General features: G+C 72.1%; 50 protein-coding genes and 1 pseudogene (2 of these 51 only partly in view). 17 read left to right on the forward strand and 34 right to left on the reverse strand.

Annotated elements, in window-relative coordinates:
• Positions 1–391 carry the 3' end of a transcriptional repressor LexA gene (gene lexA, locus AB0L33_RS23940; protein ID WP_365684557.1) on the forward strand. 404 nt of this gene lie to the left of the window's left edge, so 391 of the gene's 795 nt are visible here — the last part of the coding sequence; its start codon lies off the left edge, out of view; it ends in the stop codon at positions 389–391.
• Positions 392–480: 89 nt separating this feature from the next.
• On the opposite strand, the gene AB0L33_RS23945 is transcribed toward lexA, so the two are convergent.
• From AB0L33_RS23945 to AB0L33_RS23965, 5 genes are read right to left on the reverse strand one after another with little or no spacing between them, the layout of a single operon-like run.
• The gene (locus AB0L33_RS23945; RefSeq protein WP_365684559.1) at positions 481–2,451 is read right to left on the reverse strand and encodes an ATP-dependent DNA helicase; all 1,971 of its coding nucleotides are present in this window, start codon (positions 2,449–2,451) and stop codon (positions 481–483) included.
• Between the two features lie 50 nt (positions 2,452–2,501).
• Positions 2,502–4,337, reverse strand: coding sequence for an IucA/IucC family siderophore biosynthesis protein (locus AB0L33_RS23950; protein ID WP_365684561.1), 1,836 nt, complete (start codon positions 4,335–4,337; stop codon positions 2,502–2,504).
• A gap of 60 nt (positions 4,338–4,397) precedes the next feature.
• Positions 4,398–5,168 (reverse strand): GNAT family N-acetyltransferase, encoded by a 771-nt coding sequence (locus tag AB0L33_RS23955; RefSeq protein WP_365684663.1) that lies wholly within the window; start codon positions 5,166–5,168, stop codon positions 4,398–4,400.
• Positions 5,063–6,985 (reverse strand): IucA/IucC family protein, encoded by a 1,923-nt coding sequence (locus AB0L33_RS23960; protein WP_365684563.1) that lies wholly within the window; start codon positions 6,983–6,985, stop codon positions 5,063–5,065. Before AB0L33_RS23960 ends, AB0L33_RS23955 begins: the two co-directional genes overlap by 106 nt.
• A 28-nt stretch (positions 6,986–7,013) precedes the next feature.
• On the reverse strand, positions 7,014–8,393 hold the full coding sequence (locus AB0L33_RS23965) for a diaminobutyrate--2-oxoglutarate transaminase family protein (RefSeq protein ID WP_365684565.1): 1,380 nt from the start codon (positions 8,391–8,393) through the stop codon (positions 7,014–7,016).
• A 327-nt stretch (positions 8,394–8,720) separates the two neighbouring features.
• Between AB0L33_RS23965 and AB0L33_RS23970 the strand changes: the two genes are divergently transcribed.
• Together AB0L33_RS23970 and AB0L33_RS23975 are read left to right on the forward strand one after the other, a co-directional pair.
• Positions 8,721–9,953 carry a hypothetical protein gene (locus AB0L33_RS23970; protein WP_365684567.1) on the forward strand — a complete coding sequence of 411 codons (1,233 nt, stop codon included), beginning with the start codon at positions 8,721–8,723 and terminating at the stop codon, positions 9,951–9,953.
• Positions 9,954–10,078: 125 nt separating this feature from the next.
• Complete coding sequence (locus AB0L33_RS23975) at positions 10,079–11,254, forward strand: hypothetical protein (protein WP_365684569.1); 1,176 nt, start codon at positions 10,079–10,081, stop codon at positions 11,252–11,254.
• Between the two features lie 79 nt (positions 11,255–11,333).
• Here AB0L33_RS23975 and hflX read toward each other — a convergent pair whose 3' ends face one another.
• From hflX to miaA, 6 genes are all read right to left on the reverse strand, one after another.
• A complete protein-coding gene (hflX, locus tag AB0L33_RS23980; protein WP_365684571.1) occupies positions 11,334–12,854 on the reverse strand; it encodes a GTPase HflX in 1,521 nt (506 codons plus the stop codon).
• A 142-nt stretch (positions 12,855–12,996) separates the two neighbouring features.
• Positions 12,997–14,451, reverse strand: a complete 1,455-nt coding sequence (locus AB0L33_RS23985; RefSeq protein WP_365684573.1) for a M1 family metallopeptidase — start codon at positions 14,449–14,451, stop codon at positions 12,997–12,999.
• 87 nt (positions 14,452–14,538) lie between these two features.
• Positions 14,539–16,653, reverse strand: coding sequence for an HD domain-containing protein (locus AB0L33_RS23990; RefSeq protein WP_365684575.1), 2,115 nt, complete (start codon positions 16,651–16,653; stop codon positions 14,539–14,541).
• Between the two features lie 140 nt (positions 16,654–16,793).
• Positions 16,794–17,666: a diaminopimelate epimerase gene (gene dapF, locus AB0L33_RS23995; RefSeq protein WP_365684577.1), complete on the reverse strand. Its 873-nt coding sequence runs from the start codon at positions 17,664–17,666 to the stop codon at positions 16,794–16,796.
• A 94-nt stretch (positions 17,667–17,760) separates the two neighbouring features.
• Positions 17,761–18,213, reverse strand: coding sequence for a hypothetical protein (locus AB0L33_RS24000; protein WP_365684665.1), 453 nt, complete (start codon positions 18,211–18,213; stop codon positions 17,761–17,763).
• Positions 18,214–18,317: 104 nt separating this feature from the next.
• Complete coding sequence (gene miaA / locus AB0L33_RS24005) at positions 18,318–19,256, reverse strand: tRNA (adenosine(37)-N6)-dimethylallyltransferase MiaA (RefSeq protein ID WP_365684579.1); 939 nt, start codon at positions 19,254–19,256, stop codon at positions 18,318–18,320.
• Positions 19,257–19,401: 145 nt separating this feature from the next.
• On the opposite strand from miaA, the gene AB0L33_RS24010 reads away from it, so the two are divergent.
• Entirely contained in the window at positions 19,402–19,647 is a 246-nt protein-coding gene (locus AB0L33_RS24010; protein ID WP_365684581.1) for an antitoxin, read from the forward strand.
• Between the two features lie 61 nt (positions 19,648–19,708).
• On the opposite strand, the gene AB0L33_RS24015 is transcribed toward AB0L33_RS24010, so the two are convergent.
• Positions 19,709–20,422 carry a class III extradiol dioxygenase subunit B-like domain-containing protein gene (locus tag AB0L33_RS24015; RefSeq protein ID WP_365684583.1) on the reverse strand — a complete coding sequence of 238 codons (714 nt, stop codon included), beginning with the start codon at positions 20,420–20,422 and terminating at the stop codon, positions 19,709–19,711.
• Between the two features lie 104 nt (positions 20,423–20,526).
• On the reverse strand, positions 20,527–22,047 hold the full coding sequence (gene miaB, locus AB0L33_RS24020; RefSeq protein WP_365684585.1) for a tRNA (N6-isopentenyl adenosine(37)-C2)-methylthiotransferase MiaB: 1,521 nt from the start codon (positions 22,045–22,047) through the stop codon (positions 20,527–20,529).
• A 99-nt stretch (positions 22,048–22,146) separates the two neighbouring features.
• Between miaB and AB0L33_RS24025 the strand changes: the two genes are divergently transcribed.
• Entirely contained in the window at positions 22,147–23,145 is a 999-nt protein-coding gene (locus tag AB0L33_RS24025; RefSeq protein WP_365684587.1) for a TAXI family TRAP transporter solute-binding subunit, read from the forward strand.
• A gap of 5 nt (positions 23,146–23,150) precedes the next feature.
• Here AB0L33_RS24025 and AB0L33_RS24030 read toward each other — a convergent pair whose 3' ends face one another.
• Both AB0L33_RS24030 and AB0L33_RS24035 read right to left on the reverse strand, forming a co-directional pair.
• Positions 23,151–24,545, reverse strand: a complete 1,395-nt coding sequence (locus AB0L33_RS24030) for a HAMP domain-containing sensor histidine kinase (RefSeq protein ID WP_365684589.1) — start codon at positions 24,543–24,545, stop codon at positions 23,151–23,153.
• Between the two features lie 15 nt (positions 24,546–24,560).
• Positions 24,561–25,253 carry a response regulator transcription factor gene (locus tag AB0L33_RS24035; protein ID WP_365684591.1) on the reverse strand — a complete coding sequence of 231 codons (693 nt, stop codon included), beginning with the start codon at positions 25,251–25,253 and terminating at the stop codon, positions 24,561–24,563.
• A 327-nt stretch (positions 25,254–25,580) separates the two neighbouring features.
• Between AB0L33_RS24035 and AB0L33_RS24040 the strand changes: the two genes are divergently transcribed.
• The 8 genes from AB0L33_RS24040 (at position 25,581) to AB0L33_RS24075 (ending at position 31,894) form a co-directional block, all read left to right on the forward strand.
• On the forward strand, positions 25,581–26,369 hold the full coding sequence (locus tag AB0L33_RS24040; RefSeq protein WP_026171813.1) for an amino acid ABC transporter ATP-binding protein: 789 nt from the start codon (positions 25,581–25,583) through the stop codon (positions 26,367–26,369).
• Between the two features lie 68 nt (positions 26,370–26,437).
• Entirely contained in the window at positions 26,438–27,280 is an 843-nt protein-coding gene (locus AB0L33_RS24045) for a glutamate ABC transporter substrate-binding protein (RefSeq protein ID WP_365684593.1), read from the forward strand.
• 75 nt (positions 27,281–27,355) lie between these two features.
• Positions 27,356–28,024, forward strand: a complete 669-nt coding sequence (locus AB0L33_RS24050) for an amino acid ABC transporter permease (RefSeq protein WP_143617996.1) — start codon at positions 27,356–27,358, stop codon at positions 28,022–28,024.
• On the forward strand, positions 28,021–28,932 hold the full coding sequence (locus tag AB0L33_RS24055) for an amino acid ABC transporter permease (protein WP_365684595.1): 912 nt from the start codon (positions 28,021–28,023) through the stop codon (positions 28,930–28,932). Before AB0L33_RS24050 ends, AB0L33_RS24055 begins: the two co-directional genes overlap by 4 nt.
• 220 nt (positions 28,933–29,152) lie before the next feature.
• Positions 29,153–30,769: an FAD-dependent monooxygenase gene (locus tag AB0L33_RS24060; protein WP_365684597.1), complete on the forward strand. Its 1,617-nt coding sequence runs from the start codon at positions 29,153–29,155 to the stop codon at positions 30,767–30,769.
• Positions 30,770–30,801: 32 nt separating this feature from the next.
• Positions 30,802–30,888, forward strand: coding sequence for a putative leader peptide (locus tag AB0L33_RS24065; RefSeq protein WP_311307652.1), 87 nt, complete (start codon positions 30,802–30,804; stop codon positions 30,886–30,888).
• A 104-nt stretch (positions 30,889–30,992) separates the two neighbouring features.
• Complete coding sequence (locus tag AB0L33_RS24070) at positions 30,993–31,508, forward strand: cysteine dioxygenase (RefSeq protein ID WP_365684599.1); 516 nt, start codon at positions 30,993–30,995, stop codon at positions 31,506–31,508.
• Positions 31,505–31,894, forward strand: coding sequence for a rhodanese-like domain-containing protein (locus tag AB0L33_RS24075; RefSeq protein WP_365684601.1), 390 nt, complete (start codon positions 31,505–31,507; stop codon positions 31,892–31,894). Before AB0L33_RS24070 ends, AB0L33_RS24075 begins: the two co-directional genes overlap by 4 nt.
• 41 nt (positions 31,895–31,935) lie before the next feature.
• On the opposite strand, the pseudogene AB0L33_RS24080 reads toward AB0L33_RS24075, so the two are convergent.
• Positions 31,936–34,490: pseudogene (locus tag AB0L33_RS24080) on the reverse strand (FtsX-like permease family protein).
• Complete coding sequence (locus AB0L33_RS24085; RefSeq protein ID WP_365684603.1) at positions 34,487–35,083, reverse strand: helix-turn-helix domain-containing protein; 597 nt, start codon at positions 35,081–35,083, stop codon at positions 34,487–34,489. The pseudogene AB0L33_RS24080 and the gene AB0L33_RS24085 overlap by 4 nt, the downstream one beginning before the upstream one ends.
• Before the next feature lie 397 nt (positions 35,084–35,480).
• Between AB0L33_RS24085 and AB0L33_RS24090 the strand changes: the two genes are divergently transcribed.
• Positions 35,481–36,116: a hypothetical protein gene (locus AB0L33_RS24090; RefSeq protein WP_365684605.1), complete on the forward strand. Its 636-nt coding sequence runs from the start codon at positions 35,481–35,483 to the stop codon at positions 36,114–36,116.
• An 11-nt stretch (positions 36,117–36,127) separates the two neighbouring features.
• Here the strand turns inward: AB0L33_RS24090 and recX are convergent, their stop codons facing one another.
• From recX to AB0L33_RS24115, 5 genes are all read right to left on the reverse strand, one after another.
• Positions 36,128–36,769 (reverse strand): recombination regulator RecX, encoded by a 642-nt coding sequence (recX, locus tag AB0L33_RS24095; RefSeq protein ID WP_365684607.1) that lies wholly within the window; start codon positions 36,767–36,769, stop codon positions 36,128–36,130.
• Positions 36,770–36,772: 3 nt separating this feature from the next.
• On the reverse strand, positions 36,773–37,897 hold the full coding sequence (gene recA / locus AB0L33_RS24100; protein ID WP_365684609.1) for a recombinase RecA: 1,125 nt from the start codon (positions 37,895–37,897) through the stop codon (positions 36,773–36,775).
• A 212-nt stretch (positions 37,898–38,109) separates the two neighbouring features.
• Entirely contained in the window at positions 38,110–38,868 is a 759-nt protein-coding gene (locus AB0L33_RS24105) for a hypothetical protein (protein ID WP_365684611.1), read from the reverse strand.
• A 78-nt stretch (positions 38,869–38,946) separates the two neighbouring features.
• On the reverse strand, positions 38,947–40,155 hold the full coding sequence (locus AB0L33_RS24110; protein ID WP_365684667.1) for an AI-2E family transporter: 1,209 nt from the start codon (positions 40,153–40,155) through the stop codon (positions 38,947–38,949).
• Positions 40,156–40,327: 172 nt separating this feature from the next.
• A complete protein-coding gene (locus tag AB0L33_RS24115) occupies positions 40,328–40,522 on the reverse strand; it encodes a DUF3046 domain-containing protein (RefSeq protein WP_365684613.1) in 195 nt (64 codons plus the stop codon).
• A gap of 79 nt (positions 40,523–40,601) precedes the next feature.
• Between AB0L33_RS24115 and AB0L33_RS24120 the strand changes: the two genes are divergently transcribed.
• Positions 40,602–41,516 (forward strand): hypothetical protein, encoded by a 915-nt coding sequence (locus tag AB0L33_RS24120; RefSeq protein ID WP_365684615.1) that lies wholly within the window; start codon positions 40,602–40,604, stop codon positions 41,514–41,516.
• Positions 41,517–41,629: 113 nt separating this feature from the next.
• On the opposite strand, the gene AB0L33_RS24125 is transcribed toward AB0L33_RS24120, so the two are convergent.
• From AB0L33_RS24125 to AB0L33_RS24135, 3 genes are read right to left on the reverse strand one after another with little or no spacing between them, the layout of a single operon-like run.
• The gene (locus AB0L33_RS24125) at positions 41,630–41,935 is read right to left on the reverse strand and encodes an AzlD domain-containing protein (protein WP_365684617.1); all 306 of its coding nucleotides are present in this window, start codon (positions 41,933–41,935) and stop codon (positions 41,630–41,632) included.
• Positions 41,932–42,729, reverse strand: a complete 798-nt coding sequence (locus AB0L33_RS24130) for an AzlC family ABC transporter permease (protein ID WP_365684619.1) — start codon at positions 42,727–42,729, stop codon at positions 41,932–41,934. The genes AB0L33_RS24125 and AB0L33_RS24130 overlap by 4 nt, the downstream gene beginning before the upstream one ends.
• 10 nt (positions 42,730–42,739) lie before the next feature.
• Positions 42,740–43,603 (reverse strand): AraC family transcriptional regulator, encoded by an 864-nt coding sequence (locus tag AB0L33_RS24135; RefSeq protein WP_365684621.1) that lies wholly within the window; start codon positions 43,601–43,603, stop codon positions 42,740–42,742.
• Between the two features lie 101 nt (positions 43,604–43,704).
• Between AB0L33_RS24135 and AB0L33_RS24140 the strand changes: the two genes are divergently transcribed.
• Together AB0L33_RS24140 and AB0L33_RS24145 are read left to right on the forward strand one after the other, a co-directional pair.
• Positions 43,705–48,381 (forward strand): DEAD/DEAH box helicase, encoded by a 4,677-nt coding sequence (locus AB0L33_RS24140; RefSeq protein ID WP_365684623.1) that lies wholly within the window; start codon positions 43,705–43,707, stop codon positions 48,379–48,381.
• 59 nt (positions 48,382–48,440) lie between these two features.
• Entirely contained in the window at positions 48,441–49,271 is an 831-nt protein-coding gene (locus AB0L33_RS24145; protein WP_365684625.1) for a DNA-formamidopyrimidine glycosylase family protein, read from the forward strand.
• Between the two features lie 46 nt (positions 49,272–49,317).
• Here AB0L33_RS24145 and AB0L33_RS24150 read toward each other — a convergent pair whose 3' ends face one another.
• The 9 genes from AB0L33_RS24150 to AB0L33_RS24190 form a co-directional block, all read right to left on the reverse strand.
• Positions 49,318–49,581: a hypothetical protein gene (locus AB0L33_RS24150; protein ID WP_365684627.1), complete on the reverse strand. Its 264-nt coding sequence runs from the start codon at positions 49,579–49,581 to the stop codon at positions 49,318–49,320.
• A 176-nt stretch (positions 49,582–49,757) separates the two neighbouring features.
• On the reverse strand, positions 49,758–49,946 hold the full coding sequence (locus AB0L33_RS24155) for a CsbD family protein (protein WP_365684629.1): 189 nt from the start codon (positions 49,944–49,946) through the stop codon (positions 49,758–49,760).
• A 47-nt stretch (positions 49,947–49,993) separates the two neighbouring features.
• Complete coding sequence (locus tag AB0L33_RS24160; protein WP_365684630.1) at positions 49,994–50,464, reverse strand: DNA starvation/stationary phase protection protein; 471 nt, start codon at positions 50,462–50,464, stop codon at positions 49,994–49,996.
• 265 nt (positions 50,465–50,729) lie between these two features.
• The gene (locus tag AB0L33_RS24165; RefSeq protein ID WP_018105285.1) at positions 50,730–51,113 is read right to left on the reverse strand and encodes a helix-turn-helix transcriptional regulator; all 384 of its coding nucleotides are present in this window, start codon (positions 51,111–51,113) and stop codon (positions 50,730–50,732) included.
• Positions 51,114–51,222: 109 nt separating this feature from the next.
• On the reverse strand, positions 51,223–51,732 hold the full coding sequence (locus AB0L33_RS24170) for a nicotinamide-nucleotide amidohydrolase family protein (RefSeq protein ID WP_365684632.1): 510 nt from the start codon (positions 51,730–51,732) through the stop codon (positions 51,223–51,225).
• Complete coding sequence (pgsA, locus tag AB0L33_RS24175; RefSeq protein WP_365684634.1) at positions 51,729–52,484, reverse strand: CDP-diacylglycerol--glycerol-3-phosphate 3-phosphatidyltransferase; 756 nt, start codon at positions 52,482–52,484, stop codon at positions 51,729–51,731. The genes AB0L33_RS24170 and pgsA overlap by 4 nt, the downstream gene beginning before the upstream one ends.
• A complete protein-coding gene (gene rimO, locus AB0L33_RS24180) occupies positions 52,481–53,959 on the reverse strand; it encodes a 30S ribosomal protein S12 methylthiotransferase RimO (protein WP_365684636.1) in 1,479 nt (492 codons plus the stop codon). The genes pgsA and rimO overlap by 4 nt, the downstream gene beginning before the upstream one ends.
• 133 nt (positions 53,960–54,092) lie before the next feature.
• Positions 54,093–54,893 carry a helix-turn-helix domain-containing protein gene (locus tag AB0L33_RS24185; protein WP_365684638.1) on the reverse strand — a complete coding sequence of 267 codons (801 nt, stop codon included), beginning with the start codon at positions 54,891–54,893 and terminating at the stop codon, positions 54,093–54,095.
• Positions 54,894–55,094: 201 nt separating this feature from the next.
• A protein-coding gene (locus AB0L33_RS24190; protein WP_365684640.1) for a DNA translocase FtsK crosses the window boundary here: on the reverse strand, positions 55,095–57,135 show its 3' portion. The gene runs 719 nt beyond the window's last position; the window shows 2,041 of its 2,760 coding nt (coding positions 720–2,760); the start codon falls outside the window, past its right edge; it ends in the stop codon at positions 55,095–55,097.

Genomic DNA, 57,135 nt, shown 5'->3' on the forward strand with positions numbered 1-57,135 from the left:
CACCACGGGCAAGCCCGCCGCCTCGTACGTGCCGCTGGTGGGCCGGATCGCCGCCGGTGGGCCGATCCTCGCCGAGGAGTCCGTCGAGGACGTCTTCCCGCTCCCCCGCCAGCTGGTGGGCGACGGCGAGCTCTTCGTCCTCAAGGTCGTCGGTGACTCGATGATCGAGGCGGCGATCTGTGACGGCGACTGGGTCACCGTCCGCCGCCAGCCCGTCGCCGAGAACGGCGACATCGTGGCCGCCATGCTGGACGGCGAGGCCACGGTGAAGCGCTTCAAGCGCGAGGACGGCCACGTCTGGCTGCTCCCGCACAACGCCGCGTACCAGCCGATCCCCGGCGACGAGGCGACGATCCTCGGCAAGGTGGTCGCCGTGCTGCGCAGGGTCTGAGACCCGCACCCCACGCTCTCTGGGAGAAGGGCCCCGGGACCGGCTTCGCGCCGGCCCCGGGGCCCTTCTCGTGTACGACCCCCGAGGGGCTACCGCCCGTCCGCCTTGGCCGCCGCGTCGATCGCGGCCAGGGAGCGGCGGGCCTGGTTGCGGTCGGTGGTGTACCAGAAATCGGGGAGCGAGGCCCGCAGATAGCTGCCGTAGCGTGCGTTGGCCAGGCGCGGGTCGAGCACCGCGACGACCCCCTTGTCGCCCGTGGCCCGGACGAGACGGCCGGCGCCCTGAGCCATCAGCAGCGCGGCATGCGTGGCCGCCACCGCCATGAAGCCGTTGCCCCCGGCCTCCTCGACCGCCTTCTGGCGCGCGCTCATCAGGGGGTCGTCGGGCCGGGGGAACGGAATGCGGTCCATGACCACCAGCTGGCAGCTCGCTCCCGGGACGTCCACGCCCTGCCACAGCGACAGGGTGCCGAAGAGACAGGTCTCCGGGTCGGCGGCGAAGTTCTTGATCAGCTCGCCCAGGGTCTCCTCGCCCTGGAGCAGGATCGGCTTGTCCAGCCGGTCGCGCAGCTCCTCGGCCGCCGCCTTGGCCGCCCGCATGGAGGAGAACAGCCCCAGCGTGCGCCCGCCGGCCGCCTCGATGAGCTCGGACAGCTCGTCCAGCATGTCCGTGCGGGAGCCCTCGCGGCCCGGGGTCGCCAGGTGCCGCGCGACATACAGGATGCCCTGCTTCGGATAGTCGAACGGGGAGCCGACGTCCAGGCCCTTCCACTGCGGGACGTCCTCGCCCGCCGTGCCCTCCGGGGCGAGCCCCAGGGAGGCCCCCACCCCGTTGAAGTCGCCGCCCAGCTTGAGCGTGGCGGAGGTGAGCACGACGGAGCGCTCGGCAAACAGCTTTTCGCGCAGCAGCCCGGAGACGGAGAGCGGGGCCACCCGCACCGAGGCGCCGAACCGGTCGTGGCGCTCGTACCAGACGACGTCGTACTCGGAGCCCTGCGTGATGCGCTCGGCTACGGCGTGGACGGACTCCACCGAGGCCAGCGCCTGCTTGCGGACCGCGTCCTCGTCCTGGACGGACTTGTCGCGCGTGGCGCCGATCGCGGAGATCACCGTACGCGCGGCGTCCCGCAGGGCCATCAACGCGTACCCCAGGTCCTCCGGCACCTCCTCCAGGCGGCCGGGGAGCGCCAGCTCCATGACCCGCTCGAAGCCCTCGGAGGCCGTCTGCAGCGCGTCGGCCGCCTTCTCGTTCACCAGCTTCGCGGCGCGGCGCACCGCGCGGTTGACCTGGCCGGGGGTGAGCTCGCCGGTGGCCACGCCGGTGACCCGGGAGACCAGCTCGTGGGCCTCGTCCACGATCAGCACCTCGTGCTGCGGGAGCACCGGGGCGCCCTCGATGGCGTCGATCGCCAGGAGCGCGTGGTTGGTGACCACCACATCGGCAAGCTTGGCCCGCTCCCTGGCCTGCTCGGCGAAGCACTCCGCGCCGTACGCGCATTTGCTCGCGCCCAGGCACTCCCGTGAGGAGACCGAGATCTGCGCCCAGGCCCGGTCCGAGACGCCGGGCGTGAGGTCGTCCCGGTCGCCCGTCTCGGTCTCGTCGGCCCAGTCGCGCATGCGCAGCAGGTCCTGGCCGAGCTTGCTGGAGGGGGCCGCCGCCTCGAACTGGTCGAACAGCCCCTCCTCCTCGTCCTGCGGCACGCCCTCGTGGAGCCGGTGCAGGCAGAGGTAGTTCGACCGGCCCTTGAGCATCGCGAACTGGGGACGGCGGCGCAGCAGCGGATGCAGCGCGTCGACCGTACGCGGCAGATCGCGCTCCACGAGCTGGCGCTGGAGGGCCAGCGTCGCCGTCGCCACGACGACGCGCTCGCCGTGCGCCAGGGCCGGCACCAGGTAGCCGAGCGACTTGCCCGTCCCCGTGCCGGCCTGGACGAGCAGGTGGGATTGGTCGTCTACGGCCTCGGCGACGGCGGCGGCCATGGCGGCCTGGCCGGGCCTCTCCGTACCGCCGACGGCGGTCACGGCGGCGTGCAGGAGCTCGGGGAGGGATGGCTTCGTCATAGCCCGGCCAGCCTACGGGGCGCCGCTGACATCGGCGGGCACTCCCGGCCTCACTCGGAGAGGTGGAGCGGGTTGGCGACACTGCCGTGGACCGCCGCGTGCGGGCGGACGGGCCGGTCGCGGTAGCCGTCGAGATGCAGGCGGTTCCGGTTCAGACAGAGGCGGTCGATGCGCGGGGTCAGCATGTCGAACATCTCGAACCGCTCCTTCAGCTCCGGGAAGCGGGCGTGGTAGCGCAGGATCTCCGCCCGGACGAGTGACCAGAATTCGCCCTCGGGGACGCCCAGCTGTTCCTCGCAGAGCGGGGAGAGGAATCTGAAGACCCCGGTGAACAGACCGGAGTGGATGAACTGGGTGAGGAACTCCGGTTCCTCGGTCAGCAGGACGCTGCGGACGTCCGCCGGCATGGTGTCGTGCTCGGGCAGCGGCTGCGCGCTCACGTTGACGTCGTCCACGAAGTCCTTGATCGCGAGGCGCACGGGCACGTCCTGCCCGTCGAAGACGACGATCGCGTTCTCGCCGTGCGGGGAGAAGACGGTGCCGTAGCGGTAGAGGAAGTGCAGCAGGGGCGGCAGCAGGGCGGCGAAGAGGCGGGTCAGCCAGACGGCGGGAGCGAGCCCGGAGCGGGCGACCAGCTCGGCGGTGAAGGCGCGTCCCTCGGGGTCGGTGTGGAGGAGGGAGGCGAGGGTCCGGGCCCGCTCCCCCGGTGCCAGGCGCGGCGGCAGCGGCTCGCGCCAGATCGCCCCGAGGATCTCCTTGAACTGGTACGGCGCCTCGGGGAGGTGGTCGTACAGCGGGTGCTCGACGGTGACCGAGGCGACCTCGCCGAGGAGGATCACGCCGCAGGTGTCGCGCAGGAACGGATCGTTGTCGCGCAGCCCCAGCACCCAGCCGGTGACGGCGGGCGCGGCGACGGTGCGCTCGGTGGGCAGCCCGCGCCAGACCAGGGTGTTGAGGACCGACAGCGGCAGCTTGACCGTGTGCCGGTCCGGCCGCGCGAGGTTGGCGAAGGTGCGGATGGACTGCTGGGGCAGCCGGACGTCCGGGTCGGCGGGCAGGGGCACGATGTCTCCGGCGGCGATGGCCGGGGCGAAGAGGGGCACGATCCACTCGTCCCACTGCCAGGGGTGGACCGGCAGGTAGTGATAGCCGTCCGGGTCCAGGCCGCGTGCGCGCAGGCTGTCGGCGAAGGACGCGCGGACGGCCGGGTCGAGCTCCTGCGTGTAGAGCCTGTCCGGGGTGGCGAGGGCGGGCACGCCCCGGTACTCGGCGATCCCGTGGGAGACGGCGATCCAGGGCAGCCGGACGGGCTCGCGGGCCTCCGGCGAGTAGCGGGCGGCGTCGGTGGCGGAGAAGCCGAGCCGGCCCTTGTTGGCGACGATCCAGGGGTGGCCGGTCTGGTGGCCCTCCAGCTCCGCGTAGCCGAGACCGGCGAGCTCGGCGGCGGTGAGCGCGGTGTGGTCGAGGCGGGCGTCCGCGGCGAGTGTGGTCGTCAGCTCGCGGAGGAGGTGGCCGAGCGTGGCACCGTCGAGGCCGAGGAGGCGGCGGGCCCGGGTCACGAAGAGGAGCGGGTCGCGGAACGGGGCGCTGCCCGCCGCGGGGTCGGGGCCCGCCGCGCGGATCGATCCGGGGTCGACGCGCCAGCTCCCGTACACGCCGCGCCGGGCGGAGAAGGAGAGGCTGCCGCCGTCGTCCAGGGGGAGGGTGTACGTGCTGCCGCCGGCGGTTCGCGGAGCCGGCTCGATGACTTCCTCGTAGGCGAATTCACCGAGCATCTTCGCGAGCATCCGGGAGGCGGCCCGGTCCCAGGCGTCCCGGTTGAGCTCCGGGGTGGTGAGCAGTGCGGGCGGCTCCGTTGCGTCGTGATGCGCGGGGTATGTGGGCACGGGGACTCCTCGGGTGGGAACCGATGGGGTTCGAGCGGTGCGGACGGGTCGGGAATGCGTTCATGGCCGGGTGCGGTGGGCTCGGTCGCGGACCATCAGCGCGGCCCGCTTCTCCGGGAGTTCGATCTCGGCGGAGAGGCGGAATCCGGCGCTCAGGAACGCGGAGACGGACGGGGCGTTGCGGACGTCGGGCTCGGCGACGATCCGCGTGCAGAGGGGGGCGTGGTCGAGCACGAGGCCGGCCACGGCGCGCAGCAGCGTGGTGCCGGCGCCCCGACCCCGGTGGCGGCCCTCACCGATGAGGAGGTGGACGCCCATGTCGTACGGCCGCGCCGGGTAGTGGCGGGCGAGCGGGTCCAGGTCGGCGCGGTACAGCTCCCAGTAGCTCATGGGCGTGCCCGACAGCACCCCGATGCACGGGGTGCTGTGGCTGTCTTCGGCCAGCTGGGGGGCGAGGTGCCGGGCGGTGACGCCCTCGCCACCGGCCAGCTCCCAGAAGGCGGCGACGACGGGGTCGTTCATCCACCGGGTGAGGGTCGGAAGATCGCGCTCCGGGCGGACCGGGACGAGCTGGAACTCTCCGGCCGGTGTGGGGACGGGGGCCCATTCCGGCCGGAGGACGGGACCGGCGGGCGCGTCGGGGGGAGGCACGGACGGTGCTCCTCTCTCAGCTCTCGGCGATGATCTCGGCGATCGGCTTCCGGTCCCGGCGCGCGGTCCGGCCCTCAGCCGTGCAGGGGGTTGGTGATGGTGACGTAGACGGACTGGGTGTCGACGGGGCCGACGAGTTCGTCGAGTCCGTGCAGGCGGGTCAGCATGTTGGCCTTGCAGCGCAGGCGCGGGTTTTCGAGCAGGTGGGCGGGGAGCGGTGAGCCCAGTGCGTACGCCGACTTCAGGAAGCGCCGGAAGGCGTCGACGAGCATCTGCTCGTCGGCGAGTCCCTGGGAGCCGAACGCCCCGATCAGTCCGAATACGTTGTTGATGCCGAGGTAGTAGGCGAAGCGTTCGTCGGTGACGGCGTCGGAGACGAAGGTGTCGCTGACCGATCCGATGCCGGGGAGCCTGTGGTCGAGCGCGGTGCGGTGCGATTCCCGGAAGTAGTAGCCCTGATTGTCACGGTAACGGCCGCCGGTGGGCCAGCCGTTCGCGTCCAGCAGGACGAGGGTGTTCTGCTGGTGGGCTTCGAGCGCGACCCCGGCGTGGGCGTCGAGCCACAGCACCGGGTGGACGACGCGCTCCAGGTAGCGCAGGAACCACTCGGCGGCCACCGCGGTCGTCGTCCGTCCGGTGGCCGCGGCGAGGCGGTGGACCACGTCGGCGAGGCGTGAGTGCGGCCCCGTCCGGCCCGGCCAGGGGCGGGGAGCGGTGAGCCCGGCGATGCAGACGGCGTCGTCGTTCCGGCTGAAGGGATTGTGCCGGAGCATGACGTCGAGGCCCTGCACGGGCGCGCCGTCCGGGGTGTCGACGGCGAGCCAGGCGGGGTCGCGCACGATGTCGAAGCCGGGGTGCGCCGCGCGCCACTCGCGGGCGAGTCCGGTACGGAGCAGCCGGTGCACCTCGACGCCGCGGTGGAGCTCCTTGCGGAGGTTCTCCCGGCGGGAGTTGGTGATCCGGACGCCGAGGGAGAGCTTCAGCATCAGGTCGGTCCCCGGACGGTGCACGGTGCGGACCGACGAGGTGGGGTGCCATGGGGCACCGTACGGGCCGAGGTCGTGCAGGAGTCCGGCGTCGAGCAGGGCGGCGACCTCCGGCCGGCTCCGCAGCTCGCGGGCCTGCCAGGGGTGGAGGGGAAGGGGCGCGGTGTGCGCGGGGAAGGCCAGGCCGGGGGCGTGCCGGGCGACGAGGTCGGCGGCGGGCACGGGGCGGCCCTGGTCGGTCCACGCGGAGTCGGTGGCCAGCACGGAGCGGTCGGCGGCCATCCAGTGGAGCGGGAAGGAGCCGTGGAGTTCGGGTGAGTAGCGGCGCGCCTCGGCGTCGGTGAGCCCCTCCCTGCTCTTGGGCGACGGGTGCAGGGGGTGGCCGAGGAGGAGGGACTGTTCCGCGGTGAGGAAGAGGTCGGCCTCGTCGGGCGCGGCGGGGCGGCGGCGGCGCTCCTCGATGAACGAGGCGGTGCGCCGTACCGAATCGGCGACCCGGCCGGCCATGTCGGCGCCGTCGTGGTGTCCGGCCTCCCGGCCGAGCAGGGCGGCCACGGTGACGGCGTCGGCGGTGGGCGCGGCGGCGGGTGCCCCCTCCAGGACGGGGGGCCCGAAGCGGTGCCAGCCCGTGGCGGACCAGTGGCGGACGGGGACGAGCAGGGCGGTGCCGCTCGCGGGGAGCGGGACGCGCAGGGTGTCCCCGGCCGGTCGGGGCAGGTCGTTCTCGCGGACCCAGCAGCGCAGCAGGTTCTCGACGCCGGCCGTGTCGGCGGCGCGGAGCGGGTCGGGATGGCCGAGCGGGTCGGCGTCCGGGGCGGCTGCCGTCCGGTCCTGTCGGCGTACGGCGGTGCGAGGCGGGGAGGCGGGCCGCGAGGCACGCCACAGGTCGTGCGGGGTCTCTTTCTGGCGCGGCACGGTCGTCGCCTCGACGGCGACCCCGCCGGGGCCGTCCGACTCGGGGGTGTGGCTGGGGGGAGGGCCGTCGGCCTCGGGCGCGGGGGTGGGGTTCACGGCGGTCTTCCTGTGCTGGTGTCCGTGGTCAGCGGAGCGATCCGGTCGGCAGGCGGCGGTGCGGTGAGCGCTCCGCCGCTGCCAGGGCGTCGGCGAGGCGGTCGACCACCGCTGTCGCCTGTTCGTCGGTGAGCGTGAGGGGCGGCAGGAGGCGTACGACGGTGGAGTACCGGCCGCCGAGTTCGACGATGAGCCCGCGGCTCAGGCACTCCTGCTGGACGGCCGCGGCGAGGACCGGGTCCGGCGGCGGTTCGGTGCCGGTGCCCTGCGGGCGGGCTTCGGGGTCCACGATCTCGACCCCGATCATCAGGCCCCTCCCCCGGACGTCGCCGACGCACGGGTGGTCCGCGGCGAGCGACTTGAGGCTCGTCAGCATGCGGGCGCCGAGGACCCCGGCCCGTTCGGCGAGGCCGTTCTCGCGGACGTACGCGAGGGTGGCCGTGCCGGCCGCCATGGCGAGCTGGTTGCCGCGGAAGGTGCCGGCGTGGGCGCCGGGCTGCCAGGTGTCGAGCTCCGAGCGGTAGACGATCACGGCGAGCGGGAGGGAGCCGCCGATGGCCTTGGAGAGCACCATGACGTCGGGCACGATGCCGCTGTGCCCGACGGCCCAGAAGGCGCCGGTCCGGCCGACGCCGGTCTGGACCTCGTCGGCGATCAGCGGGATGGACCTGGTCTCGGTGATCTCGCGCATCCGGCGCATCCAGCCGTCGGGCGCGGGGTTGACCCCGCCTTCGCCCTGGACCGGTTCGAGGATCATCCCGGCGGGGGCGGGCGTCCCGCTCTTGGGGTCGTCCAGCAGGCTCTCGGTCCAGTGGGCGGCGGTCCGCGCACCGGCCTCGCCGCCGATGCCGAAGGGGCAGCGGTAGTCCTGCGGGAAGGGCAGCCTGGTCACCCGTACGTCCTCGGCGCCGCCGGAAGCCGCGAGGGCGCCCGCCGTCATGCCGTGGTAGGCGCCGGTGAAGGCCAGCAGGCCGCTGCGGCCGGTGGCGGCGCGGACGAGCTTGAAGGCCGCCTCGACCGCGTCCGTACCGGCGGGACCGCAGAACTGGACCCGGGCGTTGTCCGCGAATTCCCGCGGAAGGGTGCTGAACAGCTCCGTAACGAACGCGTCCTTGACCGGCGTGGCCAGGTCGAGGACGTGCAGCGGGGCACCCGAGTCCAGGACCTTCTTGATCGCCTCCAGGACGACGGGGTGGTTGTGGCCGAGGGCCAGCGTCCCGGCCCCGGACAGGCAGTCGAGATACCGCCGCCCGTCCGCGCCCTCGATGGTCAGCCCCCGGGCCCGCACCGGCACGATCGGCAGCGATCTGGCGTACGTGCGGGCGGCCGATTCACGCAGCGACTGACGGCGCAGGATGCCTTCGTGGGCCGCCAGGGGTGGCGCCGGAGCTGGTTCGGTCACGGCCACGGCTCTTGATCCTCCCGCTGTAACAGTTGCGTTGCACGTCAGTACGATTTCGCAAGGACGGCCTGCGAGGGTGAACGCTGTCTCCGTGCCCCCCACGCGTACCAACGACCGAGGGGGCAAAGGATCACGGCCGAATCCGAAGATCCTTGCGGAGCGCAACCCTGCCGCGCACCGCCGACAGCGGCACCGGCATAGTGGGGGCCGCGCCGGGCTCGGGCACGTCCCGAAGACCGCGCTGCTCCCTGCCCGTTCGGCGGGCCGTGCGGCGCGCCGGACACAAGTGCAGTACGGAAGCTTTGAGTTACGAAGTCCCAGGGGGATCAGCAGATGCGTCTCGTTCGACCAGGAACCACCGCACGTCGCGGCAGGAGTGCGCGCCGCGCCTCCTCCCCCGTGCTCGTCACCGCCGCGTTCACCGCCGTCCTCGCGCTGACGGCCACCGCCTGCGGGCCGACCGAGGACGACGCGAACTCCGAGCCGAGCAGCAGCAGCTCGGCCGGTGCGACGTCGGACGGCAAGATCGCCATCCCGGACGATCTGAAGGACCGGCTCAAGGAACACGGGATCGACATCGACAAGTGGAAGAACGGCGAGTGGAAGAACTGGGACAAGGACAAGTGGCTGCGTGAGGCCAAGGACTACATCAATCCGATCATCGCGGGCCTCTGGGACCCCGACCGCATGCAGGACGCCGACAAGCCGCCCGAGAAGCCGGTCGACAACGACATCTCGGGCGACGAGGGCGTGACGGACCCGACGCCCGCACCGGTCCGCGCCGTGGGCGTGCAGACGCAGTACCACGACAACGCGCCGGAGTCGGGCAAGCTGTTCTTCGACGGCCCCGAGGGGTCGATGGTCTGCTCGGCGACCGTGGTGAAGGACCCGGCCCACCCCGGCAAGTCCAACATGGTGTGGACCGCCGGCCACTGTGTGCACGCGGGCAAGAAGGGCGGCTGGTACCGCAACATCGCCTTCGTTCCCTCGTACAACAACAGCGGGCTGTCGACGGCCGAGCTGCGGAACAACCCGCCGAAGGAGAAGGTCGCGCCCTACGGCATCTGGTGGGGCACCTGGGCACAGACCTCCCAGCAGTGGATCGACCAGGGTGCCTCGGTCGGCGGCCTCGGCGCCCCGTACGACTTCGCCGTGCTGCACGTCACGCCCGAGGAGGGCTCCGGCGGCAAGTCCCTGGAAGAGACGGTCGGTTCCGCCCTGCCGGTCGAGTTCAACGCCCCGGCGGTGCCCGAGATCGCCGACATGACGGCCACCGGCTTCCCGGCCGCTGCGCCGTACGACGGTCAGAAGATGTTCCAGTGCAAGGACAAGCCGGGCCGTCTGTCGCTCGCGCAGGACGACCCGACGATGTACCGCATCGGCTGCTCGATGACCGGCGGTTCGTCCGGCGGCGGCTGGGTCGCCAAGGGCCAGGACGGCAAGCCCGCGCTGGTCTCGAACACCTCCATCGGCCCGGTGACGGCGGGCTGGCTCGCCGGACCGCGCCTCGGCAAGGAGGCCAAGGGCGTCTACGACGCGGTCAGCGACAAGTACGCGGACAAGTAACAGGCAGGACCGCCCGCACGGGCGCCTACGACGGAAGCCCAGGGGCCTCCGGAGCGGCAGAGTCCGCTCCGGAGGCCCCTGGCACACGGACAGCAAATGTGCAGATTTCAGGGGGAGTTCTTTTCATGCGATCCATACGTCCGCTGCTCGCCACGACCGGTCTGGTCGCCGCGCTCGCGCTGACGGCCACGGCCTGCGGCCCCACCGAGGACGAAGGCGCCGACAAGCCGGCCGCCACCGCCTCGGCCTCCGGCGGTGGAGAGAAGGGCGGCGGCCTGCCCGCCGGGCTCGCCGACAAGCTCAAGCAGCACGGGATCGATCCGGACAAGTGGCGCGACGGCGAGTGGAAGAACTGGGACAAGGACAAGTGGCTGCGTGAGGCCAAGGACTTCGTCAACCCGGTCATCGAGGGGCTGTGGAAGCCGGACCGGATGAAGTCGGCGAAGGACCCGGCCAAGACCATGTCCGCCGGTGACGTCTCCGGCGACCAGGGCGTCACCGACCCGGAGCCCAGGCCGGTCACCGCCGAGCGCGAGAAGACGCCGTACCACAACTACGCGGCCCCGGTCGGAAAGGTCTTCTTCGACTCCCCCAAGGGCCACATGGTCTGCTCGGGCACGGTCGTCAAGGACCCGAAGAATCCCGGGAAGTCCAACCTGGTGTGGACCGCCGGCCACTGCGTCCACGCCGGAGCGGCGGGCGGCTGGTACCGGAACATCGTCTTCGTGCCCGCGTACAACGACCAGGGCAAGAGCGCCGCGGCGCTGGAGAACGCGCAGCCGCAGGAGATCGCTCCGTACGGCGCCTACTGGGCCGACTGGGCCAGCACCTCCGGCGAGTGGATCAAGGACGGCGGCCCGACCGGCGGCGGGGGCGCCCCGTACGACTACGCGGTGCTGCACGTGAAGCCGGAACACGGAACCAAGTCCCTCGAGGAGACGGTGGGCAACGCCCTTCCGGTGAACTTCGACGCGCCGGAGGTCTCGCAGATCGGCGCGATGGGCGCCTGGGGCTACCCGGCGGCCCCGCCGTACGACGGTCTGATCATGCACAAGTGCATCGCCCGTCCGGGCCGGCTCTCGATCAGCCCGGCCACGCCCACGATGTATCGCATCGGCTGCTCCATGACCGGAGGTTCGTCCGGCGGCGGATGGTTCAGCGAGGGCAGTGACGGAAAGCTGGCACTGGTCTCCAACACGTCCATCGGCCCGGTCACGTCGGGCTGGCTGGCCGGACCGCACCTCGGCGAGGGTGCCGAGCAGATCTTCACGATGATGAGCGAGAAGTACGGCGCCCAGTAGCGGCACCACCCGTACGACGGCCAAAAGGCCCGTCCCCTCGCGAGGGGACGGGCCTTCCGGTTGTCCGGTGCGGTGCGGCTCAGTGCACCGCGGGGATGAACGAGGCGAGCTCCGCGGCCAGCTCCTCGTTGACCCGCGCCTTGATCAGCGTGCCCTCCGAGGTGTGCTCCTCGGAGACCACTTCGCCCTCGGCGTGCACCCGCGAGACGAGTCCGCCCTGGGTGTACGGCACGAGTGCCTCGACCGCGACCGACGGACGGGGCAGCTCGCTGTCGATCAGCGCGAGCAGTTCGTCGATGCCGGCTCCGGTGCGGGCGGAGACCGCGATGGCGTGCTTCTCGTTGCGCAGGAGGCGCTGGAGGACCAGCGGGTCCGCCGCGTCCGCCTTGTTGATCACGACGATCTCGGGCACGTCCGTCGCGCCGACCTCGCGGATCACCTCGCGCACCGCGGCGAGCTGCTCCTCCGGCACCGGGTGCGCGCCGTCCACCACGTGCAGGATGAGATCGGAGTCGCCGACCTCCTCCATGGTGGAGCGGAACGCCTCGACCAGGTGGTGCGGCAGGTGCCGTACGAACCCGACGGTGTCGGCGAGCGTGTAGACCCGGCCGCTCGGGGTCTCGGCCCGGCGCACGGTCGGGTCGAGGGTGGCGAACAGGGCGTTCTCCACCAGCACTCCCGCCCCGGTCAGGCGGTTGAGCAGCGAGGACTTCCCGGCGTTGGTGTAGCCGGCGATGGCGACCGAGGGAACCTTGTTGCGCCGACGTTCCTGGCGCTTGAGGTCGCGGCCGGTCTTCATCTCCGCGATCTCCCGGCGCATCTTCGCCATCTTCTCGCGGATACGGCGCCGGTCCGTCTCGATCTTGGTCTCACCGGGACCACGGGTGGCCATGCCGCCACCGCCGCTGGTACCGCCACCGCCCATCTGACGGGACAGCGACTGACCCCAGCCCCGGAGCCTGGGCAGCATGTACTGCATCTGCGCCAGGGAGACCTGCGCCTTGCCCTCGCGGGACTTGGCGTGCTGGGCGAAGATGTCGAGGATCAGGGCGGTCCGGTCGACCACCTTGACCTTGACGACGTCCTCGAGGTGGATCAGCTGGCCCGGGGACAGCTCACCGTCACAGACGACGGTGTCGGCTCCGGTCTCCACGACGAGGTCACGCAGTTCGAGCGCCTTGCCGGAACCGATGTACGTGGCCGGGTCGGGCTTGTCACGGCGCTGGAAGACGGCGTCGAGCACCAAGGCGCCCGCCGTCTCGGCGAGGGCCGCCAGCTCGGCCAGCGAATTCTCCGCGTCCTGCACCGTGCCCGAGGTCCAGACGCCGACGAGCACCACGCGCTCCAGACGCAGCTGTCGGTACTCGACCTCGGTGACGTCCTCGAGCTCGGTGGAGAGGCCGGCCACGCGACGCAGCGCGGCACGCTCCGAGCGGTCCAGCTGGTCGCCGTCCCGCTCCCCGTCGATCTCGAAGCTCCAGGCGACGTCCTCTTCCATCAGGGCGTCGGCCCGCAGGCCCTCGGTGAGGCTCTCGGTCGCGTTCTCCGTGGCACTCTGCGCGTTGCGCGCGTCCTGGGGAAGGGAAGAAGAGGAGGTCATTGGATCCTTACGTCGATAGAAGTGGTTGCATCAGTCACAACGCGTGACCTGTGCGGAAGATTCCCGAGGGGGAAATCCTCCGCGCCGGCCGTCTCGGCGACCCGTCGATAGTGGCACGCCCGCCGCGGGGCGTCACGCGGGTTTACGAGGCGGGCGGCGCGGTGCTCCGCCAGTCCGGGTGCCCCGGCATGGGCGGTGTCCTCGTCCCGTACAGCCAGCCGTCGAAGAAGTCGGTCAGGTCGCGACCCGACACCCGCGAGGCGAGCCGGACGAAGTCCTCCGTGGCAGCGTTGGAGTCGCGGTGCCTGTGGACCCAGAGCCGTTCCAGCCGGTCGAAGGCGTCGTGCCCGATCTCCTGGCGCAGCGCGTACAGGACGAGGGCGCTGCCGTCGTAGACGACGGGCCGGAACAGGCTGATCTTCTGGCCTGGCTTCGGTGCGGCGGGCCGGGCGGGCGGTCCTCCGGCGGCGCGCCAGGCGTCCGACCGGATGTAGGCGTTCCGCATGCGTGCCTCCAGCGGCGCGTCCATGTGGTCCTCGGTGTACCGCGCCTCGTACCAGCTGGCGTGCCCCTCGTTCAGCCAGAGGTCGGACCAGGACCGCGGGGAGACGCTGTCGCCGAACCACTGGTGGGCCAGTTCGTGGACCATGACCGACTCGACGTACCAGGCGGGAAAGCGCGTGTCGGTGAACAGGCGCTTCTCGAAGAGGGAGAGGGTCTGGGTCTCCAGCTCGAATCCGGTCTCGGTGTCGGCGACGAGGATTCCGTAGTTCTCGAACGGGTACGGGCCGACCTGCCGCTCCATCCACTCCAGCTGGGCCGGGGTCCTCTTCAGGTACTTCTCCACCCGGTCACGGTCGGCCGTCGGTACGACGTCGCGCACCGGCAGTCCGTGCGGTCCGGTCCGCCGCACGACGGTGTTGCCGCCGATGCTGACCTGGGCCAGTTCGGTCGCCATGGGGTGCTCGGTGCGGTAGGTCCAAGTGGTGTTGCCGCCGTCGCGGCTGCGGCCGGCGGGCAGGCCGTTGGCGACGACGGTCAGGTCGTTCGGCGCGGTGACGCGGAAGGTGAAGTACGCCTTGTCCGCGGGGTGGTCGTTGCCCGGGAAGACCCGGTGTCCCGCGTCCGCCTGGTTGGCCATGGCGAGTCCGTCGGCGGTGCGCACCCAGCCGCCGCTGTCCTGTTCGCCGGTGGGGTCGCTGGTGTGGCGGACGGTGATGCGCAGGGGCACGCCGGCCGGGATGCGGCCCGCCGGCCGTACCACCAGGTCCTCGCCGGCGGTCTCGAAGCCGGCGCGCAGTCCGTTGACGGCGACGGAGCGCACGGTGCCCCGGGTGAAGTCGAGGTTGATCCGGTCCAGCGGCTCGGTCGTGCGTGCCTCGATGGTGGTGACGGCGTCCAGCGGCTGGTCGTTGCGGCCCTTGTAGGTGAGGCCGATGTCGTACGCGAGCACGTCGTACCCGGGGTTGCCGAGGTGCGGGAAGAGCGGGTCACCGATGCCGAGGGGCACCGGGTCGGCGGGCAGGGCGGCGGCGACGAGGGCGGCCGAAGCGGCGGCCAGCACGGCGGCCCGCGAGCGGCGGGAGAGGAACGGCATGCACTACGGCTATCAGCGCCGCCCCGCCGGACGGGCGCGGCGCGCGCCGTGCCACCCGAACGAGAACGCGGTTGACGGCCCGCCGCGTCAGAGCGCCCCGGCCGGATGCTGGGCGCGGCTCACGTCGTACACGCCGGGCACTTCGCGCATCGCCCGCATCAGCGCGGGCAGCCCGGCGGCGTCCGGAAGCCGCAGCGTGTAGGTGTGCCGCACGCGCTGTTCGCTCGGGGGCTCGACGGTGGCGGAGATCACCGCGGCGTCGGCTCCCGCGATCGCCTCCGTGAGGTCGGCGAGCAGTCGGGGGCGGCCGAACGATTCAGCGATCAGCGTCACCCGGCACGCCTGCTCGTCGCCCCAGCTCACCGCCACCGGTGTCCGCCCGGCCGCCTCCATGCGGGCCACGGCGGGGCACTCCAGCCGGTGCACGGTGACGGCGGCGCCGCCGCGTACGGGGATGCCGGTGACCTCGTCGGGGGGCACGGGCGTGCAGCAGCCGGCGAGCCGTACCGCGGCGTCCGGCCGCTCGGCCACCGCGGTCGCGGTGCGGGCGCGGGCGGTCCGGGGCACCGGGGGCGGCACCGGCTGCGGGCCGGGGTCGGCCGGCCCGCCGGGCTGCCCGGTCTCCGCCGGCTGCGGGTGGGCGTCGAGCCAGCCGGTGATGGCGATGCGGGCGGCGGGTGTGCGCGCGTGGTCGATCCAGTCCGGCGAGGGGCCGGACGCGGCGTCCTCGGCCAGCAGCGGCTGCACGGTGTCGCCGTCCTTGAGCACGGTGCTCAGCGTGGCCAGCCGGCCGTTCACCCGGGCCCCGATACAGGCGTGGGCGGCGTCGCCGTGCTGGGCGTAGGCCGCGTCGACGCAGGTGGCTCCGGCGGGCAGGCCGAGCGTGCCGCCGTCCGTGCGGAAGACGGTGATCTCGCGGTCCTGGGCGAGGTCGGCGCGCAGGGTGGTCCAGAAGGTGTCGGGGTCGGGCGCGGACTGCTGCCACTGGAGGAGGCGGGACAGCCAGCCGGGGCGGGTGGGGTCGGCGCGTTCGCCGTCGGCCGGTTCGGCGGTCTGGGAGGCGCCCTCGGAGGCGTACGGATTGCCGAGGGCGACGACGCCGGCCTCGGCGACCTTGTGCATGCGGTGGGTGCGGATGAGGACTTCGGCCACTTCGCCGTCCGGTCCTGCCACCGCGGTGTGCAGTGACTGGTACAGGTTGAACTTGGGGGCGGCGATGAAGTCCTTGAACTCGGAGATCACCGGGGTGAAACAGGTGTGCAGCTCACCGAGGACGGCGTAGCAGTCGGCGTCCTCACCGACGAGCACCAGGACCCGGCCGAAGTCGCTGCCGCGCAGTTCGCCGCGTTTGATCCGGACGCGGTGGACGGAGACGAAGTGGCGGGGCCTGACCAGCACCTCCGCGGAGATGCCTGCTTCCCGCAGCACCGATGCCACGTTCCCCGCGATGGCGCCGAGCGGGTCGGGGCCGTCGGCCGCCTCGGTGATCAGCGCGTCGGTGCGGGCGTATTCCTCGGGGTGGAGGATGGCGAAGACCAGGTCCTCCAGCTCGGTCTTGAGCGCCTGGACGCCGAGCCGTTCGGCGAGGGGGATCAGCACGTCGCGGGTGACCTTGGCGATCCTGGCCTGCTTCTCGGGCCGCATCACGCCGAGGGTGCGCATGTTGTGCAGCCGGTCGGCCAGCTTGATCGACATGACGCGGACGTCGTCCCCGGTGGCGACCAGCATCTTCCGGAAGGTCTCGGGTTCGGCGGCGGCCCCGTAGTCGACCTTTTCGAGTTTGGTGACGCCGTCGACGAGGTAGCAGACCTCCTCGCCGAACTCTTCCCGCACCTGGTCGAGGGTCACCTCGGTGTCCTCGACCGTGTCGTGGAGCAGGGACGCGGTCAGTGTGGTCGTCTCGGCGCCCAGCTCGGCGAGGATGAGGGTGACGGCGAGCGGATGGGTGATGAAGGGCTCACCGCTCTTGCGCATCTGCCCCCGGTGCGAGGTCTCGGCGAGTCGATAGGCGCGCTGCAGGACCGAGAGGTCCGCGTCGGGATGGTGGACCCGGTGCACTTCGGCGACGTGCGCGATGGCGTCCGGGAGCCGGTCGCGGGAGACCGGACCGAAGAGCGCGGCTCTGCCGAGCCTGCGGAGGTCGATCCGGGGACGGCTCCGCCTGCGGACGGGAGCACCTGGGCTGGTGGCCTCTGCACTCATGGGGGCACCTCCGGCGACGTCGACCGGCGGTGGGGAGGCGCGGCGCGCCTCCGGGCCGGTGCTTGATGCTACCGAGCCCACCACGTGGCGGAGTCCCGCTCTCGCCCAGCGTGAAACGGATCACCCATTCGAGCGAAGCGTCAGTCGTTCGGCGTTTCGAGCCAGGCCGGATCGATCATGCCCTCGGCGACGATGACGGCCGGTCCGGTCATGTCGATCCCGCCGTCCGGGTGCTCCGTGATGGCGAGGCTGCCGCCGGGGAGGTCGACGGTGTACGTGACGGGCTCGCCGGTCCGCGCGGGGTCGGCCTGGTCCCGGCGGGCGGCCGCGACGGCGACCGCGCAGGCGCCGGTGCCGCAGGAGCGGGTCTCGCCGGAGCCGCGCTCGTGGACCCGCATGGCGACGTGGCGGGGGCCCCGGTCCACGACGAACTCGATGTTGACGCCCTCGGGGTAGACGGCGGCGGGGGCGAAGGACGGCTCGGTGAGCAGATCACCGGCGTGGGCCAGGTCGTCCACGAAGGCGACCGCGTGGGGGTTGCCCATGTTGACGTTGCGGGCGTCCCAGGCCCGGTCGCCGACGGTGACGGTGACGCCGTCGGCGGGGAGCAGGGCGCGCCCCATGGAGACGGTGACGTCGCCGTTCTTGGCGAGGTGGACCTTCTTCACGCCGCCCCGGGTGGCGACCGCGAGGTCGCCCGCCTCGGCCAGACCGGCGCGCTGGAGGTAGCGGGCGAAGACCCGGACGCCGTTGCCGCACATCTCGGCGACCGAGCCGTCGGAGTTGCGGTAGTCCATGAACCACTCGGCGTCCCCGGCCATCGCCTTCGCCTCCGGGTGCGCGGCGGAGCGCACGACGTGCAGCAGGCCGTCGCCGCCGATGCCCGCGCGACGGTCGCAGAGCCGGGCGACGACGGACGCGGGCAGGTCGAGGGCGTTGTCCGGGTCGGGAACGATCACGAAGTCGTTCTCGGTGCCGTGGCCCTTGAGGAAGGCGATCTGCGAGGTGGTCACGGGACAACTGTACGAGGCGGCGCCGACAGCCGGAAAACGGTCCGCCGTGCGGACAGGGGCCCGGGCGCTCGACGAGTCCGTGACTCCGGGCAGGTCAGCGCAGGCGCGCCACGCGCCAGACGGCGAGCGCGACCAGCACGGCGCAGACCCCGGCGTAGAGCGCGATCACGCGCCAGTCCGGGCGCTGCGACGACCCTCTGGAGGGCAGTCCGGGCCAGGCGTAGCCGACGCGGCGGGCGGCCATCATGGACCACCCGGCGGCGCAGCAGCTGATCAGGAGGCCCAGCATGGCGACGACCGCGCCGCCGTCGCCGAACTCGAAGGCCAGGGGGAAGGCGAACATCAGTGAGCCCACCGCGGCGAGCACGACGATGGGCGCGAGCTGCCAGATGCGCAGCCGGCGGGCCGGCCGCAGCTCGACCTCGACCTCGGGGGTCACTTCGAGCTCGTCGGGCCCGTCCGGGCTGAGGCCGTCCGCCTCACGCCCGGCGCCCGGTGCGCCGTGTTCCGGTGCGTCTTGTTCCGTGTCGCGAGGGCCGGCCTCCATCGCCACGCGCCCTCCCAACTCGGACTCCAGTCGATCGATGCTCGATGATGGCACGGCCGCGGTCGCCGAAATGACGGGCGGAGCGTCCCGATGCCATCACGTGATCAGGCTGTAACCGCTCGTTCGACCAACGCCAGCGCCTGGCCGGGGAGTTCCTCGCGGTGCTCCACGGCGCCACTGAGCCACTGGACGCGCGGGTCGCGGCGGAACCAGGAGTCCTGACGGCGCGCGAAGCGTTTGGTGGCGCGCACGGTCTCGACGCGCGCCTGGTCCTCGGTGCAGTCTCCGGCGAGGGCGGACAGCACCTGCTGGTAGCCGAGGGCCCGCGAGGCGGTCCGCCCGTCGCGCAGCCCCTGTGCCTCCAGGGCGCGCACCTCGTCCACGAGGCCCGCCTCCCACATGCGGTCGACGCGCAGGGCGATGCGCTCGTCCAGTTCGGGACGCTCCACGTCGACGCCGATCTGGACGGCGTCGTAGACCGCGTCGTCGCCGGGGAGGTTCGCGGTGAACGGCTTGCCGGTGATCTCGATGACCTCCAGGGCGCGGACGATGCGGCGGCCGTTGCTCGGCAGGATGGCGCGCCCGGCCTCGGGGTCGGCGGCGGCGAGCCGTGCGTGCAGTGCTCCGGAGCCGTGCCGGTCCAGCTCCGCCTCCAGCGCGGCCCGGACGCCGGGGTCCGTACCGGGGAACTCCAGGGCGTCGATCGCGCCCTTCACGTAGAGGCCGGAGCCGCCGACCAGGATCGGGGTGCGGCCCTCGGCGAGGAGCCGGTCGATCTCGGCGCGGGCGAGGCGCTGGTACTCGGCGACGCTGGCGGTCTCGGTGACGTCCCAGATGTCCAGCAGCCGGTGCGGTACGCCGGCGCGCTCGGCGAGCGTCAGCTTGGCGGTGCCGATGTCCATCCCGCGGTACAGCTGCATGGAGTCGGCGTTGATCACTTCGCCGCCGAGCTGCTGGGCGAGGTACACCCCCAGGTCGGACTTTCCTGCTGCGGTGGGACCGACGACGGTGATGACCCGAGGTGCGGGAGCTGAGCTTGTCACCGGCTCAGTCTCCCTCAAACCTGCGCCGCGTATCCCGAATGAGGGAAGCCCGGGCGGGGAAGGTGACGCGACAGTGCGGTCTCCCCCGTACAGTGGTTGTACATATGGGTTATTTCTCACAGTTTCCGAGCGGAGAAGGTGCCCGATGGGCTTCATGGACAGTGTGAAGGCGAAGCTGGCCCCGGCGAAGGAGAAGGTCAGCGACCTCGCGCAGCAGCACGGGGACAAGATCGACCAGGGGCTCGAGAAGGCGGCCCGGACGGTGGACGAGAAGACCAAGGGCAAGTACAGCGACAAGATCGTGACGGGCCGGCAGAAGGCCAAGGACGCGGTGGACAAGCTGGCGAACAAGGACGGCGGCACGCCTCCGCCGCCCCCGCCCGCAGCGTGACCGCGCGTGGAGGGCCCCGGAGCGAGCGTCGCTCCGGGGCCCTCCACGCGTCCGGCGGCCGTCAGGACCAGGTGGCGACCAGGTAGCCCACGCCGTACGGCGCGCCCTCGTACAGCAGCCGTCCGGCCGGACCGGCGCCCTCGGCCGCGCCCGCCAGCACCTGCCAGGGGGCGCGCCCCGCGGCCTTGAGCTCGTGGGCGAGCCCCTCGTCCAGAGCGGTCAGCGCCTCCGCGTCGGCGGCGCCCAGGGCCCGCGCGGCCTCCGCGTCGAACGCTGCCGCGCGCTCGTCCAGATAGCCCGGGGCCTTCACGGTGCGGCAGGCACTGCCGTCGCCCATCACCAGCAGGGCGACCCGGTCCGCGCGGCGGGCCAGCTCCCGTCCGGTCTCCGTGCAGCGCGCGGTCTCCAGCGGCTCGCCCACGCCCAGGCCCTCGACGGGGGCCTGGGCCCATCCCGTACGGGCGAGGAGCCAGGCCCCCACCGCGAGCGAGGGCGGGAGGGGGCGGGCGTCGCGCGTTCCCCGGTCCCGGCCGAGCCGGACCTCCAGATCGACGCCGAATTCCCGGAAACCGCCGACGGCGCCCTCGGGGTGGGTGCCGCGTCCGGCGGGCCCGGCCGGGCCGATCACCACGAGCAGGTCGGGCCGGGAGGCGGCGAGGACGCCCAGGGCGTCGGTGCACGCGGTCCTGGCGTCGTCCAGCTCGGGTGCGGCACCGGCGGCCACCTCGGGGACGAGCAGCGGCGGGCAGGGGCAGACAGCAGCGGCGACAAGCATGACCGGCAGCGTACTGCGGTCCCTGCCCCGGGCCGACGGGGCGGCCCGGGGCAGGCGGCGCTTACGGCCCGGGCGCCCCCTCCCCCGTACCTCAGTCCCGTACCTCAGTCGCAGCCGCAGCCCGGGGCCGCCGTCGCGGGCAGGGGCGCCGGGGCGCCGATGCCCGGGAGGCCCAGCATCACACCGGCCGGCTTGTCGGCCGGGGCGGCGTTCCGCTTCTCCCAGGCGTCGCCGGAGCGGGTCCGGCGCACGGCGACCGGGGTGCCCTCGGCGAGCAGGTGGTGCGGGGCGGCGTAGGTGATCTCGACGGTCACCACGTCGCCGGGGCGGACGTCCTCGTCCGGCTTAGTGAAGTGGACCAGGCGGTTGTCGGGGGCGCGGCCGGACAGCCGGTGGGTGGCGCCGTCCTTGCGGCCCTCGCCCTCGGCGACCATGACCTCCAGGGTGCGGCCGACCTGCTTCTTGTTCTCCTCCCAGGAGATGTCCTCCTGGAGGGCGGACAGGCGCATGTAGCGCTCCTGGACGACCTCCTTGGGGATCTGGCCCTCCATGTCGGCGGCGGGGGTGCCGGGCCGCTTGGAGTACTGGAAGGTGAAGGCGTTCGCGAAGCGCGCCTCGCGGACGGCGTGCATCGTCTGCTCGAAGTCCTCCTCGGTCTCGCCGGGGAAGCCGACGATGATGTCGGTGGAGATCGCGGCGTCGGGCATCGCGGCGCGCACCTTCTCGATGATCCCGAGGAAGCGTTCCTGCCGGTAGGAGCGGCGCATCGCCTTCAGGACCCGGTCCGAACCGGACTGCATCGGCATGTGCAGCTGCGGCATCACGTTCGGCGTCTCGGCCATGGCGGCGATGACGTCGTCGGTGAAGTCGCGCGGGTGCGGCGAGGTGAAGCGGACGCGCTCCAGGCCCTCGATCTTCCCGCAGGCGCGCAGCAGCTTGGAGAAGGCCTCGCGGTCACCGATGTCGGAGCCGTAGGCGTTGACGTTCTGGCCGAGCAGGGTGATCTCGGAGACGCCCTCGGCGACCAGGGCCTCGATCTCGGCGAGGATGTCGCCGGTGCGGCGGTCCTTCTCCTTGCCGCGCAGGGCCGGAACGATGCAGAAGGTGCAGGTGTTGTTGCAGCCCACGGAGATCGAGACCCACGCGGCGTAGGCGGACTCGCGGCGGGTGGGCAGCGTGGAGGGGAAGGCTTCCAGGGACTCGGCGATCTCGACCTGCGCCTCCTCCTGGACGCGGGCGCGCTCCAGCAGCACGGGCAGCTTGCCGATGTTGTGCGTGCCGAAGACGACGTCGACCCAGGGCGCCCGCCGGACGATGGTGTCCCGGTCCTTCTGGGCGAGGCAGCCGCCGACGGCGATCTGCATGCCGGGGCGCTTGGTCTTCATCGGAGCGAGCCGGCCGAGGTTGCCGTAGAGCTTGTTGTCGGCGTTCTCGCGGACCGCGCAGGTGTTGAAGACGACGACGTCGGCGTCACCGTCGGAGCCCTCGGGCGCGCGCACGTAGCCGGCGTCCTCCAGGAGCCCCGACAAGCGCTCGGAGTCGTGGACGTTCATCTGGCACCCGTAGGTGCGCACCTCATAGCTTTTTCTGACGTCCACTGCTTCGCTCCGGTTGCCGCTGCTCATGTGACAAGGGTAGGTGGTGTCCGGGATCGCTCCGCCTCGGGCGGACGATCCGACGACGCCCCTGGCCACGGCCGGGAACGACCTGGCAGGATCCCCGGCATGCTCCCGGCCCTGTCCCGAATCGGCCGGCGTCGCTCCCTGCGGGCGGGCGCCGCCCTCGCCGTCGTGCTCGGACTGCTGCTCTGGTGGCTGCTCCCGCTCGGCGACCCGGCGCCCACCGGCACCCTGTCCTTCAGTACGGGGGTGCGCAGCGGCGTCTACCAGCGCTACGGGGAGCGGCTGAAGGGGGCCCTGGCCAAGGATCTGCCCGATGTGTCGATAAATCTCCAGACGAGCGAGGGCTCGCAGCAGAACCTGGCCAGGGTCGCGGCGGGCGAGGCGGACTTCACCATCGCCACCACCGATGCCGTCGCCACCTATCTGCGGGCCCGCAAGCCCGGCTACGAGCGGCTGCGCGGCTGCGTCCGGCTGTACGACGACTACATACAGCTGATCGTGAAGCGGGACTCGGACATCGACAGCGTGGCGGATCTGCGCGGCCGCAAGGTCGCCGTGGGGCAGTCCGGCTCCGGGGTGAAGCTGGTCGCGGACCGGCTGATGACGGCCGCCGGTCTCGATCCGGTCAACGACGTGACGCCGTTGCCGGTGGGCATCGACACCATGCCGAAGCTGCTGGAGGAGGGCGGCATCGACGCGTTCTTCTGGTCGGGCGGGCTGCCCACGACCGCGGTGACCGATCTGGCGGACCGGTTCCCGATCCGGCTGGTCCCGCTGGAGGAGTCGCTGATCAAGCGGCTCCAGGCGGCGGGCGGCCCCACCCGCTACTACCGGTCGGCGGTGATGCCCGCCGACGCGTACCGCAGCGCGCAGCAGGGCCAGGCCGTGCCCACGGTGGCGGTCGCCAATGTGCTGGTCACCACGGACCGCACCGACGCGGCGATGACCGAGGCGTTCACGAGGACCGTGATCGACAGCCGCGACCGCATCGGGCGCGAGGTGCACGCGGCGCAGCTGGTGGACCTGCGCACGGCCATCTACACCGACCCGCTCCCGCTGCACGAAGGGGCGAAGCGCTACTACCGCTCGGTCAAGCCGTAGGGCCTTCAGCCCTTGGGATCGTGGCGCGGCACGGAGACCGTCACGCTGAGCCCGTACGGCTCCCTGCGCGCGTACGAGAGCGAGCCGCCGCCCGCCGCGAGGAGCGCCTGGGAGATGGAGAGGCCGAGGCCCGAGCCCTGGACGTTCTGGTGCTGGGGGCTGCGCCAGAAGCGGTCGCCGACCCGTTCCAGCTCCTGGTCGGTGAGGCCGGGGCCGCCGTCCGCGACGACCACCGTGACGTCCTGGCCGCCGGAGGCCACGGTGACGCGGACCTCCTCGTCGGCGGGCGTGAATTTGAGGGCGTTGTCGATGATGGCGTCGAGCGCGCTGGACAGGGCGATGGGGTCCGCCCAGGCGGTGACGGCCGGCGGCCCGTCGGCGCGGAGCCGTACGCCCCTCTCCTCGGCCACCGGCCGCCAGGACGCGACGCGTTCGGCGGTGAGGGCGCCGATGTCGGTGAGCCGGAGGTCGCTCTCGGCGTGCTCGGCGAGCGCGAGGTCCAGGAGGTCGTCCAGGACCTGGCCGAGGCGGCGGCCCTCGGTGCGTACGGAGGCGATCTCCTCGTTGCCCTCGGGCAGTTCGAGGGCGAGCAGTTCGATGCGCAGCAGCAGGGCGGCCAGCGGATTCCGCAACTGGTGGGAGGCGTCGGCGACGAAGGCGCGCTGCTGCTCCAGCACGTCCTCGACGTTGTCGGCCATCTCGTTGAACGAGCGGGCCAGCCGCCTGAGTTCCGGGGGCCCGCCGGATGCGGCGACCCGGGAGCGCATCCGGCCGCTGGCGATGTCGTGGGCCGCGGCGTCCAGGGTCTTGACGGGCAGCAGGACCCAGCCGGTGAGCCGGATCGCCGCGCCGACGGCGACCAGCATCGCGACCGCCTCGCCCGCCGCGATCAGCAGCCAGCCGCGGATCGTGTCGCCGCGCATCTGGCCGGTGGGCGAGTCGATGACGACGACGGCGATGACGTCTCCGTCGCGTACGACGGGCGAGGCGACGACCACCCGGCCGTTCTGCCAGGGCCAGACCTGGGGCGGGTCGTGGCTGCGGCGGCCGAGCAGCGCCTCGCTGAAGGCGGCGCGCCCCTCCCCCTCGGCGGGCAGCCGCCACGAATCCGGGGCCTTCGCCATGGCGGAGTCGTCGCGGTAGAAGACACCGGCGCGGATGCCGTACACCGAGTTGTACGTTTCCAGCTCGGTCTGGAGGGTGCGGCGCCGTTCGTCGTAACCGCGGGTGCGCTCGGTGATGAACTGGGCGAGCGCGGCGAAGCGCGCCGTGTCGTCGATGCGGTCGATCACGACGCGCTGCTGTTCGGCGGCGGCCACGCTGACGGCGAGCGGGAAGCCGAGGGCCAGCAGGACGCTCGCCATCAGGATGATGAGCAGCGGGAGCAGCCGGGTACGCACCGGGGACGTACGCCTTTACGCGGACGGGGAGACGAGGCGGTAGCCGACCCCGCGCACCGTCTCGATCAGGGCGGGCAGTCGCAGCTTGGAACGGAGCGAGGCGACGTGCACCTCCAGCGTGCGCCCCGTTCCCTCCCAGCTGGTGCGCCACACCTCGCTGATGATCTGTTCGCGGCGGAAGACCACTCCGGGCCGCTGGGCGAGCAGCGCCAGCAGGTCGAACTCCTTGCGGGTGAGCTGTACTTCCGTGCCGTCGACGCTGACCCGGCGGGTGGGCAGCTCGATGCTGACGTGGCCCAGGCGCAGCGCCGCGACCGGCGTGGACACGGTGTCCTCGCTGCTCGCGTTCCTCCTGCTGACGGCGTGGATGCGGGCCAGCAGCTCGCCGGTGTCGTAGGGCTTGGTCACGTAGTCGTCGGCGCCGAGGTTGAGTCCGTGGATGCGGGAGCGCACATCGGCCCGGGCGGTGACCATGATCACCGGCACGGAACTGCGCTTGCGGATCTTGCCGCACACCTCGTAGCCGTCCTGGTCGGGAAGGCCGAGGTCGAGGAGGACGACGCCGAAGGGCTCGGTGTCGGTGGGCAGGAGCGCCTGCAGGGCCTCGTCGCCGCTGCGGGCGTGGACCACCTGGAAGCCGTGCCGGGCGAGGACCGCGGACAGGGCGGCGGCGACGTGGTTGTCGTCCTCGACGAGCAGCAGTCTCATGGCCCCCCTCTGGCAGTGGCGTGTGTCGGCGGTCGGTCCGTACGGTCGTGTACGCCCCCGGTCACCTCCCCGTTCCGGGGTGTTCCACGTAGGGGTGTACCAGGGAATCCACGCCGATGCGCGGGGGACAGTCAAGGGCCTGCCCGTTGTATCCGGGTTTCCGTTATGCACCCGGTACGGCCGGTGCGACCGCCGTGACGTCCCGTTCACGCGGAGTGTCCGGTTGCCGCCGGATCGTTATGCTCAATTTCCGCTCAGATGTAATGACGTTCGTAGCACTGCGTCACTAGGGTCCTTCCCAACCGAGGAGGACGGAGCAAGAAGCCGATGAGCGGAGTTTCAGTGACCAAGGGCGCCGAGGACGCTGCACCCGCGCCCGCCGGCGATCTGGTTGTGCTGAGCAACGTCAACAAGCACTTCGGCGCGCTGCATGTGCTCCAGGACATCGACCTGACGATCGCCCGCGGCGAGGTCGTGGTCGTCATCGGGCCGTCCGGGTCCGGTAAGTCCACGCTGTGCCGCACGATCAACCGCTTGGAGACGATCGACTCGGGCGCGATCACGATCGACGGGAAGCCGCTGCCCGCGGAGGGCAAGGAGCTGGCGCGGCTGCGTGCCGACGTCGGCATGGTCTTCCAGTCGTTCAACCTCTTCGCCCACAAGACGGTCCTCGAGAACGTGATGCTCGGCCAGCTGAAGGTCCGCAAGACGGACAAGAAGGCGGCCGAGGACAAGGCGCGTTCGCTGCTCGACCGGGTGGGCGTGGGGACCCAGGCCGACAAGTACCCCTCCCAGCTCTCCGGCGGCCAGCAGCAGCGTGTCGCGATCGCCCGGGCCCTTGCGATGGACCCGAAGGTCATGCTCTTCGACGAGCCGACCTCGGCGCTCGACCCGGAGATGATCAACGAGGTGCTCGAGGTCATGCAGCAGCTCGCCCGCGAGGGAATGACGATGGTCGTCGTCACCCACGAGATGGGCTTCGCGCGCTCGGCGGCGAACCGGGTCGTCTTCATGGCGGACGGAAAGATCGTCGAAGAGGCCACGCCCGACCAGTTCTTCAGCAACCCGCGCAGTGACCGGGCGAAGGACTTCCTGTCGAAGATCCTTCACCACTGACGGAGCCCGCCGTACGGCTCCCGTATCCGCTGATCACTCACTTCGCGTCAACTCTAGGGAATTCCACCATGCAGCTTCGTAAGGTCACCGCCGCCTCGGCCGCCGTGCTCGCCCTCGCCCTCGCCGCCACCGCCTGTGGTTCCGACGACAAGGACGACTCGGCCGGTTCGGGTGGCGGCAAGAAGATCACCATCGGCATCAAGATCGACCAGCCGGGCATCGGCCTGAAGACGCCGGACGGCAAGTTCACCGGCTTCGACGTCGACGTCGCCACGTACGTCGCCAAGGAGCTCGGCTACGACGCCAAGAACATCGAGTTCAAGGAGACGAAGAGCGCCGACCGCGAGACGGCGATCTCGCGCGGTGACGTGAAGTTCATCGTCGCCTCCTACTCGATCAACGACGAGCGCCTGCAGAAGGTCGACTTCGCCGGTCCGTACCTGCTGGCCCACCAGGACATCCTGGTCCGCGCGGACGACGACTCGATCAAGAAGCCCGAGGACCTGAACAACAAGAAGCTCTGCTCGGTCACCGGCTCGACCTCGGCGCAGAACATCAAGGACAAGCTGGCCCCGAAGGCGCAGCTGCAGGAGTACGGCGGCTACTCGGAGTGCCTGACCGGCCTGGAGAACAAGGCCGTCGACGCGCTGACCACGGACGACAGCATCCTCGCCGGGTACGCCTCGCAGGACGTCAACAAGGGCAAGTTCAAGCTGGCCGGCTTCAAGATGACCAACGAGAACTACGGCATCGGCCTGAAGAAGGGCGACGCCGACCTCAAGAAGAAGATCAACGACGCGCTGACCAAGATGGTCAAGGACGGTTCGTGGGACAAGGCGGTCGAGGCCAACTTCGGCCCGGCCGGCTACAAGAACGAGCCCGCCCCGAAGATCGGCAACGTCGTCAAGTGAAGCAGGGCTGACCGGGCGCGCCGCCGCTGACCGGCGGCGCGCCGCGCCCTCCTACACGCGGAAGCACGGGAGATCGTGTTCGACTTTCTTGATGGTTATGACCTGTTGGGGGCCTTCTGGGTCACGGTGAAGCTCACCGTGTTCTCCGCCCTCGGCTCCCTCATATGGGGAACGCTGCTGGCCGGCATGAGGGTCAGCCCGGTCCCCCTGATGCGCGGTTTCGCGACCGCCTACGTGAACGTGGTCCGGAACATTCCGCTGACCGTGATCATCGTCTTCGCCTCGTTGGGCCTCTTCCAGACCCTTCAGATCACGCTCGGAGGCGGCGGCGACTTCAAGGTCATCAACTTCCGGCTCGCGGTGCTCGCCTTCGTCGTCTACACCGCGTCGTTCGTGTGCGAGGCCCTGCGTTCGGGCATCAACACGGTGCCGGTCGGCCAGGCCGAGGCGGCCCGCGCACTCGGGCTCAGCTTCGGCCAGGTGCTGCGGCTGATCGTGCTCCCGCAGGCGTTCCGCTCGGTGGTCAACCCGCTGTCCAACGTGCTCATCGCGCTGACGAAGAACACCACCGTCGCAGCGGCGATCGGGGTCGCGGAAGCGTCGTACCTGATGAAGGAAATGATCGAGAACGAGGCCCAGCTGCTGCTGATCTCCGGCGTGTTCGTCCTCGGCTTCGTCATCCTGACCCTCCCGACCGGTCTCATCCTCGGCTGGGTCGCCAAGAAGGTGGCGGTGAAGCGATGAGTTCCGTCCTCTACGACGCCCAGGGGCCCCGCGCCAAGCGGCGCAACATCCTGTACACCGTCCTCTTCGTGCTGGCCGCCGCGGCCGTGGTGTGGTGGGTGTACGACGGCCTCGCCGAGAAGCACCAGCTCGACTGGGTCAAGTGGAAGCCGTTCTTCGCCGGCACCCAGGCGTGGGAGACGTACATCTGGCCGGGCTTCCAGAACACGATCAAGGCAGCGTTCTACGCACTGATCATCGCGCTGCCGCTGGGCGCGCTCTTCGGGATCGGCCGGCTCTCGGACCACCGCTGGGTCCGCGTGCCGGGCGGCGTGATCGTGGAGTTCTTCCGCGCCATCCCCGTACTGCTCCTGATGATCATCGCCAACGCCGCGTACTCCGAGTACACCGACCTCGAACCGGACACGCGTCTGCTGTACGCCGTGGTGACGGGCCTGGTGCTCTACAACGCCTCGGTGCTCGCCGAGATCGTGCGGGCGGGCATCCTGACGCTGCCGCGCGGGCAGACGGACGCGGCCAAGGCGATCGGCATGCGCAAGGGCCAGACGATGGTCTTCGTGCTGCTGCCGCAGGCGGTCACCGCGATGCTGCCGGCCATCGTCAGCCAGCTCGTGGTGATCGTGAAGGACACCGCACTCGGCGGCGCGGTACTCAGCTACCCGGAGCTGCTCGCCTCGGTCCGGCCGATGTCCGCGAACTACGGTTCCAACACCATCGCCTGCTTCACGATCGTCGCGGTGATCTACCTCGCGCTGAACTTCGCCCTGACGTCCTTCGCGAGCTGGCTGGAGCGGTGGCTCCGGCGCGGCAAGAAGAGCACGGGCGCGGTCGTGGGTACCGGCCCGGGGGGCGAACTGGAGACGATCGGTGCGCCGTCGCTCAAGGTGGACGACGGAAGCGCCGCCTGACGGCTCGTCGTACGACGCCCGCGAGGGGCGGTGGCACACCGCCACCGCCCCTCGCCGCGTTCCGGCGTCGCTTGACGCAAGCACCGGCAGTAGGTTGCATACGTTCTGTGATCGCGCACCGAGTCCCCGACGCCGCAGCACCCCCTCCGACGCCCGCGCACCGTCCGTTCCGCTTCACCGGGACGTCCGGTTTCACCGCACTTCCGACGGGGGACGCGCCGTGGACCCGGTGATCGTCGTCGGTGCCGGGCCGGTGGGTCTGGCGCTCTCGCTCGCCCTCGCCGCGCAGGGCGTGCCGTCCGTGCTGCTCGACGAGGACCCCGACAACGACGAGACACGCCCCGCCCGTACGGTCGTGCTGCGCGAGGACACCGCGGCCTTCCTGGAGCGGCTGGGCTGCAAGGCGCTGCGGGACGAGGGACTGCGCTGGTCCGGCTGGCGTTCGGTGCGGCGCAGGCAGCTGGTGCGCGAGCTGCCGCTCGGCGAGGACCGGGTCCCGGGCAGCAGTGTGCCGGCCGCCCCCGTTCACGTACCGCAGCACGCGCTCGTACGGGGTCTGCGGGACGCGGTGGCCGCACAGGAGCTGGTGCAGACCGCAGGGCCCAGCCGGATCGACACCCTGGAGCAGGACCCGGCCGGGGTCACCGTGCACACCAGGGAGCCCGGATCGACCTGGTGGCGAGGGAGTTACCTGGTCGGTTGCGACGGCGCCCGGTCCACCGTGCGCAAACTCCTCGACATCCGGTTTCCCGGGCGTACGGCGGTGGAACGGCACGCCGTGGCCGCACTGCGGGCCGAGCTGCCCCGGCCCGGTGAGGCCGTGCTGCACCGGTCGCCGCCCTGGCGCACCGGAGGCGCCGAGGTCACGGCACGTCCGCTGCCCGACGACGTGTGGCGGCTGGACTGGCTGCTGCCCGCGCGCGGCGAGCTGGTCACGCCGGACGCGCTCGTCACCCGGGTCCGGGACACCCTGGCCGGCTGGTGCGGCGAGACACCCCCGTACGAGCTGCTGGACACCGGGGTCTACACGCTGCACCACCGGCTGGCCCGGCGGTGGCGGGTGAAGCGGTCCTTCCTGGCCGGGGACGCCGCCCATCTGCTGGGCGCCCTGGGCACCCAGGGGCTGGACGAGGGGCTGCGGGACGCGGAGAACCTGGCCTGGAAGCTGGCACTGGCCTGGCACCACGGGGCGTCCGACGCGCTCCTCGACAGCTACCAGGCCGAACGCCGGGCCGCCGTCGCCGCACGGCTGCGGGCCGCCGACCAGTCGCTGCCGATACTGCGGGGCGGCGGAGGTCTGCGGACGCTCGTACCGGGGAGCGCACGGGGGCACGACACCCTGCTGATGGACGGGCATCTGGGCTGCGGCCCCCTCGGTGCGCCCCCTTCCTACGCCCTGTCCCCCCTTGCGCCCGCGCGCACCGAGGCGCACGCCTCGGTGGGCACGCCCCCCGGTGCGCCGGTGGCCGACGTACGGGTCACGGCGCCAGACGGCACTCCGGTGCGGCTGCGCGAGCGGCTGGGGCAGGGGCAGTTGCTCGTGGTGCTGGTGGCGCCCGGGACTGGAGTATGGGACCGGCGCCACTGGATGCGCGCCGGAGTGATGCCCCGGCTGGTGGAAGCCGTCGCGGCGCTGCCGGTGAAGGCCGAACTGCTGGTGGCCGAGAGCTATCCGGGAGCCTCCGCGCACACGGTCCTGCTGGTCAGGCCGGACGGGCATCTCGTGCAGGCGTTCGGCGGGGTGCGTCCGGCCGAGCTGTTCGCGGCGGCGGACGCGGCGCGCGGCGGCGCGGCCCGGGCGTCGGTGCGTGCCGACAGGACCGCGGACGTCAATTGACCCTCACGGGCGCGCATGGTCTACTCCCGGTCATGACCGACACCGATGTGCGCCTGTGGCGGAGGGTCCATATGGACCTGCTCCGCTATGCGGGCTGCGTGTGTCGCCCGTCCTGCTGAATCGCCCTCACCTGCCTTCGCCGTGCGCTGTGCCGTACGGCGGGGCGTCCACGCGAACTCTCAGGACGGTCTCCGTGTCTGCCTCCCCCTTCCCCGCTGTCCCCGTGCCCACACGCACATCCGCTCAGGCCCCGACCGCCGCGGAACTGCTCGACTTCGTCCGCCGCGCCGCCGAGGACACCGCGCTCATCGCCTCCCTTCCCCTCGACCCGGAGGGCCGGACCTGGATCCGGCTCGACGGTCCCGGTGGCAGCGAGGCCTGGCTGATCGGCTGGCCGCCGGGCACCGGCACCGGCTGGCACGACCACGCCGACTCGGTCGGCGCCTTCCTCACCGCAGCCGGCACACTCAGGGAACACTCGCTCGCCGCCCGGCTGCCCACCGACGGCTGGAAGACCCTGGAACTGACCGAGGACATCGACCGCACCCGGGAACTGACCCCCGGCCGGGGCAGGGCCTTCGGCCGCCACCACGTCCACGAGGTGCTGAACGAGTCCACCACGGAGCACGCCGTCTCCATCCACGCGTACTACCCGCCGCTGCCGCGCATCCGCCGCTACAGCCGCACCGGCGCGGTGCTCCGCCTGGAACAGACCGAGGGACCGGAGAACTGGCAGTGAGCGACGAGCCCATCGGTATCGACGAGTTGCTGGAGCGGGTCAGGGCCGGTTACGCACGGCTCGGCCCGCGGGAGGCGTGGGCGGCGGCCGCCGAGGGCGCCCTGCTCGTGGACATCCGCTACGCGGAGCTGCGCGAGCGGGACGGGCTGATCCCGGGGGCGCTGGTCATCGAGCGCAACGAGCTGGAATGGCGGCTGGACCCCCGGGGAAGCCACCGTGTCCCGGAGGCGGTGGACCACGGCCTGCGGGTGGTGGTGATCTGCAACGAGGGTTACGCGTCGAGCCTGGCCGCCGAGTCGCTGCACCGCCTCGGCCTGTACCGGGCGACGGACCTGGTGGGCGGCTTCCAGGCGTGGCGCGCGGCGGGCCTTCCGGTCGGGACATGAGGTGAGGGGGCGGCCGGGGCCGGCCCCTCACGACCTCTCCCTCACCGGCCCGCGGCCACCTCCACCGGGCGGGTCCGCAGCGCGAACCGGCCGGGCAGTGCCGTCGCGGCCAGGGCGAGCAGGGCGGCGACGCCCACCACGGTCCCGTACACGAGGGGCACGACCCCGGGCGCCGCGCTCCCCGTCATGCCGATGCTGAACGCGGTCAGCACGGCGAGCGCGATACCGGTGCCGAGGGCACCGGAGATGGCCAGGACCGACAGGGTCTCGGTACGGAGCATCCTCAGCACCTGGCGGCGGGTGGCTCCGGCAAGGCGCAGGAGGGCGAACTCCCTGAACCGCTCCGACACCGACATGGCCAGCGTGTTGACGACGGCGATGGCGGTGAAGGCGAGGACCAGCCCCATGGCAAGGAGGTTGACCTCGGCGTTCTCCTGCCCCCGGTCGGCCTGGAGCCGGTCTGCCACCGCCGGGGTGACGACCTCGACGCCGGGGAACTCGCGCACGGCGGCGGTCAGTTCGCCCCCCGACGCCTCCCCGGCCACCAGGACCGTCGCAGCGAGCGGGTTGTCCATGTGCCGTGCGAGCAGGTCGTGCGGCAGGGTGAGGTCCCCGAAGCCAAGGCCCCGCCGGTAGACGGCGGCGACGGTGAGCGTGGTGGGGGTGCCATCCCCGAGGTGCAGGGCGAGTTCGCTGCCGACGTGCAGCCCGAGCCGGTCGGCGGCGAGTTCACTGATCGCGGCGGCCCGCCCGTTCGCGGCGAACGCGGCGAGGGAACCGCTCGTCACGCCCGGGTCCCAGGTGCGGGTGAGCCCCGGACCGGTGACGCCCTGTGCGGCGTACTTCTCCAGACCCACGCGCACGGTGGTCCGTACGACCTCCGTGGCGGCGGTGACTCCGGGCGTCGCGCGGACCGCCTCGGTGGCCGCCGACGGCACGCCCGGCCCCTGCGCGCCCAGCACCCAGGTGGCGCGGGTGCCCTCCCTGGCCTGGGCGCGCGCGGCGTCGCCGACGGTCGGCTGGAGGAAGAGGACCGTGCAGGTCATGCCGATGAGCAGGGTGAGCGGGGTGACGACGGAGGCCATCCGGGTGGAGTTCCCCCGGATGTTCGCGGTGGCCAGCGCGCCCATCGGCCCCGTCCGCCGGAGCACGCCCGCCATCAGGAAGGCAGCCGCCCGTACGAGAGGGGGCCCAGCAGCGAGACCGCCGTGGCCAGCACCACCACGGCCAGGAAGGTCACGGGGGTCGACGCGGCCTCGGTGCGCAGCATGCTCAGGACACCGACCAGCGCACCGCCGCCGGCGAGCAGGAGCAGCCCCACGAGGACGCGTCCCCGGGCCGTGCGGCCGCGCTCGACCGCGGACTCGGCCATGGCCTCGGCCGGACGCAGGCCGGCGATCCGGCGGCCGGAGATCCGGGCGGCGGCCCAGGCACCGAGCAGGGTGACCGCGACGGCGGCCAGCGCAGGGAGGACCCCGGCCGTACGTTCCAGCGTCGGCGGGATCACTCCCATGCCGGTGAACCGGCCGTGCAGCCAGGCGGCGAGCGGCAGTCCGGCGAACGCTCCCAGGACCCCGGCGAAGGCGCCGACGACCAGCGCCTCCCGGCCGAGGAGCCTGCGGACCTGCCGCGAGGTGGCGGCGATGGTCCGGAGCAGGGCCAGCTCGCGGTGGCGCTGCTGGATGGAGAGGGCGAACGTCCCGACGACGACGAGCACCGCGACCAGCAGCGAGGTGCCGCCCATGGCCCCGCCCATCGAGACCAGCTTGACGCGGGCCCCCGCCGCGTCGAGGAATTCGACCGGTCCGCGTCCGTCACCCGTCGCCACCTGGGCGGTGGTGCCCTTGAGGGCGGCGGTGACCCGCTCCTTCAGCGTGCCGGTGTCCGTGCCCGGCTCGGGCAGGACGCCGATCGCGCTGACCCGGCTCGCGCGGTCGGCGAGCCGTTGGGCCTCCGCGGTGGAGAAGAACAGCGAGCGCTGCTGCCGGAGTTCGTCCCGCCCCCGAGGCGTGGCGATGCCGCTGATCCGGTAGGTGCGCGGGGCGCGGGTCGACTGCACGGTGATCCGGTCGCCGGTCGCGAGGCCCGCCCGTGCGGCGAGGGACCGGTCGATCACCACGTCGTCTGCGGACGCCGGGGCGCGGCCGACGGTGAGCGCGAAGGGTGTCAGCGGGGCGGACGACCAGGCGTGCCCGTGGAAGGGGACGTCGTCGTCCGCCGCTCGGGCGGGGAGCCCCAGCGGCTGGGCGAGGAAGGTGAGTTCGGGGACGACCGCGCGGACGCCCGGCAGGCGGCGCAGCCGGTCGGCGGTGGCGGCGGGCAGCCAGGCCCGTTCGGCGACGGGTTTCGCCTTGTGTTTGATCTTCGTCTTGCCGTTGCCCTTGTGCTTCACGGTCGTGCGGTGGACGTTCTGGTCGGCCGACACGATCAACGGGGTGGCCGCGTACCGCTCGGTGGCGATCCGGCCGCGCAGGCCGGTCTCCAGCAGGGTGCCGCAGGCGGTGACGAGTGCGGCGGCGCACATGAGGGCGAGGAACGCCCCGAGGAATCCCGCCTTGCGGTGCCGGATCGTCCGCAGGGCATAGCGCAGCATCATGAGGCGTCCGTCTCTGATCGATCGGGGTCCGGGAAGGCGAGCAGGCGGGTGTGGACCGTCCGCGCACCGGGTGCGGTATCGGCGCCGGGGCGCCTGTAGCGGTTCATCAGGGCGATGTACTCCTCGAAGAACGCGCGGAGTTCGGGGAGGGTGAGGCTCAACGCGCCCCGCGAGTAGGCGAAGGCGTCCGCCCACTCGTCCGGCTCGTCCGAGCTCTCGCGCTGGAGCCGTTCGAAGAGGGCGAGGTCGGCCGCGTACGCGTGTCGGTTCAACTCGTCGATGACGAGGCGCAGTTCGGGCGTCCGCCGGGACGGTGGCGGGAAGCGCCGGTCCCCGGGAACGGCCCGCCACCACCGGCCCCGGCGCCCGCCCGGCTCCTGCGGCGCGGTGTCCGCCACGAACCCGTAGCGGGCCAGTTCACGCAGGTGATAGCTGGTCGCCCCGGTGTTCAGCCCCAGCGCACGGGCGAGGATCGCGGAGGTCGCGGGGCCGTGCAGGGTGAGGTGCTGAAGAATCTGCTGACGCCGCGGCTGGGCAAGCGCTTTGAGGGCGGCCAGCTCCGTCATCTCGGTACCGCCGGGCTTCTCTGGCATGTGTCACACACTGCTCTGTGCACAGATACCTGTGCACTGGAGCGTCCCGGCGTCTCCGTAGGGGGGTTGTCCCCCCGGGCTCACGGCTGCACGCGACGGGCGCGGCGGGCGCGGTCGGCGGGCGCCGCGACCCGCCGGGGCGCGGCTCCGGAGGGAGCGGGGCGCCGGTGCTCCGTCCAGCCCGGGTGCGGTGCCGCTCACCGCCCGACGCGGGCGGGCGCGTCCATGGGCCACCACCGGAATGCCCCCGCGACACACCCGTATGGCGTCGCTCGGGTGGAGCGGCCCGGGAGGTGGACGGACATTCGCCTCACGGCGGGTACGGCCACTCCGGCCGCCCGTCTGCCGGAACGCCGTCAGGGCACCGGTACGCCGCTACGACGGGGAGCACGCACCGATGCCGACCACCGCCCTCACCCCCGACGAACTCGACGCCCAGGCCGCGCGCCTCCATGACACGGAGACCTGGCGGCAGATCGTCACCGGCTGGGACCTGACCATCCCGGCGCCCGGGTCCCCGAGCCCCGCGAGCACCGCCCCGCCCGCCCCGGCCCCCGCCGACGACTGGCGCGCCCTGCTCTCCGTGCCGGTGGAACGGCTGATCACCGACACCGTCCGGGCACTGCCCCCCGCCGCACCGGGCGAGCGTCCGCTCCCCGGGCGCATCGGCGCGATCCTGCCGGACCGGCTCCACGCGTGGCGGCGCGTCGGGCGGCCCGATGTGCAGCCGTCCGTGCATCTCGCCCACGCCAGGCGGATCCTGATCGAGTGGGGCTGGCAGAACACCCCGTACCGGCTCCGCAACATCCGGGGTGCCCGCTGTGTCTGCGGTGCCATGCTGACCGCGCACCGTCTGGGCTACGGCTCGGCGGAGACGGTCGACCGGGCCGGGGCGTGGCTCATCGCGGAGCTTCGTTCCCAGGGCTGGACCGGGCTGATCGGTCCCTGGAACCGCTATCCGGGGCGCACCGCCGAGGACGCCCTCGCGCTGATCGACGCCACCATCGGCCGCGCGGCCCGCGCCGGTCAGTAGCGGCCGTCGGCTCAGAAGGGCTCGTCCAGCCCTTCCGTGTCCTCCCCCTCTTCCTCCAGTGCCCGGCGCACCACGCGCAGGGCCATCCCCTCGCCGTATCCCTTGCGGGCGAGCATGCCCGCGAGGCGGCGCAGGCGTTTGTCGCGGTCCAGTCCCCGGGTGGACCGGAGCTTGCGGGCGACGAGCTCGCGCGCGGTCTCCTCCTCCTGCTCGGAGTCGAGCTGCCCCACGGCTTCGTCGATCACGGCGGAGTCCACACCCTTGGTGCGCAGCTCTCGGACCAGCGCCCGGCGGGCGAGCCCGCGGCCGTGGTGCCGGGACTCCACCCAGGCGTCGGCGAAGGCGGCGTCATCGATCAGCCCGACGTCCTCGAAGCGGGACAGCACCTCTTCGGCCGCCTCGTCCGGGATCTCTCGCTTGCGGAGGGCGTCCGCGAGCTGCTTGCGGGTGCGCGGTGTGCCGGTGAGCAGGCGCAGGCAGATGTTGCGGGCCTGCTCGACCGGGTCGCGCGGTTCCCCCTTCTCGGCCCTCGACGAGGAGGGGGAACCGCTGTCACTGGACCGGGAGCGGGAACGCCGTCCCGCTCCCTCACCGGATCCGGAGGCCGCGCCGGGGTCGACGGCGCCGGCCGGCCACTCAGTACGACGCGTCACGGATCAGCTCTTGGCCGCGGCCGCCTTGGCCGGCTTGGTCTTGCCGGCCGCCGCCGTCGCCGGCTTCGCCGCGGCCTCGGCCGGAGCCGCCGCGCCCGCCGCGTCCGCACCGGACTCCGCGGCGTCCTCGGGCCGGACCCCGACGCCCAGCTTCACCAGGATCTTCTTCTCGATCTCGTTGGCGAGGTCGGGGTTGTCCTTGAGGAAGTTGCGCGCGTTCTCCTTGCCCTGGCCGAGCTGGTCGCCCTCGTACGTGTACCAGGCGCCGGCCTTGCGGACGAAGCCGTGCTCCACGCCCATGTCGATCAGGCCGCCCTCGCGGCTGATGCCCTGGCCGTAGAGGATGTCGAACTCGGCCTGCTTGAAGGGCGGCGCGACCTTGTTCTTGACGATCTTGACGCGGGTGCGGTTGCCGACCGCATCGGTGCCGTCCTTGAGCGTCTCGATCCGGCGGATGTCGAGGCGCACCGAGGCGTAGAACTTGAGCGCCCGGCCACCGGTGGTGGTCTCCGGCGAGCCGAACATCACACCGATCTTCTCGCGGAGCTGGTTGATGAAGATCGCGGTGGTCTTGGACTGGTTGAGCGCGCTGGTGATCTTCCGGAGGGCCTGGCTCATCAGGCGGGCCTGGAGACCCACGTGCGAGTCACCCATCTCGCCCTCGATCTCCGCGCGCGGCACCAGGGCCGCGACGGAGTCGATGACGATGAGGTCGAGGGCGCCCGAGCGGACCAGCATGTCCACGATCTCGAGGGCCTGCTCACCGTTGTCCGGCTGGGACAGGATGAGGCTGTCGATGTCGACGCCGAGCTTCTTCGCGTACTCCGGGTCGAGGGCGTGCTCCGCGTCGATGAAGGCCACCGAGCCGCCGAGCTTCTGTGCGTTCGCCACGGCGTGCAGCGTCAGCGTCGTCTTACCGGAGGACTCCGGTCCGTACACCTCCACCACACGGCCGCGCGGCAGGCCGCCGACGCCGAGCGCGACGTCGAGCGCGGTGGACCCGGTGGGAATCACCTCGATGGGCTCGTTCGGCCGCTCGCCGAGGCGCATCACCGCGCCCTTGCCGAATTGCCGTTCAATCTGTGCGAGTGCGGCGTCCAGCGCCTTCTCGCGGTCGGTTCCTGCCATGGGTTCCACCCGATTTGCTTGAGTCGATCGCTTCACGTCAAAGACGCTAACCCCTGCCACTGACAATGGGCCTCGACGTCCTCCCGGCCTGTGGAAAACTCCGCGGTCGGGCCCGGGAAAACCCGGCCGGAACCCCATGAGAATGGATGTTCGATTTTAGTGTCAAGCGCACCACGCCGCCCCCGCGCGAGTGGGCCGGAGGGGCGGAACGGTCAGCTCCGGGGCCGGGTGCGCGGGTTGTAGGCGAGCCTGAACTGGGGAAAGCGTTCCCTTCCGGGGTCCAGCAGATCGATCAGCGCGACCAGCTGGACCTGGAGATCCGTGAGGCGGCCGACGGCCTGGGCGGTGTCGGCCGCCAGACCGTCCACGTCCGCCAGCAGATCGGTGAACCACGCGGCGAACTCCTGGTCGTGTTCCAGCTTCGAGCAGAACTCCGCGTAACCCAGGCAGCGGCGCCGGCCCGGCTCGCTGTCGGGGTGGACCATGAGCTCGCCGACGGCCCGCTGCTGGGCGCGGAACAGACGGAGCTCGTTGCTCTCCGTGTCGATCCTGGACAGACTCGCGCCGATCCGTGAGATCTGCGTCATGACCTGTGCGTTGACGCGGCTCCGGCCCAGCTCCAGGAACTGGATGTCACGGCGCAGGATCTCCACCCAGCCCAGATACTCGGCCAGCACGAACACCGTGCTGTGCCGGACGAAGTCGGCCTCGCGCGGGGTTCCCCGAATGAGGAAGCTCGTCAGGAAACCGTCGCCGCGCGCGGGATCCTGATCGGTGTCGTGGCCGTGCAGGATGTTGAACAGTCGTGTCTGCAGATCGAACGCGGCCCATGCCAGGGAGGCGCCGTACCGGTCCATGTAGTCGCGCTGCTCCCGGGACCGCAGGCGGCGCTGCTGCCAGTAGCTGAAGAGCGCGGCCGCCGCCGCACCGCAGACGGCCACGGCCGCCGATGCCAGGGACAGCCACTCCATGTTCCCCCCAGGGTCGGCACGACATCCCGCGCCTCAGCCTACGGGGGCGACCCGGCCCGCCCCGGCGGAACGAGCGCTTCAGGTGCGGCTCGGACCGGAAGGCCCCTCCGGCCCCCGCGGCTCCTCCGGCTCGCCGTCGTCCGGCTGCCCGCCCGCGTCCCGGCCGTCCTCGCCCGCGAAGGCGTTGCGCATCCGTCTCAGGCGCGTCCACAGGGGCTCGCCGCGCACTCCGGGGCGGCTGCCGTGGACGCGCGGGTCGTCCGTGACGTCGTAGCGCTTCACGTACGCGCCGAGGAACGCCTGGAGCGTGGCCACGGCCGGGATGGCGATCAGCGCGCCGACGGCGCCCATGAGCGCCGTGCCCGCGATGACCGAGCCGAACGCCACGGCGGGGTGGATGTCCACCGTCCTCGCGGTGAGCTTGGGCTGGAGCATGTAGTTCTCGAACTGCTGGTACACCACGACGAAGCCGAGCACCCAGAGCGCGTACCACGGGTCGACGGTGAAGGCGATCAGCATCGGCAGGGCGCCCGCGAGATAGGTGCCGATCGTGGGGATGAACTGGGAGACGAGCCCGACCCAGACCGCCAGCGCAGGCGCGTACGGCACGCCGAGGGCGGCGAGCAGGATGTAGTGCGCGATGCCGGAGATCAGCGCCATCAGGCCGCGCGAGTAGAGGTAGCCGCCGGTCTTGTCGACGGCGATCTCCCAGGCCCGCAGCACCTCGGCCTGACGGGCGGGGGGCAGCACGGAGCACAGCCCGCGGCGCAGCCTGGGGCCGTCCGCCGCGAAGTAGAAGGAGAACAGGAAGATCGTCAGCAGGCGGAAGAGGCCGCCGAGGACGGTCGCCGAGACGTCGAGCACACCGGTCGCGCTGTTCTGTACGTACTTCTGCAGCCAGTCGGAGTGCAGCAGGCTGTCCTGGACCTCGACGCGTGAGAGCTCCGTGTGGAAGGTCTGGTTGACCCAGTTGATCACTGAGTCGAGGTAGTCCGGGAAGTCCTCCACCATGTCGACGATCTGACCCGCGAGCATCGAGCCGAGCAGGAACACGAAGCCGGCCCCCGCGATCATCACACCGAGGAAGACCAGGAAGGTGGCGAGGCCCCGGCGCATGCCGCGGGCGGACATCCGGCTCACGGCGGGTTCGATGGCGAGCGCCAGGAAGAAGGCGATGAGCACATTGATGAGCAGCCCGATGAGCTGGTCGAATGCCCAGCTGCCGAGCCGGAAGCAGGCGTAGAGCGCGAGGGCGAGGACCATGGCACGCGGCAGCCAGGCGGGCATGCGGGCGGGCCCGCCGCCGGACGGCGGAACCGGTGGCGCGGCCGGTGGTACGGGCGGCGTGCGCGGCGGCTGGATCTGATCGGTCTCGTCTGTGGGTGCCACGGAGCAAGTCTCGCCTATGTGGGTGACAGTCCCTCGCGCACCCCGGAAGGCAGCCCTCCCGCCCCCGGCGTCAGCGCTTGTCGGCGGGGATGTCCATCGCGGCGCAGACCGCGCGCCAGACGTCCTTCGTCTCCCAGCCGGCCGCGAGCGCCTCATGGACCGTACGTCCGCCCAGCTCCGCCATCACATGGTCGCGTGCGAAGGAGTCCGCGTAGGCCGCGCCGAAGTGATCGGCCATCCGTTCCCAGAAAATCGTCAACCGCATGCCTTCAGTATCCCGCTCCTGAGAGTGCAGCCGGGCCGCATCGGCCCTGTTCGGGGGCCCGAAGCCCTACGGTCGGTCCATGGCTGCAACTGGAACAAATCCCCTCGCCCGTGCCGAGCGGTTCATCTGGCTCACGGCCCGTGTCCTCGAACAGCGGCGGTTCGCCCATCAGTATCTGAGGGGAAGCGCGGACGCGGTGGAGACGGCCCTCACCGCCTATGCCAACGAGGACGGCGGTTACGGCCACGCGCTCGAACCCGATCTGCGGGGCCCCGTCAGTCAGCCCCTGCACACCGCGCACGCGCTCAGCGTCCTCGACTCCATCGGCCGGTGCGCCGGTCTACGGGTGGAGCGGATCTGCCGGTATCTGACGGAGGTGTCCACCAAGGAGGGCGCCCTGCCCGCGCTGCTGCCCTCCCAGCGCGACTACCCGGCGGCCCCCTTCATCCCGATCGTGGACCACCCGCCGGCCGAACTGCTCGCCACCGGGCCCGTCGTCGGGCTGCTGCACCGCAATGAGGTGTGGCATGCCTGGCTCTTCCGCGCGACGGATTTCTGCTGGTCGGCGGTGGACGCCCTGGAGGCGTCGCATCCGTACGAGATCGAGGCTGCCGTCGCCTTCCTCGACGGGGTGCCGGACCGGCGCCGGGCAGAGGCCGCCGCCGAACGGCTGGGGCGGCTGGTACGCGACCAGCGGCTCGCCGTGCTCGATCCGGACCGGCGCGCGGAATACCCGGTGGCCCCCGGGTACGCACCGGGCGAGCAGCACTTCCCGTACGACTACGCCCGTACGCCCGCGTCGCTCGCCCGGCGGTGGTTCTCCGACACCGAGATGGAGCGCTCGCTCGACCATCTCGCCGCCGCGCAGGAGCCGGACGGCGGCTGGCCGGTGACCTGGCGGCAGTGGGCACCCGGGACCGCACTGGAGGGACGCCCCCTGGTCACCCTCAGGGCGCTGGAAACGCTGCGGGCGCATGGCCGCGTCCTGGCGTGAGGGCGGAAGCGGCACGGCAGGGAAGGGCGCTCCGGTAAGGGGCACGCTTCAAGGAGGCACGCCCCTTACGTTCCCGGCCGGCACACCCCTTCGCTCCGAGGGCCGAACAGCGCCTAGCCCAGCGCGCGTACCCCCGCCGTGACGGCCACGGCAACGCCCACAACCACCAGGAACGGGGCGCGCAGGACGAGGGCGAGCGCCGCGGCGGCGAGGCCCGCGCCCCTGGCGTCCAGGGTGAGGAGCCGGCCGTCGCCGAAGGTCTGCTGCGCGGTGAGCGCGGCCAGCAGGGCCACCGGAAGCAGGGCGGCGAGGCGTTGCACCAGCGGCCGTTCCAGTGCCCCGGCGGGCACCAGGAGGCCGACGAGCTTGGCGAGGTAGCAGCCGACGAAGGTCAGCGCGATGGCGATCCAGACGTTCATCGGCCGCCCTCCGCCCGGGTCGCACCGGTGTCCCCGGCCCCGGTCCGGCCCGTGCCGTCACCCTTGGCGCGCCCCACCAGGAACAGGACGACGGGCGCTGCCAGCGCGGACAGCAGCACGGGCACCCCGGCCGGCAGCACCGGCAGGAGGCCGAGGGCGAGCAGAACGGCGAGCGCCGCCGTCACGCGCTCCGTGGTGGACTTCAGCATCGGGGCGAGCAGCGCGAGGAAAACGGCCGGGCCGGCCGCGTCGAGCCCCCAGGCTTCGGTGTCGCCGAGCGCCTCGGCGCCCATGGCGCCCACCAGGGTGGTCAGGTTCCACAGCACGTAGAGCGTGAGCCCGGTGACGGTGAAGCCGAGCCGCGCGGCCCGCCGGGTGGGCTGGGGCAGCGTCACGGCGGTCGTCTCGTCGATGACCCACTGGGCGGCGAGCGGACGCACGGCGCGCGGCAGCGCGAGGAGCTGGGAGAGCCGCAGGCCGTAGAAGGCGTTGCGTACGCCGAGGAAGAAGGCCCCGGCGGCCGCGGTGTACGGATTGCCGCCGGCGGCGAGCGCGCCGACCAGGGCGAACTGGGAGGCGCCGGTGAAGACGAGCAGGCTGAGCGCGCACGTCTGGAGCAGGCTCAGGCCGGAGCCGGCCGAGGTGACTCCGAAGGCGAAGCCGGAGAGTCCGACGGCTATGCCGACGCCGAGCGCGTCGCGTACGACGGCCGAGTCCGGCTTGGTCCCGGCGGCACATGTGCTGCCGTCCGGCGGTTCGGCGGTGGTGCGGGTGGGTGCTGTCTGTTTGGCCACGTTCAGCACGCTACCGGGGCCGTTCCGGGCCGGTCTTGTACGTTCTTGCACGTTCGCGCTGGTAGGCGCCGGGGGTCACTCCCACGATCCGGGTGAAGTGACGGTGGAGATGCGGCTGGTCGGTGAAGCCGACTTCCGTCGCCGCGACCGAGGGAGCCGTGCCCGCGTCGAGCATCCGGCGCGCACGCCGCACCCGGGCGTCGGTGAGCCAGGTGTGCGGAGGCATGCCGTACTGCTTCTTGAACGCGCGCAGCAGCGCGAACGGGCTCGTGCCCAGTTCGGCGGCCAGCGCCTCCAGGGTCGGCGGTTCGGCCATCCGGGATTCCAGGAGGGCCCGGGCGCGCGCCGCGTCACGGGCTCCGGCGGCGCGCGGGGCCGAGACGGGAAAGGCGGTGCCGTGCCGGGCGAGCAGGCGGGTGACGACGATCCGCAGCACGCTGTCGGCGGCCAGGGCGTTGCCCTCCTCGGCCGCCCGGTGGACCTCGGCTATCAGCCGGGCCGCGCACGGATCGGTTACCCCGGTTTCGGCGAAGCCGACGGTGCCGCGCAGGCGCGTCGTATCGGCCGCGATGTCGCTGATGACCTGCGCGGACGGGTAGAGCGTGTCGTACGCCCAGCCTTCGGGGACACCGGCGCGGGCGCTGTGCGGCACCTCCGGGTTGATCATGACGACGGTCCCCGGCCCCGCGTGCAGGGTTCCCGACGGCATCCCGATGTCCTCGACGCCGTGGCTCACCGTGGCGACGACATAGCCCTCGTGGCTGTGGCGCGGGAAGGTGTGCCGGATGTAGCGGGCCCGCAGCAGGTCGAGGTCGGGCAGCTCCGCGTAACTCCAGTGCCGCGCCCACTCCCCCGGTTGCTGTGCTCCTGCCATGGTGGGATTCTCCCAGCTCGCGGGCGGTCGGGCCGCCGGTCCCCCGGCCCGCCCCGCGGTTGCCGGGGCCGTTGTCAGTGGCGGGGTGCACGATGGGGGACATGACCGGCTCCGCACTCGATTCCTTCTCCCCCGCGACCCGCAGTTGGTTCACGGGGGCGTTCAGCGCGCCGACCGCCGCGCAGGAGGGCGCCTGGCGGGCGATCGGCGAGGGATCGGACGTGCTGGTCGTCGCCCCGACCGGGTCGGGCAAGACGTTGGCCGCCTTCCTCGCCGCCCTGGACCGGCTGGCGGCGGTTCCCCCTCCGGCGGAGGCGAAGAAGCGCTGCCGCGTGCTGTACGTGTCGCCGCTCAAGGCGCTCGCGGTCGACGTCGAGCGCAATCTGCGCTCACCCCTGACCGGCATCCGCCAGGAGTCGGTGCGCCAGGGCCTGCCCGAGCCCGAGGTCCGGGTGGGCATCCGGTCGGGCGACACCCCGGCCGCCGAGCGCCGCTCGATGGCGACCCGGCCGCCGGACATCCTGATCACGACGCCCGAGTCGCTGTTCCTGATGCTGACCTCATCGGCCCGCGAGGCCCTGTCGGGCGTCGAGACGGTGATCCTGGACGAGGTGCACGCGGTCGCGGGCACCAAGCGCGGCGCCCATCTCTCCGTATCGCTGGAGCGCCTGGACGAGCTGCTGCCGCGGCCGGCCCGGCGCATCGGTCTGTCAGCCACCGTCCGGCCGGTGGACGAGGTGGCGCGCTTCCTGTCGCCCCGGCGCAAGGTGGAGATCGTCCAGCCGCCGTCCAGCAAGCGGTTCGACCTGTCGGTGGTGGTGCCCGTCGAGGATCTGGGCGAGCTGGGCGGCTCCCCCGCCACCGACGACACCTCGGGACAGGCCGAGAAGCCGTCGATCTGGCCGCATGTGGAGGAGCGGATCGCCGACCTCGTCCAAGCGCACCGCTCCACGATCGTCTTCGCCAACTCCCGCCGCCTCGCCGAGCGCCTGTGCAACCGGCTCAACGAGATCGCGTACGAGAGGGCCACCGGCGAGACCATGCCGGAGGCCCACTCCCCCGCCGAGATCATGGCGGAGTCCGGCGCGGCCAAGGGCGCCCCCGCCCTGCTCGCCCGGGCCCACCACGGATCGGTCTCCAAGGAGCAGCGGGCCCAGGTCGAGGAGGACCTGAAGGCGGGAAGGCTGCCCGCGGTGGTCGCCACCTCCAGCCTGGAGCTGGGCATCGACATGGGCGCGGTCGACCTGGTGATCCAGGTCGAGTCGCCGCCCTCGGTCGCCTCCGGCCTCCAGCGGGTCGGCCGCGCCGGCCACCAGGTGGGCGCGGTCTCCACCGGTGTCGTCTTCCCGAAGTACCGCGGGGACCTGGTGCAGGCGGCCGTGGTCACCGAACGGATGCGGACGGGCTCGATCGAGGCGCTGCGCGTCCCGTCCAATCCGCTGGACGTGCTGGCCCAGCAGCTGGTCGCGATGGTCGCGCTGGACAGCTGGCAGGTGGACGACCTGCTCGCGGTGGTCCGCCGGGCCGCCCCCTTCGCCTCGCTGCCCGAGTCGGCGTTCACCGCCGTCCTCGACATGCTCGCGGGCCGCTATCCGTCCGACGCCTTCGCGGAGCTGCGGCCCCGGGTGGTCTGGGACCGCGTCGCCGGTACGGTCACGGGCCGGCCCGGTGCGCAGCGCCTCGCGGTCACCTCGGGCGGGACCATCCCGGACCGGGGCCTCTTCGGGGTGTTCCTCGCCGGGTCGGACCCCAAGAAGGGCGGTGGCCGGGTCGGTGAGCTGGACGAGGAGATGGTCTACGAGTCCCGGGTCGGCGATGTCTTCACGCTGGGCACGACGTCCTGGCGGATCGAGGACATCACCCGGGACCGGGTCCTGGTCTCCCCCGCGCCCGGGGTGCCCGGGCGGCTGCCGTTCTGGAAGGGGGATCAGCTGGGCCGCCCGCTGGAGCTGGGCCGCGCCCTGGGGGCCTTTCTGCGCGAGCTCGGCGGGCTCTCCCCCGAGGATGCCCGGGACCGCCTGCTCTCGGCGGGGCTGGACACCTGGGCCGTCGACAACGTCCTGGCGTATCTGGACGAGCAGCGCCGGGCCTGCGGTCATGTCCCGGACGACCGGACCATCCTGGTCGAGCGCTTCCGGGACGAGCTGGGCGACTGGCGGGTCGTCGTGCACTCCCCGTTCGGCGCGCAGGTGCACGCCCCGTGGGCGCTGGCGCTGAGCGCCCGCCTCGCCGAGCGGTACGGGATGGACGCCCAGGTCATGCATGCCGACGACGGCATCGTGCTGCGGCTGCCGGACGCCGACATGATGGGCCTGGACCTCCTGGACTTCGATCCGGCGCAGGACCCGGCTGAGGAGTCCGGCCAGGGCCCATCCGCACCGCTCGCCCCGGCCAACACCGCCTTCGACAGCGACCAGCCCCCGGTCGGCGCCGCGGATGTGGCCTTCGACAAGGGCGAGATCGCGCAGATCGTCACCGACCAGGTCGGCGGCTCCGCCCTGTTCGCCTCGCGGTTCCGCGAATGCGCGGCCCGGGCGCTCCTGCTTCCCCGCCGCAGTCCCGGCAAACGCACCCCGCTCTGGCAGCAGCGCCAGCGCGCCGCGCAGCTCCTCCAGGTCGCCTCCGAGTTCGGCTCCTTCCCCATCGTTCTCGAAGCGGTCCGCGAATGCCTCCAGGACGTCTTCGACGTCCCGGGGCTCACGGAGGTGATGGGCGACCTGGAGGCCCGGCGCATCCGTCTGGTCGAAGTCACCACCCCGGAGCCCTCCCCGTTCGCCCGCTCCCTCCTGTTCGGCTACGTCGCCCAGTTCCTGTACGAGGGCGACTCGCCGCTCGCCGAACGGCGGGCCGCCGCGCTCTCCCTGGACTCCCGGCTCCTCGCCGAGCTGCTGGGCAGGGCGGAGCTCCGCGAACTGCTCGACGCCGATGTGCTGACCGAGCTGGAGCGCGAGCTCCAGTGGCTGGCGGACGACCGCCGGGTCAAGGACGCCGAGGGCGTCGCGGACCTGCTGCGGGTGCTCGGCCCCCTCACCGACGAGGAGCTGGCCGAGCGCGGGGCCCAGCCCGGCTGGGCGGAGCAGCTCGAGTCCGCCCGCCGCGCCATCCGCGTCCGGATCGCCGGAGCGGCCCACTGGGCGGCGATCGAGGACGCGGGCCGGCTGCGCGACGCCCTGGGCACGGCGCTCCCGGTCGGCGTGCCCGAAGCGTTCACCGAGCCCGTGAAGGACCCCCTCGGCGACCTCCTCGCCCGGTACGCCCGTACGCACGGCCCGTTCACCTCCACCGGAGCGGCGGCCCGGTTCGGCCTCGGCACGGCCGTCACCGACGGGGCGCTGCAACGGCTCGCGGCGTCGGGCCGCATCGTCCAGGGCGAGTTCCACCCCGCCGGCATCGGCCAGGAGTGGTGCGACGCCACGGTGCTGCGACGGCTGCGGCGGCGTTCGCTGGCCGCCCTCCGCCATGAGCTGGAGCCGGTCCCGCCCGCCGCCCTGGCCGGGTTCCTGCCGCAATGGCAGCATCTCGGCGGCAACAGCCTGCGCGGCATCGACGGACTGGCCCGAGCCGTCGAGCAGCTTCAGGGGGCGCCCGTCCCCGCCTCCGCGCTGGAACGGCTCGTCCTGCCCGGCCGGGTCACCGGCTACACCCCCGCGCTCCTGGACGAGCTGACCACCACCGGCGAGGTCGTCTGGGCCGGTGCGGGGGCCCTGCCGGGGAAGGACGGCTGGATCTCCCTCTACCTCGCCGACAGCGCCCCGCTGCTCCTCCCGCCGCCGCGCCCCTTGGAGCTCAGCGCGCTGCACGAGTCCGTGCTGACCGCGCTCGGCGGCGGCTACGGCCTGTTCTTCCGCCAGATCGCCGATCAGGTCCGCGCCACCACCCACCCCGACTGCACCGATCCGCAATTGGCGGACGCCCTGTGGGACCTCGCCTGGTCCGGCCGTCTGACCAACGACACCCTCGCGCCGCTGCGCTCCCTCCTGGGCTCGGGCCGCACGGCGGGCTCGACCGCGCACCGTGCCCGGCGGAATGTGCCGCGCGGCCGTTACGGCACCCTCACCGCCGCCGCCCGCCCGGCCTCACGCACCGGGCCGCCCACGGTCTCCGGCCGCTGGTCCCTGCTGCCGGCGCTGGAACCGGAGCCCACGCACCGCGCGCACGCCCTGGCGCGCACGCTGCTCGACCGCCACGGGGTGGTGACCCGGGGCGCGGTGCAGGCCGAGGGCGTCGAGGGCGGCTTCTCGGCGGCGTACCGGGTGCTGTCGGCCTTCGAGGACAACGGGCAGGCGCGCCGGGGGTACGTCGTGGAGGGGCTGGGGGCCGCCCAGTTCGCGATGGACGGCGCGGTCGACCGGCTCCGCGCGGTGTCCACGGCCCGGGACCGTACGGAGCCGGGCGCCGCACCCCGCGCCCTCGTCCTGGCGGCGGCCGACCCGGCCAACGCGTACGGCGCTGCCCTGCCGTGGCCGGAGCCGCCGGACGGGGCCGGGCACAAGCCGGGCCGCAAGGCGGGCTCGCTCGTGGTCCTGGTCGACGGTGAGCTGACGCTGTACATGGAGCGTGGCGGCAAGACGCTGCTGGCCTGGCCGACCGATCCGGACGACCCCGCGCTCCGGGCGGCGGCCGGCGCCCTGGCCTCGGCCGCTCGCGCCGGGGCCCTCGGCACGGTGACCGTGGAGCGCACGAATGGCGCCTCGTCCCTGACCTCGCCCCTGGGGCGCACGCTGGAGGCGGCCGGCTTCCTCGCCACTCCGAGGGGCCTGCGCCTGCGCGCGGCGTAAGGCGGGCAACGGCGACCGGGGCCGGGGCGCGCACGCTCCGGCGAACGCATCATGGAGGCATGCCCGAAGGAGACACCGTCCTGCAGACCGCCGCGCGGCTGCGGCACGCGCTGGCCGGACAGATCCTCACCACGTCCGACCTGCGCGTCCCCCGGTTCGCCACCGCCGACCTCACGGGCCGGACGGTGCTGGACGTCACCGCCCGGGGCAAGCACCTGCTGACCCGGATCGAGGGCGGTCTCACCCTGCACAGTCACCTCAGAATGGACGGCGCCTGGCGGATCTACGCCCCGGGCGAGCGCTGGCGCGGCGGCCCCGCCCACCAGATCCGTGCCGTCCTGGGCAACACGGCCCACACCGCCGTGGGCTACCGGCTCCCGGTCCTGGAGCTGATGCGCACCCAGGACGAGGAGCAGGCGGTCGGCCACCTCGGCCCCGATCTGCTCGGGCCGGACTGGGACGCCGACACGGCGCTGCGGAACCTCCTGAGCGACCCCGCCCGCCCGCTCGGCGAAGCCCTGCTCGACCAGCGCAACCTGGCCGGCATCGGAAACATCTACAAGGCGGAGCTCTGCTTCCTGGCGCGGGCCACCCCGTGGCTCCCCATCGGCGAGCTGCCCGGCCGGACGGCCACCCTGCTGGTCAGCACGGCGCACCAGCTGCTCGACGCCAACCGCGACCGCCCGAACCGCGTCACGACGGCCGGCGGCCGTTCCCGTACCGTCGCGAGCGCCGCCGCCCGGGCGCGCAGGCCGAGCGAGAACCTCTGGGTCTACGGCCGGGCGCACCGCCCCTGTCTGCGCTGCGGAACGCCGATCCGGGCGGCCGAGCAGGACGACCGCCCCGCCTACTGGTGTCCCGGCTGCCAGACCGGCCCGGGGCCCACCTGACGTACCCCGGCGCTCCGCGCGCGGCCGGGAGCGGCGGCCCCGGCTCCTACCTGACCACCCACCGCCGCCACGCGTGCGCCCGCCTCCGGGCCCAGGCCGTACCGCGCCGCAGGAGTCCCGTACCCGCATCGAAGATGCCGAGGGGTCTGGCCGTCGCGGCCACGTGCACCGGCAGGAGGCTGAGTCCCCAGCCACCCGCCGCCACCGCTCCCTCGACCACCCCGGCGTGCGCCGGGGCCAGCACCAGCCGCAGCACGGCCCACCACCACACACCGCAGAGAACGAGCGCCGGCACCCATCGCCGTACCATGGCTGCCTCCTCCGGCTTGATCCAAACGAAGGACCCTAGTCGCGCCCGTTCCGCCGGGGCGAGAGCGCACCGTTGCACCCCCGGCGCGCGCGGGGCGGGTCGCACAACCCCGCCCGGCACCGGCCCCTCTCAGCGCGGAGCCCCCACCGCGCGGGTGGGGGCTCGCCGAGGGCGGGTCAGTCCTTGTCGTTCTTGAGGGAGTCCTTGACGCCGTCCGCCCGGTCGCGGGCGCCGTCCATGGCGTCCTTGGCCTTGCCCTTGGTCTGGTCCGCCTTGCCCTCGGCCTCCTTGCGACGGTCGCCGGTCATCTTGCCCATGGCTTCCTTCGCCTTGCCGGTGACCTTGTCCTTGGCGCCTTCGTTCATGATGCTCTTACCTCCGTTGGAGAAATCCGGTGAGTGACGGCGTGCGATCAGGCGCTTTCGGCCTGGAACATCCACGCGTGCTTCTCGAGGTCGGCGGTCAGCGTGATCAGGATGTCCTGGCTGACCGGGTCCGGAGTCTCGGTCACCTCGATGCGCTCGCGCATCCGCCCGATCACCACGCCGAGGGCGTCGACCAGGGTCTTCACCGCGTCCACGTCCTTGATCCAGCCCTCGGGCACGGAGGCGATGGCCGTGCTCTTGGCGATCGTCGCGGCTCGGCCGTCCGGGTTGACGCCGATGGCGGACGCCCGCTCCGCGACGGTGTCGGAGTGCTGGCGAGCCGTGTCCACGACATCGTCGAGCTGGAGGTGCACGGACCTGAACCGCGGCCCGACCACGTTCCAGTGGACCTGCTTGGCCACCAGAGAAAGGTCGAGGAGATCCACCAGAGCGCCCTGCAGGGCCTCTCCGACGGTCTTGAGGTCGGTCTCGGACAGTGGGCTCTTCACCACAGACATGCACGTCTCCGATCTGGAATCCGTTCCGTTCAGCACCACCCACGATGGCACAAACGAAGCAAAACGGTCATTCGAGGAAGCTTCCGAAGAATCCACCCCGTGCCTGCGGGACGGGTTCCTCGGCCTCTCATCCACGCACCTGCCCCCCATCGCCCCGCTGACACGTTCGCCAGTGGACCAAAACCGCACGTAGGCACACGAAAGCCCCGGCTCTCCCCGCAGAGGGGGGAGAACCGGGGCTCCGGCTTCACACCGAACCGATCGGTCAGGCGGCGACTACGTCCACCGCTTCCGCGGGTGCCTTGATGGTCACCCGCCCCGTCGGTACACCCGCCACCGAGGTAACGGAGACGGAGTTGAGCATGGGGCGCACCGGTACAGGTACCGGATCGCTGGCTGCTGCCGACTCGGCCAGTTCGGCCAGGGACAGCTCATCGCTCACTTCACGCATGAGCTCGGACATCCGTACGTCAAGCGCGTCGCAAATGGCGGAGAGCAGTTCGGAGGATGCCTCCTTCTGCCCCCGCTCCACCTCGGAGAGATAGCCGAGCGAAACTCGGGCGGACGAGGAGACTTCGCGCAGAGTACGGCCTTGGCGCTGGCGCTGCCGACGCAGCACGTCACCCAGCAGGCGACGGAGCAGAATCATCGGTGGCTCCCTCCTCGGACCGCGTAGCCGCATCCTTCACGCCCCACCGTACCGCCTAGCGCTGCGGCCGTGCGGGGAGCGATGTCGTGTTCACTCAGGGCTGCAAACATCAATTCCCCCCGTTCTCTTCCGTATCCTGTGCGCTCGCATTCTCGTGGAGTTCGCCTGAGAGCAGGTCGAGCGCGCTTCGTACGCTCTTCTTACGGATGTCCGCCCGGTCGCCGTTCAACCGCAGCACGGACACTTTCTCGGTGCCGTCCGGGCCGCTGACCGCGACGAAGACCGTTCCGACGGGCCGGCCGTCCTGTGGTTCGGGGCCGGCGACGCCGGTGGTCGCCACTCCCCAGTCTGCGCCCAGAGCCCGCCGTACGCCTGTCGCCATCTGACGGGCGACGTCCGCGTCGACCGCTCCGCGCTCCGCGAGGAGACCGGCGTCCACCCCCAGGACTTCACTCTTGAGGGGGGTTGCGTAGGCCGTCACCGAGCCCCTGAAGGCTTGGGAGGCGCCCGGTACGGACGTGAGTTCGGCCGCGACCAGGCCGCCGGTCAGCGACTCCGCGACGGCGAGGGTCTCCCCCCGTTCGACGAGCAGTCGCAGCACCCGGCCCGCCGCAGTCACCGCTCGGCCTCCGCGGACCCCCGCGCCCCCGCCGACTCGGCAACCGTGCCGGGCTCATCGGACGAGCCCCGGGGCGCTTCCGCGGCCTGAGGCTCTTCCCCGGCCGCCCGCTCCGCCGCGAGGCCCTGGCGCCGCAGCACGACGGCCTGGCGGACGTAGTCGAGACCGGTGACGACCGTCAATACGACGGCCAACGCCATCACCCAGAAGCGCAGCGTCGCCAGTGGACCGGTCAGCGCCAGGACGTACATCCCGACGGCCGTCCCCTGCGCCAGCGTCTTCATCTTGCCGCCGCGGCTGGCCGGAATGACCCCGTGCCGGATCACCCAGAACCGCATCAGCGTGATGCCCAGCTCGCGGAAGAGGATCACGCCCGTGACCCACCAGGGCAGATCGCCCAGGTACGACAGACAGATCAGCGCCGCGCCCATGATCGCCTTGTCGGCGATCGGGTCGGCGATCTTTCCGAAGTCGGTGACCAGGTTGTACGTGCGCGCCAGATGCCCGTCGAACAGGTCGGTGATCATGGCGACGGCGAAGGCGGCCCAGGCGAAGGAGCGCCAGGCCGGGTCGTATCCGCCGTTGTGGAGCAGCAGCACCACGAAGCCGGGGACGAGCACGAGCCTGGCCATCGTCAGGAGGTTGGCGATGTTCCACAGACTGGCCTGATTGACCGCAGCGGCGCCCAGCTTTCCGCCGCGGACCGGTGTCGCGCCGGAACCGCCTGCCGCGGATGCCGGGGCTCCGGTCATCTGGCTACCTCCACAAGCTCACTGCACTCGGCGATCAGGTCCACGCCTTCGGTGCCCACGACCTTTGCCTCGACCATACGGCCCGGGACCAGGCCCTCGCGTGTGGTGAAGAGCACCTGGCCATCCGTTTCGGGCGCCTGGTGCGCGGCACGGCCGTAGGCGCGCGGCTCGTCCTCGGTGGGCTCGACGGACTCGACCAGCACCTGGAGCGTTTCGCCCATGCGCTCCTCGGCGCGCTGCGACGTCAGTTCCTCGGCGAGCTGGGAGATGTGCGCGAGGCGCTCCGCGATGACGTCGGCGTCGAGCTTGTTGTCGTAGCCGACCGCCTCCGTGCCCTCTTCGTCGGAGTAGCCGAAGACACCGATGGCGTCGAGACGGGCACCCGTGAGGAACCGTTCCAGCTCCGCGAGGTCGTCCTCGGTCTCGCCGGGGAAGCCCACGATGAAGTTGGACCGGGCTCCGGCCTGCGGTGCCTTGCCCCGGATCGTGTCCAGCAGCTCCAGGAAGCGGTCGGTGTCGCCGAAGCGGCGCATCGCCCGCAGCACGCCGGGCGCGGAGTGCTGGAAGGACAGGTCGAAGTAGGGCGCGACCTTCGGCGTCGAGGTGAGGACGTCGATCAGGCCGGGCCGCATCTCGGCGGGCTGGAGATAGCTGACGCGGATGCGCTCGATCCCGTCGACGTCCGCGAGCTCGGGAAGCAGGGTCTCCAGGAGACGGATGTCGCCGAGGTCCTTGCCGTACGAGGTGTTGTTCTCGGAGACCAGCATGACCTCCTTGACGCCCTGCTCGGCCAGCCAGCGGGTCTCGCCCAGCACGTCCGAGGGACGGCGCGAGATGAAGGAGCCGCGGAAGGACGGGATGGCGCAGAAGGAGCAGCGCCGGTCGCAGCCGGAGGCCAGCTTGACCGAGGCGACGGGGCTGGTGCCCAGCCGGCGGCGCAGGGGCGCGCGCGGCCCGGAGACCGGGGCGACGCCCTCCGGCAGGTCGGCGGGGGCGGGGGCGACCTCCTGCGCGTGGCCGGGCAGGGACACGGCGGCGTCCTGCCGCTCCGCAGGGCTGATCGGCAGCAGCTTGCGGCGGTCGCGGGGGGTGTGGGAGGCGTGGATGCCGCCGCTGAGGATGGTCTGGAGGCGGTCGGAGATGTCGGCGTAGTCGTCGAAGCCGAGGACACCGTCCGCTTCCGGCAGGGCCTCGGCGAGGTCCTTGCCGTAGCGCTCGGCCATGCAGCCGACGGCGACGACGGCCTGGGTGCGGCCGTGGTCCTTCAGATCGTTTGCTTCGAGGAGGGCGTCGACGGAGTCCTTCTTGGCGGCCTCCACGAACCCACAGGTGTTGACGACGGCGACGTCGGCATCGGAGGCATCCTCGACGAGCTCCCAGCCGTCCGCTGCCAGGCGGCCTGCGAGCTCCTCCGAGTCCACCTCGTTACGGGCGCAGCCAAGAGTGACAAGGGCGACGGTACGGCGTTCGGGCATGGACTCAAGACTACTTTGTCCCGGCACCGACCCCGCCGCGGAGGGTTGCACCGTTACCCACGGTGACAAAGACGGCGAGCGCCCGGCACGGTGGCCGGGCGCTCGCCGCGCCGCGATGTCCGAGGGTGACCGGTCAGCCGACCTCGGGGTCGCCCTTGGTGTACGAGAGGCGTTCGACCTGTCCGGGCTTGAACTGGTCCTCGACCTTCTTCCCGTTCACGAAGAGCTCGATCGAGCCCGCGTTGCCGAGGATGAGGTCGACGCGCTCCTTGTCCTGGAAGGTCTTCGACTCGCCCTGCTGGAGGGTGCCGTCGAAGAGGGCCCGGCCGTTGTGGTCCTTGGCGGAGATCCAGCTCTTGCCCTGGGTGGCGCTGAGCTTGACGGTGACCTTGTCCTGGGGCGCCGCGGCGATGGCGCTCTCGGACGGGGCCGGCTTGGGGTCGGCGGGCTTGCTGGCGGAGGGCTTCGGGGCGATCTTGTCGGAGGTCGGGCCCTCGGCGACACGGCCCGCGGTCGAGGGCTCGTCGCCGCCCTTGAAGAAGGTGAAGCCGACGAAGCCGATCACGGCGACGATCGCCGCGACCATGGCCGCCGTCCAGTTGGGCCTGCGGGGTTCGGAGCGGATGCGTTCGGCCTCGAACAGCGGCGCCGCCGGGGTGGGCGCGGGACGGCCGCCGTGCTCGGCGTCGTACTGCGCGATCAGCGGTTCCGGATCGGTGCCGACGGCACGGGCGAGCGTACGGATGTGACCGCGGGCGTACACGTCGCCGCCGCAGCGGGAGAAGTCGTCCTGCTCGATCGCGTGCACGATGGGGATGCGCACCCGGGTGGACGTGCTGATCTCTTCGACCGTGAGACCTGCGGCGAGTCGAGCCTGCTGCAGCACTCGACCGATCGAAGGCCGGTCGTCTTCGGGGGAGTTGCCGATGGACACGGGGGCGCCTTTCGAGCGTGAGCCACCTGCTGGGTGTTCAGTCTAGGGGGGGTACGAAAGGGTGGGGCAACCGGACGGGTGGACTTTGTACGCCATCAGATTCGAACAGAGCCGGTTTCGCCGGGCCGCCCCGGGGAAGGACGTTCCGTCCTTCCCTTCAACTTGACGTACGGCCCGGCGAAACGGTTGCCCGTAAAACTCTTACGAAGCGGTTTCCCCACGAATCTGTGCCAACACCCCGTCGAGCTCGTCGGGTTTCACCAGGACGTCGCGCGCCTTGGAGCCCTCGCTCGGTCCGACGATGTTGCGCGACTCCATCAGATCCATGAGCCGTCCCGCCTTGGCGAAGCCGACCCGCAGCTTGCGCTGGAGCATCGACGTCGATCCGAACTGGGTGGAGACGACCAGCTCCGCCGCCTGGCACAGCAGGTCGAGGTCGTCGCCGATGTCCTCGTCGATCTCCTTCTTCTGCTTCGTGCCGACCACCACGTCGTCGCGGAAGACCGGGGCCATCTGGTCCTTGCAGTGCTGGACGACGGCCGCCACCTCGTCCTCGGTGACGAAGGCACCCTGCATACGCGTCGGCTTGTTCGCACCCATCGGCAGGAACAGGCCGTCACCCTTCCCGATGAGCTTTTCGGCCCCGGGCTGGTCCAGGATGACGCGGCTGTCGGCGAGCGAGGAGGTGGCGAAGGCGAGCCGCGAGGGCACGTTCGCCTTGATCAGACCGGTGACGACGTCCACCGAGGGGCGCTGTGTGGCGAGCACCAGGTGGATGCCCGCGGCCCGCGCCAGCTGGGTGATGCGGACGATCGAGTCCTCGACGTCGCGCGGGGCGACCATCATCAGGTCGGCCAGCTCGTCGACGATCACCAGCAGGTACGGGTAGGGCGTGAGCTCCCGTTCGCTGCCCTCCGGCGTCTTGAGCTTGCCCGTGCGCACCGCGTGGTTGAAGTCGTCGATGTGCCGGTAGCCGAAGGCCGCGAGGTCGTCGTAGCGCAGATCCATCTCGCGTACGACCCACTGAAGTGCCTCGGCGGCCTTCTTGGGGTTGGTGATGATCGGCGTGATCAGGTGCGGGATGCCCTCGTACGCGGTGAGCTCGACCCGCTTGGGGTCGACCAGGACCATCCGGACGTCCTCCGGGGTGGCGCGCACCATGATCGAGGTGATCAGGCAGTTGATGCAGGAGGACTTGCCGGAGCCGGTCGCACCGGCCACCAGGACGTGCGGCATCTTCGCGAGGTTGGCCATCTCGTAGCCGCCCTCGACGTTCTTGCCCAGCGCGACGAGCATGGGGTGGTCGTCCTCGGCCGCGTCCGCCAGCCGCAGCACGTCACCGAGGTTGACCATCTCCCGGTCGGAGTTGGGGATCTCGATGCCGACCGCGGACTTGCCCGGAATCGGCGAGATGATGCGGACGTCGGGGCTGGCGACGGCGTACGCGATGTTCTTCGTCAGCGCCGTGATCCGCTCGACCTTCACGGCCGGGCCGAGCTCCACCTCGTACCGCGTCACCGTCGGCCCCCGGGTGAAGCCGGTGACGGCCGCGTCCACCTTGAACTCGGTGAACACGTTGGTCAGCGAGGCGACGATCGCGTCGTTGGCGGCGCTCCGGGTCTTTCCGGGACCGCCGCGCTCCAGCAGGTCGAGCGAGGGCAGCGAGTACGTGATGTCGCCGGAGAGCTGGAGCTGCTCGGCCCGGGCCGGCAGCGACTGGGCCTCGGGCGGCTCGGGGGCCGGCTTGGTCAGATCGGGTACCCCGGCCCCGGGCGTGACCTCCGCGCGCTTCCCGGCGGACTTGCCGGCCGGCTCCGCCTCCCTGGCACCCGGGACCGGCGTGCCCGCCCGCTCCCGGTCCACCGAGACGCCCTGGGTCAGGTCCGCGACGACGGGGGAGGGCGGCATGCCGTTGAGCACGGCTCCGTCGAGCGCGGCGGCAGCGGCGGCGGCGACGTCCACCGCGTCCATCGTGCGGTTCATCGCGGGCTGCACCGAGGGCCTGCGCGGCCTGCGGCGCTTGGACAGCGCCTCGGACTCCGCGAGGTCCGGGTCGTACGCGTCGGGCGCCTGGGAACGCCGGGAGCGGGGCGGCAGCGCCTCGCGCCACTGCTCGTCGTACCGCTCGTCGTCGCCCTCCTGCGTCTCGGGGTCGTACGCCGGCTCCACGATGCCCAGCTTGACGCCCAGCAGCCGCAGCCGCTGCGGGATGGCGTTCACCGGGGTCGCCGTGACGACGAGC

The sequence above is a fragment of the Streptomyces sp. NPDC052299 genome (assembly GCF_040679335.1).
Lineage (GTDB): Bacteria > Actinomycetota > Actinomycetes > Streptomycetales > Streptomycetaceae > Streptomyces.

Bases quoted from the DNA above. Each gene is read 5' to 3' on its own strand.
- AB0L33_RS24110 (WP_365684667.1), bottom strand. From the start codon at position 40,155: ATGCCCGCCTGGCTGCCGCGTGCCATGGTCCTCGCCCTCGCGCTCTAC.
- recA (WP_365684609.1), bottom strand. From the start codon at position 37,897: ATGGCAGGAACCGACCGCGAGAAGGCGCTGGACGCCGCACTCGCACAG.
- AB0L33_RS24125 (WP_365684617.1), bottom strand. From the start codon at position 41,935: ATGAACGTCTGGATCGCCATCGCGCTGACCTTCGTCGGCTGCTACCTC.
- AB0L33_RS23985 (WP_365684573.1), bottom strand. From the start codon at position 14,451: ATGCCGTTCCTCTCCCGCCGCTCGCGGGCCGCCGTGCTGGCCGCCGCT.
- AB0L33_RS24150 (WP_365684627.1), bottom strand. From the start codon at position 49,581: ATGGTACGGCGATGGGTGCCGGCGCTCGTTCTCTGCGGTGTGTGGTGG.
- AB0L33_RS24055 (WP_365684595.1), top strand. From the start codon at position 28,021: ATGAGTTCCGTCCTCTACGACGCCCAGGGGCCCCGCGCCAAGCGGCGC.
- AB0L33_RS23945 (WP_365684559.1), bottom strand. From the start codon at position 2,451: ATGACGAAGCCATCCCTCCCCGAGCTCCTGCACGCCGCCGTGACCGCC.
- AB0L33_RS24000 (WP_365684665.1), bottom strand. From the start codon at position 18,213: ATGGAGGCCGGCCCTCGCGACACGGAACAAGACGCACCGGAACACGGC.
- AB0L33_RS24165 (WP_018105285.1), bottom strand. From the start codon at position 51,113: ATGATTCTGCTCCGTCGCCTGCTGGGTGACGTGCTGCGTCGGCAGCGC.
- AB0L33_RS24045 (WP_365684593.1), top strand. From the start codon at position 26,438: ATGCAGCTTCGTAAGGTCACCGCCGCCTCGGCCGCCGTGCTCGCCCTC.
- AB0L33_RS24120 (WP_365684615.1), top strand. From the start codon at position 40,602: ATGGCTGCAACTGGAACAAATCCCCTCGCCCGTGCCGAGCGGTTCATC.
- AB0L33_RS24035 (WP_365684591.1), bottom strand. From the start codon at position 25,253: ATGAGACTGCTGCTCGTCGAGGACGACAACCACGTCGCCGCCGCCCTG.
- AB0L33_RS23975 (WP_365684569.1), top strand. From the start codon at position 10,079: ATGCGATCCATACGTCCGCTGCTCGCCACGACCGGTCTGGTCGCCGCG.
- miaB (WP_365684585.1), bottom strand. From the start codon at position 22,047: ATGAGCAGCGGCAACCGGAGCGAAGCAGTGGACGTCAGAAAAAGCTAT.
- AB0L33_RS23990 (WP_365684575.1), bottom strand. From the start codon at position 16,653: ATGAGTGCAGAGGCCACCAGCCCAGGTGCTCCCGTCCGCAGGCGGAGC.
- AB0L33_RS24155 (WP_365684629.1), bottom strand. From the start codon at position 49,946: ATGAACGAAGGCGCCAAGGACAAGGTCACCGGCAAGGCGAAGGAAGCC.
- AB0L33_RS23970 (WP_365684567.1), top strand. From the start codon at position 8,721: ATGCGTCTCGTTCGACCAGGAACCACCGCACGTCGCGGCAGGAGTGCG.
- AB0L33_RS24090 (WP_365684605.1), top strand. From the start codon at position 35,481: ATGCCGACCACCGCCCTCACCCCCGACGAACTCGACGCCCAGGCCGCG.
- pgsA (WP_365684634.1), bottom strand. From the start codon at position 52,484: ATGACCGGAGCCCCGGCATCCGCGGCAGGCGGTTCCGGCGCGACACCG.
- AB0L33_RS24160 (WP_365684630.1), bottom strand. From the start codon at position 50,464: ATGTCTGTGGTGAAGAGCCCACTGTCCGAGACCGACCTCAAGACCGTC.
- rimO (WP_365684636.1), bottom strand. From the start codon at position 53,959: ATGCCCGAACGCCGTACCGTCGCCCTTGTCACTCTTGGCTGCGCCCGT.
- AB0L33_RS24015 (WP_365684583.1), bottom strand. From the start codon at position 20,422: ATGCTTGTCGCCGCTGCTGTCTGCCCCTGCCCGCCGCTGCTCGTCCCC.
- AB0L33_RS24105 (WP_365684611.1), bottom strand. From the start codon at position 38,868: ATGGAGTGGCTGTCCCTGGCATCGGCGGCCGTGGCCGTCTGCGGTGCG.
- hflX (WP_365684571.1), bottom strand. From the start codon at position 12,854: ATGACCTCCTCTTCTTCCCTTCCCCAGGACGCGCGCAACGCGCAGAGT.
- AB0L33_RS24115 (WP_365684613.1), bottom strand. From the start codon at position 40,522: ATGCGGTTGACGATTTTCTGGGAACGGATGGCCGATCACTTCGGCGCG.
- AB0L33_RS24140 (WP_365684623.1), top strand. From the start codon at position 43,705: ATGACCGGCTCCGCACTCGATTCCTTCTCCCCCGCGACCCGCAGTTGG.
- AB0L33_RS24085 (WP_365684603.1), bottom strand. From the start codon at position 35,083: ATGCCAGAGAAGCCCGGCGGTACCGAGATGACGGAGCTGGCCGCCCTC.
- AB0L33_RS24040 (WP_026171813.1), top strand. From the start codon at position 25,581: ATGAGCGGAGTTTCAGTGACCAAGGGCGCCGAGGACGCTGCACCCGCG.
- AB0L33_RS24065 (WP_311307652.1), top strand. From the start codon at position 30,802: ATGACCGACACCGATGTGCGCCTGTGGCGGAGGGTCCATATGGACCTG.
- AB0L33_RS24135 (WP_365684621.1), bottom strand. From the start codon at position 43,603: ATGGCAGGAGCACAGCAACCGGGGGAGTGGGCGCGGCACTGGAGTTAC.
- AB0L33_RS24145 (WP_365684625.1), top strand. From the start codon at position 48,441: ATGCCCGAAGGAGACACCGTCCTGCAGACCGCCGCGCGGCTGCGGCAC.
- AB0L33_RS24025 (WP_365684587.1), top strand. From the start codon at position 22,147: ATGCTCCCGGCCCTGTCCCGAATCGGCCGGCGTCGCTCCCTGCGGGCG.
- AB0L33_RS24010 (WP_365684581.1), top strand. From the start codon at position 19,402: ATGGGCTTCATGGACAGTGTGAAGGCGAAGCTGGCCCCGGCGAAGGAG.